Below are 57671 nucleotides of genomic sequence, written 5' to 3'. Positions count from 1 at the left end.
GGAACATGGTCTCAATAATATCGTCTCTGTGGTGGCCTAGTGCGATTTTGGTTGCACCAATACGCTGGGCAAAGCCATAGAGAGTACCGCGACGCAGGCGAGAGCACAGCGAGCAAGTGGTTTTGCCTTCAGGGATCTTTTCTTTCACAATCGAGTAAGTGTCTTTCTCGAGGATGTGATAGGGAATATTTAAGCTGTCTAAATAGGCTGGCAGTACGTGTTCAGGGAAACCCGGCTGCTTTTGATCTAAGTTAACGGCAATAATTTCGAACTGTACGGGCGCGCGCTGCTGTAGATTAAGCAGAATATCCAGCATGGCGTAACTGTCTTTACCGCCACTTAAGCAGCACATGACTCGGTCGCCATCTTCAATCATGTTGTAATCGGCGATGGCACTACCCACTTCACGGCGCAGACGCTTCTGTAATTTATTCAGACGGGTAATTTGTTTTTTTGATAATTCTTCAGGCATTTGACTCGCCGTAACTTCAGACATAGCTTCCAACATAAAAAAAGCGCCCAGTAACTCAGTTTCAGGGCGCGTATTATTCCAGCTATCGACGGCGGGGTAAAGAGCGGCGTGCGTTATGCATCTTCAAGCGGCGATTTATAACCATCGGGTTTGATGGCTAATAAATCACAGTTAATGCTATCAATCACATGCTCTGCGGTATTGCCGATAAGCGCCGCCGAGAATCCAGTCCGACCGACAGTACCTAAAATGACCAGCTCGGCATCGAGTTGCTCGGCAAGTTCAGGGATCACATCCTCTGGTAAGCCTTCTTTCACATGGCAGTGCAGGGTATCGATACCATAGGCATTGGCAAGGTATTGCACTCGTTGCTCATGTTGCATGCGAATGGTGTCGTTATAGGTTTGTGCATCGAAATCAGGCAGTTCAATGGCAAGATTCACCGGCGTGCCGGGATAACCATTGACTAAGTGCACTTCGGCGGCAAATTTTGCGGCTAAATCCTTGGCATGTTCGATAATCTTGCCGTTTAGCATCTGATGATCGGTGTCTTCAGTTGCCACGTTGACGGCGCAGAGGATTTTACCCGCTTCTGGCCAATCATGATCTTTGACCATCAACACAGGCACAGGCGCTTTACGCATTAAATGCCAATCGGTTGGAGTAAAAATAACGGCCTTTAACTTGTCGTGGGCGTGGGTGCCTTTGACGATCAAATCATATTGCCCAGCAATTGCATGGTTGATAATGCTTTCAAATGGGCGATTGTGCCAAATAACTTGAGTATCAATATCGAGTTGCAGGTGGTTATAGGCGGTCAGCAGATCTTGGATCCACGCCAGACGCTGATCAATCACACCTTGGCGCATGGCTTCGCGCTCTTGGCTCGATAGAATCGATGTCATTTCGTAGGAGAAGTCAAAAATAGAGAGAAACACAGTCACATGGGCGTTACTTTTACTGGCCAAGGTCACCGCTCGGGCGAGTGCAACTTGATGCTCTGTCGTGGGGTCGACTACTACCAGTATTTTTTGATAATCCTTCATAACATGTTCCTTTAGTCATAGGCTCATGTTCATCATGAGCCTTTGGCAATTATCTGTATTGTTCTAGATCAAAACTCTTTTCAAAACCAGTGCCTAGCGCATTAATTACGAATATTAAAGCACAAATCTAAGAAGGTGTGACTTATCTGGCGATCCTGGCATTACCTGCCAAGAGATTAAGTTCGTGGTGGTCAAGGATGGTGATGTACTTGCCTTTCACTTCAATCAAACCTGACTTTTGGAAACGGCCTAACAAGCGGCTGATGGTTTCTACGGTTAAGCCAAGGTAGTTCCCAATGTCACCACGGGTCATGGTTAAACGGAATTCTTTCGGAGAAAACCCACGGTTGCCAAAGCGATTTGCTAGATTGCTGATAAACGCGGCGAGGCGCTCTTCAGCGTTTTTCTTGCTCAGCAATAAAATCATTTCTTGATCGCTCATGATTTCATTGCTCATTAAGCGCATGATTTGTTGGCGTAACTTGGGCATGCTGCCTGAAAGCTCATCGAGAATATTGAAGGGGATTTCACATACCATGGAGGTTTCTAAGGCTTGGGCAAAACTCTGGTGGGATTGAGCATGAATACCGTCAAAACCAATCACATCGCCCGCTAAATGGAAACCGGTGATCTGTTCATCGCCCTGTTCGGTAATCGTATAACTTTTGACAGTACCAGAGCGGATGGCGAACAAGGACTTTAATGGATCGCCTGATTTAAAAATCTGCTCACCTTTTTGAATTGGCTTTTTACGCTCAATGATATCGTCGAGCTGATCGAGCTCGTTGGCATTGAGGGTAAACGGAATACAAAGGGTACCCATACTGCAATCGTGACAATGAATTGCGCACCCACTCGCGGCGGGACGACGGTTTTTATTCTGCTCTATTGTCATGTCGGTTCTCAAGTTAATCCACTGCAGCCATGTTAAACCAATTCACTCGCTTGGGCTAGTTTAGCTGCGACAGGGCGATATATAAAGTTTGTGCACCAAAGGCAATTAAAAGTAAGCCACTCAATAATCTAACGGTTTTTTGCTGCACCCAATTGGCTAAGCGTTTGGCTGCAACACCGGCACTTAAGAGCGCGGGGAGTGTCCCTAATCCAAAGGCGAACATAATCAAGGCGCCTTGGCTGGCAGAGCCTGCCGCCACCGACCAGGTTAAGGTGCTATAGACCAAGCCGCAGGGTAGCCAGCCCCAAATGAGTCCGGCGGTGATGGCCTGCATTGGCGTAGTGATGGGAACGAGGCGCTGGGCTAAGGGTTTCAGGTAGCGCCATAACACTTGGCCAAGGCGCTCAATCTGCACTATACCCACCCAGATTTTTGCAATGTAAAGCCCAGTTGCAATCATCATCACGCCAGCAATGATCCTTAGGATCAACAGGTAACTGTCGAGTTCGAATAAGTGCCCAAGCATGGCCGATGAACCGCCGACTAAGGCGCCTGCGAGGGTATAACTTAAAATCCGGCCGAGGTTATAGCTTAATAAGTAGGTGAGTTGATGGGCTAAGTGATTGCCTTCTTTAGGATTCGGCAGTTGGGAGGAAAAGGCACCAACGAGGCCGCCACACATGCCAAAGCAATGGGCTGCGCCCATTAACCCCACTAGAAATGCGCCTGTGACGTTATATTCAATCACAGAGCCTATCACTGAGGCATGCCTTTATCTTGTGCCTGTGACGATGGATTGGCTTGAGTCGGTTTGTCTGCATCCTCATCGAAGAGAATCGACACACTTTGACGGTCTAAGTCATCGAATTGTTCGGATTTGACTGCCCAAAAGAACACGGCTACGGCGATCAACACAAAGATCATCGCGATAGGGATTAGTACATAAATGATGCTCATAACCTAAGCCTATTTCATTGTTATAATTTAATTCGTAATAATCTCAAACTGTTACCCACAACAATCAAAGAGCTTGCCGACATACCAAGTGCGGCAATATAAGGCGCAACATGCCCAGTTACCGCCAGCGGTAAAATAAGCGCGTTATAGCCTAAGGCCCAAGCGAGGTTTTGACGAATAATTTGTGTGGTCAGTTTAGCAACCTTGACCGCTTGGGTGAAGCGAGAGAGGTGATCGCCAAGCAGAATGAGATCGGCGCTGTTTTTAGCAATCGCGCTGCCGCTCCCCATCGCCACTGATAAATCGGCGCCCGCCAGTACTGGCGCATCGTTGATGCCATCGCCGAACATCGCAACCGGTGTCGATTGCTGTAGTTTGGTCACAAGGGCCAGTTTATCGGCTGGAGTCAGTCCACTGTGGACATCGCTAATCCCGAGTTCTTTCGCCAATTGATGCACATGCCCTGAGCTATCGCCACTGGCGATACTGACTTTGCAACCTTGTTGCTTCAAAATATCGACGGTTTCTTTGCTATCGACACGGATATTATCTTGGATCTCAATAGTGGCGATGACTTCAAGCTGGCCATTCTGACTGCGGGCGAGCCAAATCAGCTGGTTTGCAAGTTTGGGCTCGGCTGCTGCCCCCGTGAAGCTAGAATTACCAATGCGGTACTCGGTGCCATTAATCAAGCCTTTCACCCCAAAACCCACTTCATGGTGAACTTGCTCGGCAACAACATCGACTTGGGCAAAGCTGGCAAAGGCCGCGGCAATAGGGTGGCGTGAGCCTGATTCTAGCGCTGCTGCGATTGCCAGTACCTGTTCTTTCTTGATATAGCTATGGCATTCAACCTTGGCAATCGATAGGGTGCCGCAGGTGAGGGTACCGGTTTTATCAAATACCACATGTTTGATTTGTGGCAGTTTTTCAAAGACGCCGGCTTTGCGGGTAATAATCCCAAGGCGAGTAAAAATCGCGGTCGCGCAGGTGACGGCGGTGGGAGTTGCCAGCGCAAGCGCGCAAGGGCAAGTTGCCACTAATACCGACAATGTGACCCAAAAGGCATCTTCGGGGGAGATTTGCAGCCATACCAGATAGGTGATCGTCGCAATCGATAAGATAGTGCCTGAGAAATAACGCGACAATTTATCGGCTAGCATAGCCACGGCAGGTTTAGTATTTGAGGCTAATTCCTGCAGGCGAATAATTTCGGCAACCAATTGGTCTTGCCCAAGGGCGGTCACTTTAACCTTAATGGGTTGGTCTAGGTTAATGGTGCCAGCAAATACTTGGCTATCGACGGGCTTTTCAATCGGCATTTGCTCACCGGTGAGCATAGCTTCATTGATGCTAGTATGGCCGTCAACGACGATTCCGTCGGCGGCGACCATTTCGCCGGGTTTAATAAGGATAATGTCCCCGAGACGTAATTTTTTCGCGGGGATCTCTTCTTGCCCTTGGGCCGTAACCAAATGCGCCGTTAACGGCACTAATTTATGGAGATTACTGGAGCTAACGGAAGCTTTTTGTCTTGCCTTCTGCTCGAAATAACGCCCCAGCAGCAGGAAGAAGGTAAACATGGAGACGGATTCAAAATAGACTTCGCCCGTGCCGTTAACCGTCGCAAAGCAACTGGCGATATAGGCGCCGCCAATGGCGATAGAGACCGACACATCCATATTGAGTTTGCCACTGAGCAGGGTGCGAATGGCGCTGAAATAGAAGGGCTGCGCCGAGTAAAGCACCACGGGTGTGGCAAAAATCATGCTCACCCAGCGGAAATAATCCCGATATTGCAAATCCAAATCGGTAAAGTAACCGGTATAGAGGGCGAGGGCGAACATCATCACTTGCATGGTAGCAAAGCCCGCCAAGCCTAAGCGCAGTAAAAATTTGCGGCTATTTTGCTTGGCGGTCAGTTCTTGCTCATCCACTTGATAGGGCGCGGCTTGATAACCAATACGGCTAATTTGCCCAAGAATATCACTGAGTTTAACTTGCTGTTTATCCCAGCTGATCATCGCCCTTTGGGTGGTGGAGTTGACCATCACTTGGCTGACGCCAGGCAGTTGTTTCACTTTATGTTCGATTAACCAAGCGCAGGCCGCACAGGTAATGCCGTCGATGGACAAAGACACAGAGTCACTCTTTTCCTCCGAGTGGACAAAGTCCTGCTGTACTTCGGGTAAATCGTAGGCACTAAACTGATTTAATTCATCAGGTACCAGTGCCGTCTGTTTACTGCCAGGTTCGGTTCGAAACTTGTAATAGCTTAATAAGCCTGCATCCACAATGGCTTGGGATACCGCTTGGCAGCCTGGGCAACACATGAGTTCATCGCGGTCATTAATGCGGGTGACAAACTGAGTCCCAGTGAGCACGGGCTCATTACAGTGAAAACAACTTGGATGTGTCATAGCAATATTCATTCAACCACAATTAGTTCAACCACAATTGGACGTTGTCTTTGAGTTCGACACGTTGATGAATACGCCATTTACCGTCAAAACCTTCGAGGCGGACTTCCCAAGCACCCGTTAATACATCGGGCAGAGTAATGCGATACACATGGTTAGCATCGGCCGTTACCGTCATCTTGATGTCTTTTTCGGCAATCGTTGGGTGATAAAATTCGACTTTTAACGCGGCTTGATAGGCTGGTCCACCGTGTTGGGTGAAGAGTACTTCGTGGTGATTTTGTTCGAGTTGCCATTGCATGCCAAGTTGCTTGGCATATTTGACTTTACTCAAGTCCATGTTGATGGCTTTGCCTTCTTTGTAATAATCCTCGGCGACTAGAGAGTCAGAGTTAGAGAGGGCAATTTTTAGCGTGGTAAAACTTGCGACGACGGCACACAAAGGAAGAATAATTAAAAACCAAGGCCAAAACTGCTTATACCAGGGTTGTTGTTCGCTCATGTTAAATACCCATAATAAAAATTTGCGCCATTTTACCGTTAAAAGGTGGCTTTAGCACTTTAAAAAAAAGGCCTCGACGTTATCGAGGCCTTAGCGTTACTCACATCTAATTACTTGTTTGACAAGCTATAAACATAAGCTGCGATCACGTGGACTTTCTCTTCACCGAGAACGTCTTTCCATGCTGGCATTACGCCTGCGCGGCCGTGCTTGATCGTTTCTTCGATCATGCCGCGGCTACCGCCATATAACCAAACATCGTCAGTTAAGTTAGGTGCGCCCATGAGTTTGTTGCCTTTTGCGTCCATACCGTGACACGCAAAACAACCCTTCATAAATGACCCTTGACCCTGAGCGGCGAGTTTCTCGTCGTGCTCACGGCCAGATAACTTAACTACGTACTCGGCCAGACCAGCAATTTCGCTATCGTCGATTGGCAAACCACCTTTTGGTGGCATCATGCCATGACGACCGTTCATGATAGTGGTCTTAATGGTCGCTAAATCGCCACCGTATAACCAATCACTGTCGGTCAGGTTAGGGAAGCCTTTGCTACCACGTGCGTCAGAGCCATGGCACTGCGCGCAGTTTTGTAGGAACAAACGACCGCCCACTTTCAACGCTTCTTGGTTTTTCACTAACTCTTCGAGTGGTGTAGCCAAGTAAGCCGCGAAGATTGGGCCATATTTTTCGTTAGCATGTTTAACTTCTTGATCATACTGAACGTACATGCCTTCTTTTGCAGCCAGCTCAACCGCTGCTGCAGAATCGGCTTTAATACCTTTCTCTGTACCAATGCTCTGGTTAGAGCTGGTCCAGTTCAGTAGACCTTTGTAGTTACCTAAACCTGGGAAGAGGGCTAAGTAAACCAGGCCAAACACGATAGTGATATAGAACATATAACTCCACCATTTTGGCAGTGGGTTATTGAGTTCTTCGATACCATCGAAACTGTGACCCATAGATTCGCCTTCTTTTACATCCGTGGTGTTCTTTGAACACACACGCAGCAACAGAAAACATCCTGCGATCACAATTAACGAGAGTACGCTAATCCAAATACTCCAGAAGCTACTCATCACTTATTCTCTCCTGAGTCCTTCGATTCCTTGCTGATTTCCTCATCGGAAAACACAAGATTGGCTGCTTCATCAAAGGATTTTTGACGACGCGAGCTATATGCCCAAGCAAATATACCGACGAAGGTCAGCATCACAATGATGGTTAAAATACCTTGTAATGTGCCGTAATCCATATATTGCCTCCTTATTTGAGTGCGTGACCCAAAGACTGAAGATATGCAATCAAGGCTTCCAGCTCTGTCTTACCTTCAACAGCTTTCTGAGCGCCTGCGATTTCTTCATCGGTGTAAAGATCATTACCTTTGTAACCGCCTTTGTGCATGTTACGCAGAATAGTCATCTTGTCGCCGGTTAACTTGCCGTCTAACTTGTTTTCGGCAAGCCATGGGAAGCCTGGCATATTCGATTGAGGGACCACTGCACGAGGATCGATTAAGTGAACTTCATGCCATTTATCGCTGTAGCGACCGCCAACACGAGCCAAGTCTGGACCAGTACGCTTAGAACCCCATTGGAATGGGTGATCCCAAACAGACTCACCGGCAACAGAGTAGTGACCGTAACGTTCAGTCTCTGCACGTAAAGGACGGATCATCTGGCTGTGGCAGTTGTAGCAACCTTCACGCACATAGATGTCACGACCTTCGAGTTGCAGGGCAGTGTAGGGTTTCAAACCTTCAACAGGCTCAGTGGTATCTTTTTGGAAAATCAACGGCGTGATTTCTACCAAGCTACCGAAGCTGATAGCGATAACAGTGAAGATCGCTAACAAACCGATGTTTTTTTCAACTATCTCATGATTAAATTTCATCGAGTTTGCTCCTTAAGCCGCTTTTGCTTCAGCCAGTGCTGGCAATGAATCTTTAGAGGCTTTCACAGTACGGATCACGTTGTATGCCATGATCAGCATACCGGTTAAGAAGAAACAACCGCCGAGGAAACGTACGAAGTAGAAAGGATAAGAAGCTTCCAGACTTTCAACAAAGCTATAAGTCAAAGTACCATCAGCGTTAACTGCACGCCACATCAGACCTTGCATTACACCAGAAATCCACATAGACACGATGTAAAGTACAGTACCGATAGTTGCTAACCAGAAATGCACGTTAACTAACTTGATACTGTACATACGGCCATGGCCGAACAGTACTGGGATCAAGTGATACAGAGAACCGATAGACACCATTGCAACCCAGCCTAGCGCGCCTGAGTGAACGTGACCGACAGTCCAGTCTGTGTAGTGAGATAAAGCGTTAACTGTCTTGATGGCCATCATCGGACCTTCGAAGGTCGACATACCGTAGAAAGACAGAGAAACCACTAAGAAACGCAGTACTGGGTCAGTACGCAGTTTGTGCCATGCGCCAGATAAGGTCATGATACCGTTGATCATACCACCCCAAGATGGTGCGAACAGGATCAGTGACATCACCATACCTAAAGACTGAGTCCAGTCTGGCAGGGCAGTGTAGTGTAAGTGGTGAGGACCTGCCCAAATGTACAGTGCGATCAGTGCCCAGAAGTGCACAATCGACAGACGATATGAGTAAACAGGACGACCCGCTTGCTTAGGAACGAAGTAGTACATCATACCTAAGAAGCCTGCGGTTAACAGGAAGCCTACCGCATTGTGACCATACCACCATTGCACCATGGCATCGACCGCGCCACTGTACATAGAGTATGACTTGAACAAGCTAACAGGAACGGCCATTGAGTTCACGATGTGAAGCACGGCAACCGTAATGATAAATGCACCAAAGAACCAGTTCGCTACGTAAATATGCGATGTTGTTCGTTTGATAATAGTGCCGAAGAACACTATTGCATAGGATACCCAAACGATGGTGATGGCAATATCGATTGGCCATTCTAATTCAGCATATTCTTTACCGCTGGTGTAACCCATTGGCAGAGTGATGGCTGCTGACAGAATGATGGCTTGCCATCCCCAAAACGTAAATGCAGCTAATTTAGGTGCAAATAGTCGGGTTTGACAGGTGCGTTGTACGACATAATAGGATGTTGCAAAGAGGGCTGATGTTCCGAACGCGAAGATTACCGCATTGGTATGTAATGGTCGCAAGCGACTATACGTAAACCAAGGAGTATCAAAGTTCAGATGTGGCCAGATTAACTGAGCCGCAATTAATACACCGACTGACATACCAACAATACCCCACAAAACTGTGGTTAAGGCAAATTGGCGGACAATGGTGTAATTGTAATCAGCGCCTGTTGGCTGGGAATGGTTCATCATAATGCTTCCACTGCTTATTACTTTTACTTTTAGTAAAGACAAGCTTTACCTGTTATATATGACACAAAATCCACTTCCCTATTAGGGTTGTGAAGCCATGTCAATGCGTTACCCTACACATTTGTGCTCAAATATGAGGTTTCGCAATGATACTTGAGCCATGTCAAAAAAGATACCAAAGAAGGGGGCTGGAAAGTTGATCTAGATCAACCTACGCCATAGAATGTTAACATCTTGCATCACAAGGTTAATTTTTGTGCTTATTCGCAAACTTCTCCCACTCTATCTCATGCTAGTTATGATGAATCTCACAGCTTGCAATGAAAAGACCACGCAACAGATAAAAACAATGCCCGCTGACCCGACACTTTGTGCCTTTACACAGGGGGATTGTATTAAACGCATTGGCGATTTAGAGCTGAGCATTAGTCTAACACCAGCGCATGCACCGAGCGAAAAACCATTAACATTGAAGCTATTATCATCCGATACTATCGAAAACCTTCAGATCCGTTTAGAAGGCAGAGACATGTTTATGGGGGTTATACCTGTTAATCTTCGTGAAGTGAATAAAACCACCTATGAAGGGCAGATGATTTACGGCGCTTGCAGCAGTGGATACATGGTCTGGCGAGGATTTATCAGTTTTAACCGAAATGGTGTTCAACAAGCCGTCGTTTTTGACTTTCTGGCCGATAATCCGAGTTGATTGGAACGATTGAGGCAAATAAAACCTTATTTCGTGAGTTTTTGCTGAAAAAATTGCAGATACAGCTATTTACCATTCAGTTAATACTGATTTTTAAGGTTATTTTAATGACTCGTCATGATCCTTCCAGTTATCTTTGACTCGAACAAAGATATCGATGTTATTGATAAAGAGTTCGAGCAAATCTGGGTCAAAATGTTTACCTGCACCTTTACGCATTTCGACAATAACATCCTCTAATGGCCAGGCAGCTTTGTAGCATCTTGCGTGTGATAGGGCGTCGAACACATCTGCGATAGCAACGATGCGGGCAAAAATGTGAATTTGATCTTGTTTTAAGTTGCTTGGATAGCCTGAGCCGTCATATTTTTCATGGTGTTGTAGGGCGATAATCGCCGCTGCTTTTAAAATTGGCCGCTCGGAATTGGCGAGGATCTGGTATCCAATGCTGGGGTGCTGACGCATTACAGACCATTCTTGGTCATCTAATTTGCCAGGTTTAAGTAATACCGCATCGGGGATCGCGATTTTACCTATATCGTGCATTGGAGAGGCGCGGCGCAATAAGTCGGCTTCGGTCTCGGTTAACCCCGCCAGTAACGCCAGTTGGGCACAATATTCCGCCATGCGTTTAACATGATTGGCGGCTTCTTTAGAACGACTCTCGACCACATCGCCCAAACGCAGGATCAGTTCTGATTGAGTATCTTCCACCTCTTGATTCAAGAGGAGATTCTCAAACGCAACCCCGACGTTTATCGCAAAAATATCGACTAGCTTTTTATCCAAATCATCAATTTTATCAATGCCATCCATATAGAGCAGGTTAATAAGGCCGCTCTTTGTCGGAAAATAGCCGATAAAACAATTGTCTTCGTATAAGCAGCGTTTTTGCATTAAGGCGCTACGCAACAGCGTGGCAATATGCTCAGGGAGTTCTTTATGTGAAGGACTATTGGCAAACTGCCCTGTACCGGCGAGGATTTCAATTTCAGCCGTATCCACATGGCCACTAATCGCATCCATCGCATTGCAGGTCAGCAGCAAGGTTTCGGTATCAAGATTGAGCAGAGTCGCGACTTGGGTGAGTAGGCCATCGGCAAATCGATGTAAGGTTCTGAGTTCAAAGAGACCCGAGGTGGCTTCAAGCACCCGCTCTAAGCCCTTACGATGATTAACTTGCGCTCGTCTTGCTTGCTCGATTTCCATAATGTCGCGATAGGAGCGAAGGGCAGAGTAGACGCTGGTCATGAGTTTACGGGAATCGAGTTCAGATTTAGCTTTGTAATCATTGATATCGTAATTGACTATGACATCCTCTTCGGGGGCTTGTCCGGGCTGGCCAGTACGGAGAATGAGTCGAATATTTTTGTTCACTTGCACTTCGCGGATCCATTTAACCAGCTCGAGTCCCGCATGGTCGCTTTCCATCACCACATCGATAAAAGCAACGGCAATGTCTTGTTCTTGGGCGAGCAGCTCCTTTGCCTGTTCGCCACTGTAGGCATTAATAAAGGTGAGGGCACGGCCATCGAGGCGAAAACGGGAAAGGGCGAGTTTAGTCACGGTATGGACATCGGGCTCATCATCGACAACAAGGATCTTCCAGGGGGCCCCAGAGGTAGAGGTTTCAGTGGTTTTCTTAGTGGAGAACAACGGCTTTTTGTTTGTAAGATCAATCACCATCCGGTACCTCAACACGTAAAGGAGCAGCACACAGTTAGAGTGTAGTAGAAGCCAATCAGATCAGTTGAAAATAATTAAGATAGTGGGGGGAGTTAGCATAATTACATTAACCTTGTTGATAACTATTCTCATTTTAGTATTATCGACACAGGATTAATCGCAGGGGATTTATATGGCTGAACGGATCAATCTATCCATATCAGAGGAGAAACTCGCGCAGCTTATTCGCGAAGGCACGTTATGTGCGGCGGACTTTTCTTGTCTCGATAGTCAATCAAAACGTAAAGTCTGGCAGCTTTGTCTGATTTGCTGCCAAAAACGCATCGGTTGCCAGCAATGTACGCAAACGAGCTGTCCACAAATTGAGTTTTTGGTTAATGCCGATAAATAACGTTATCGGCATTTGCATTTAAGTATTATCATGCAATAAACCATTAAATTTTAAAGTTAATATGCAGCTTCCTCCAGTATTGCCATTATTTGATTCAATTCAATTCATACAAGACGGCAACAGTGTGGTGAATCAATACATCACACAAGTCAGCCTTGCAGATGTACCTGATGCGGGTTTAGTAATGGAACACGCAACTGATTGGTTATTCGAGCAAAAACACAGTGAAAACAACTATAAAGCCTATCGGAGTGAAGTAACAACGTTCCTACATTGGTGTTTTGATGTCGCGAAAATGTCGCCCACACAGGTGTTACGTAAGGATATGAGTCGCTATGTGGATTATTGCTTGGCGCCACCAATAACGCTAATCGGTTACTTTAACGTGCCACAGTTTAAACTCGATAAATTGCGGGATGAGCGAGTGCCTAACAGCCTTTGGCGGCCATTTGTCGGCAAGAAAACCCTTGGGCAAGTACAGCCTTATGTGTTGAGCGATAACGCCTTAAAGACCAAGATTGCTATTTTATCCTCGTTTTATAGCTATTTAATGAGTGAGGAGTTTTGCGAGCGTAATCCCGCGCAAATTTGGTTGAATCACAGTCGTTTTGCGCAAAACAAGCAGTATCAAAGACAAACTGATGAAGATGAAAACAGCTTGGCTTTCACAGAATTACAGTGGTCCTATGTGATGAGCACTGTGACTCAGCTGGCAGAAACGACGCCTGAATTACACCAACGTAGTTTGTTTTTGATTTCATTGATTTATTCCTGTTATTTGCGTATTTCAGATGTTTCGGCTCGGGTCGGCTATTCGCCCGTGATGGGGCAATTTAGGCAAAATCCACAGACTGGTATTTGGAGTTTTCACATTCCACTCAGTAAAGGTGGTAAAAAACGTAGCGTGGCGATTTCTAAGGCGTTACTCGATGGTTTGGTTAAATACAGGCAATTTTTGGGGCTGTCAGATTTTCCAAGCCAAGGCGAACATCATCCTTTGTTTGTTCGCCATCGCGCCGCCGGTCGTGGCCGCGACGCGGGTCTTGTAAATGCCAATCTTGGGATCAGGCAAATTCGTGAAGACATCCAAACCATTATCAATCTCGCGGCGGATAATGCTCAAACCGATGGCTTTAATCAGGATGCCGAGCAAATGCGAAAACTCACCGCACATAACATTCGGCACACGGGGATCACCCATGATATCAACATCAATCGTCGACCGTTGTCACACGTACAAGCCGATGCGGGTCATGAGAGTATCGACACCACATCGAAATATTTGCATACCACACAAATAGAAAGACATGAAAGCGCCTTTAATAAGCCATTAGACCATTTACGAGGGATTGACTAGTACCGCGCTGGCATCCCAAATCCCTCTCACACAAGGCTGCGCACAATGTATATTATGTTAAATGGAATGTGGGTGGATATGGTTGATTACCTTTCCCTATGTAAATGACTGAGTTTCATTAATCCCTCTCACTAGTCACTGACGGCATCAGGGTTAAGGATGCGTTTAATGAATTTATTTAAAGGCGTTTCTACGTGAATATTTGGCTAGGATTGCCCTCAAGTTGTGCAGATTTCACGTAGCGCACGAATGTGACTAAAGGATTGTGATTACAAGGATTGATGATTTAACGATAAGTTCGGGTGGACTCGCTTCATGCGCTATTAATGAGTGCGTTGAGTTACCTCGCTAAATCGCGTTGTTTAGTCACGCCTATTTTTGGTGTAAAACTCACAATATGCAGATCCCCGCAATCTACCATCAGTTGAATCGTCTTTGAGCAAAATGCCTGTTGTGCAATGCGCCTAAATTATCCAAATTCCCAGAGCATTACGATTCAATGCTGTTAAACCTAACCACACAAAGAAGTCTGTTGGCTTGAATGATGATTTCAATTCCACACTCGCTATCCCAGTCGCATTAGAGTTCAAGATGCATAGCGCCATCGTTGTTTGCCGCTGGGTTTCTAGGTTCAGACAAACGGGTATGAGTGACTTAAGTATTCTTATGGAATGATTGAAGCTGCTTGGTTCGCTTTGTGGATAAAAACTTTTTAATGCCGAGTGTAATCTTGACACAATAAAACCACTATATTTAGCTAAGTAATTATAAATAAAGCAGTTTAAACTCAGCTTCGAAAAATCCAATATTGTTTCATCTAGGCATTCCACATGGTTTTTATAACCATTAAGGCCTAATAATGCTTTGGCTATAAAGTGAAGGGGTCGTGCTGTGTTAGAGATAATGCGAAAGGGCATTCGAATTGATACAGCGTATGCCAAAAAGCCTGATAACCGCCCCACTCTGACTTTATCAGTGAGTGAGTTTGATATCACAGTCAATGACCATTCGGTCACAACTTAAGTGGTGACCGAATGGAACATGTTTAGCAAAGGCCATCCATGGCCTTGTTTATTCAATCCTTTTTTATTGGTTAGGCCTCATGTGCAAGTAACAGCGGATTTACCGTTGTCGCACCATAGCCCTTTGCATTGAGCTCGGCATCCAATCCCAGCGTTGCGATATCATCGGCAGCCGCATCCAACAATGGCAAACGGTTGGTAAACAACATCTTAGTGTATCCCTTACACGTCTCACAGCTCTCAATTCGCACGTTGGCTTTATGATCGTCAAAGGACCAAATGGACATCTCCCGAGATTGTTCGCAGCAAGTACAATGGGCACGCACATAATGCCACTCAGTTTCGCACAGACTGCAATGCAGATAACGCAGCCCTTCGCGGGGTTTATCGACAATCATGCTGGCGACCGGATGACTGCCGCACACAGGGCATAAGCTGGATTGCTTAACCCGATTGACATCCATACGTGCAATCACCATGGGCGCCCAATGGGACCAATACAGTGACAAACCCGCCCAGATAAATAAGCTGAACTGTGCGGGTACGGCACTAAACTGCCCTTGCCTTAGTTGATTGCCCCACTCTAGCAATTGAGCTGGTGACTGCTGTTGTAGCTCTTGTATCACAGGCACTAAATGCGCAGGTACTTGAGATACCAATTCTGTCAGCAGTGCTTGCAATGGCTGTAACCAAGCTTGGGCCTTAGCAGTTTGACTCACTGACAGCGGAAATTGGACCTCAGGGTCAATCTTTGGCGCTGGGCCCATTTCCGTTGCAGCCAGTTTTTGCTGCGCCGACACAAGGATTTGGCAAAGCTTAAGATAATCCGCCAGCGGAGAATCCTGCGCTAATTGGGCTAAACGACGTGCTCTATGTTGATAAACTTTCTCAGGATCTGCCGCTTTTAGCGGTTTCAATGTTAAGGGAGATTTATCAACAAAACTTAACGGGATATCGCTGGCCATCTTCATTGCTATTTTTCCTCGTGTTCTTCTAACATGGCTGGATGGTGCTTACGGGCCCAAGCCTTAGAGACTTTGCCGTAGAGCATCCCAGTGATAGAGCCTTCAATCCAGCAGGCCATCCACACATGCACCACGAGGGAGAGCAGCATTAACACGCCGCAGGCCGAGTGGACTAAGGTGGCCCAATTGACGGCTTCTGCCGAGAACATGGGCGCAAAATATGGCTGCCACATCATGATGCCGCTGATCAGAAACGCCAGCACAAAAACAACAAAGGCGCGGAATAACATTTTCTGACCTGGGTTGTAATGGCCCACGGGCGGAATGTTCTCTTCTTTCTGCAGCAACACCCACACCACGGCTTTCATCCAGGGCAAATCGTATTTATTCCACTTATTGTGCTGGTAGTAGCGGATCAACATCACCGCCAGCAGCAGACACATGGCGATCCCGAAGAATGGATGCATCACTTTTGCCAGCTGTGGTGTGCCAACAATGCCACTGAGCCACTGGAACGAGGGATAAAAAAACGAGAATCCCGTTAGAAAGGTCACTAGGCCAACAAAGACTATGGTCCAGTGGCACAGGCGATCTACGAGCTTATGACGGACAATCATTTCTTTATGATTCATAGCTTTTCCTCCTCTTTGACTCCGGCATCAATGTAACCTGGCTGATCTTCCTCGACGATGTTGCGCCCTACTGCAATGCGGTGCATCAGGGCGAACGCCGCCGTTGCGAGCAAGCCTGCGGTGCCCAAAGGTTTAAGCCAATCTTGACGCCACTCGGTGGCGGCGGGGATTTGCGGATCCTTGGGCATACCATAGCTTTCGGGTTGCGTGATGTCGTGGAGGATCATCATCATATGCGTACCACCAACCCCTTCGGGGTTATAGAGTCCCGCCTTGGTAAAACCGCGTTCCTTTAACTGCTCGACGCGTTTTTCGGCATAGAACAACATGTCTTCACGGGTGCCAAAACGCAGCGCTCCCACGGTGCAGGTTTTAACGCAGGAAGGCTCGAGGCCAACGGCGAGCCTATCGGAGCACAGGGTGCACTTATAGGCTTTGTTATCTTTGGCGCTGATCTTAGGCACATTGAAAGGACAGGCACTGGCGCAATAGCCGCAGCCAATACATTTGTTCGAGTCAAAATCCACTGTGCCATTAGCATGTTGCACAATCGCGCCGCTGGTTGAACAAGCTTTTAAGCAGGCTGGATCGGCGCAGTGCATACAGGCAGTGTGGGTAAATTGCCAACGCAACTTATTGTTATCCATCACTTCGTGATACTGCATTATGTTCCAGCTCTCCGGAGACAGTGTCATTGGGTTCTGGTAACTGCCTTGGAAAGTGCCGACATCTTCACGAAGGTCATTCCATTCGGAGCAGGCAACCTGACACGCTTTACAGCCGGTACATTTAGTCGCATCAAACAGCTTAGTCACCTGCTGGACCGCACCAATGCGCGCCTGGGACGCTGGGGTGATATCCGTGGTGCCTGAGATGCGGATAATATCTTGAGAAGCCATAATTAGAAGCCCTCCGCTTTGGCAATATTCACAAGGAATGCTTTATATTCAGGGGTTTGGGTATTGGCATCGCCCACAGATGAAGTTAGCTCGTTGACGATATAACTCTTCTGCGTCAAAGCCTCATAACTGCCATGGCGTGGAATACCTATGGTGTGAACTTTTTTGCCCTGAACCATCATGGGTTGGAGTCGTTTAGTGACATAGGCCTTAGTGACAATATGCGAGCGTTTAGAACTCACCTTGACCCAATCACCGTTATTGATGCCCTTTTCCGCCGCCAAGATTTCATCGATTTCGATAAAGTGTTGTGGCTGGGTAATCGCAGCAAGGTGGCAATGTGTGGTCCAGTTGTTGAAGTGTTCCGTCATTGAGTAAGTGGTGCCAACATAGGGGAATTCTTCATTGGTACCAAAGCTTTCACGTAAGCCTTTGAACATCCGTGCCACCGGGTTATTGGTGACCTTAGGATGCAGCGGATTACTCGCCAGTGGTGATTCAAACGGTTCATAATGCTCTGGGAATGGGCCATCTTTTAAGTCACGCAGCGCAAATAAGTGGCCAACGCCATCGGCTTGCATGATGAAAGGATGGGCCGATTCTTCGGCATTCAATTTGGCATTAAAATCTGGCACATCAATGCCCTGCCACTTGTTGTCCTTATACTCGAGCAGCACACGGCTTGGATCGCGCGGCTTACCTTGCACGTCGCATGATGCGCGGTTGTACAAGATGCGGCGGTTTGCAGGCCAAGCGAATGACCAATTCGGGGTAATGCCTTTACCCGATGGATCGCTATTATCGCGGCGCGCCATCAAGTTGCCCGCTTCGGTCCACATGCCTGAGTAAACCCAAATACCGCATGAGGTTGAGCCATCGGCTTTTAATTCGGAGAAACCATTTAGCAGCTTACCGGTCGTGAGATCATAACCGTTCATCTCCCGCGCGATTTCCTCTGAACTGGGTTCATGCTCAATCGCATAGTCCCATTTAATCGCTTCGATAGGCGCAGGTAAACGGCCGCCCTCTTCACGGTATAAACGTTTTAATTCCAGCATGATGCCAGAAAGGATCGCAGGATCAGATAAGGCTTCACCGGGAGGATTAGCGCCCTTAAAGTGCCATTGTAACCAGCGGCTCGAGTTAGCAATTGAACCACTTTCCTCAGCAAAACAGGTAGTTGGTAAGCGGAAGACTTCGGTTTGGATACTGGCGGTATCTACATCGTTAAATTGACCCGCATTGCGCCAGAAACTCGAGGTTTCGTTCGCGAGCGCATCGAGCACCACTAAAAACTTTAAATTTGATAAGCCCTTAGACACTTTTTGCTTATCGGGTTGGGAGTTAAGCGCGTTGATGCCTTGGATAAAGTAGCCGTTAACCTCACCGTGAACCATCATGTCGATTTGCTTGTTGATATCGTACTGTTGGTCCCATTTTGGCAGCCAGTCATAACCATAATCATTCTCTGCCATTGCATGTTCACCGAAGAAGGCTTTTAACAACGACACGGTAAAGGCTGGGTAATTGTGCCAATAGTTGGTTTGGTTTGGTCTTAAGGCTTTAGGGGTGTAATGGGCTAAATAGTTTTGTAAATCAACATCTCTATCCTGTGGCAGTTTAAGGTAGCCAGGTAATCCTTGGCACAATAAACCTAAGTCCGTCGCCCCCTGTACGTTTGAGTGACCGCGCAGTGCATTCACGCCGCCGCCCATGATCCCCATATTGCCAAGCAGCAATTGGATCATCGCCATGGTACGGATGTTTTGCGCGCCAACGCTGTGCTGTGTCCAACCAAGGGCATACAGGAAGGTGGCAGCTTTATGGTCAACATGGGTCGCCCCAATTTGCTGACACACTTCAAGATAGGCTTCTTTCGGCGTCCCTGTGATGCTGGATACCGTGTCAGGATCGTAGCGATCGACGTGTTTTTTCAGCAGGTTAATCACGCAGCGAGGATGGCTTAAGCTTGGGTCAACTTTTGCGTAACCCTCTTCATCTAACTCATAGAACCAAGTGGATTGGTCGTATTTATGGTTAGCCTCATCATAGCCACTGAATAAACCGTCATTAAATTCAAAGTCTTCCCGCACGATAAACGAGGCGTTGGTATAGGCTTTGACATAATTAAGGTTGATTTGCTGGGTTTCGAGCAGGTAGCGGATCATGCCGAGCAGGAAGGCAATATCAGTGCCTGAACGAATAGGCGCATATAAATCGGCGACGGCAGCACTGCGGTTAAAGCGCGGATCGACCACAATCAACTTGGCGTTGTTATGCTCCATCGCCTCTGTCACCCAACCAAAGCCGACGGGATGCGCTTCGGCAGCGTTACCGCCCATCACTATGGCCAGATCGGTATTTTTCATATCCGCCCAGTGGTTAGTCATAGCACCACGGCCAAAGGTGGGCGCCATTGCGGCCGGTGTTGGGGCGTGGCAAACACGGGCGATGTTATCTATGCCTAACATACCAATGGCACGGCCAAATTTATGGGTAATGTAGCAGCCTTCGTTTGCTTGGGCCGATGAGGTCATCATCCCTAGGCTGACTAAGCGGTTAACGGTTTGACCCTGGGCATTTTTCTCAACCAGGTTAGCATCGCGCTCGTCTTTGATAAGCCTTGCGATTCGCTTAAAAGCCTCATCCCAGCTAATGCGCTGCCATTTATCCGAACCGGGTAAACGCACTTCGGGATATTTTAAACGGTGCGGACTGTTCACATAGTCAACCAGTCCTGCCCCTTTTGGACACAGGGCGCCGCGGTTAATCGGATTATCGGCATCGCCCTCGATATGAAAAATGCTCTGCTCCGCATTTTTCCCATTACTGCTTTGGCTGTACATCAACAAACCACAACCCACAGAGCAGTAGCAACAATTGTTACGCGTCTCTTTTGCGCGTAGCAATTTAAAACCTCTGACGGATGCAAATGCCTTTTCGGACATTAACCCCAGTGCAGAAATAGCAGAAGTCGCGGCTCCTACAGCACAGAGTTTAAAAAACTGTCGTCTATTCATTGTCATTTCACACACTCTCTTTTATGTGCTCACAAGTTGCAGCGAATACGCTGCATGCTTGAGTAGAGAACTTAACCCTACTCTTGGTGCGAGTATAAAAAAGTGACTAATAATGACAATTTCTGACAGGTGATCAAAGTCACATTAAGCATTCAATAGCATAAATGCCTAAATACAAGAATTTAAAATGCCACTCATTAGATTAATGCGCTTTGTTTGCGCAAACGAAAAGAGTTAAATGCTTTTATTGATATGGACATTTTGATTAGCCATTTTGTCCACTTTGTACCAATTTCCGATGGGCGTAAATCTTATTGTTGATGCGCATCACAAAAGTGGCGCCAGTTGCTCAGATTATGAGTGAAAATACCGATTAGCTGCTTTTTGAGCAAGATCACAATTTAAGGTAAATGATTGGGGCAACAAACGGTGATTTTACCTGAAATTATGGTAAATCGTTTTTGGCTAAGGGATTGATGTGTGGCTGTGATAACAAGATTTACGCTAAAAACGCTGATCTAAACTTATAGCTGCCCGCAAAAACGAGGGCTGTTTACACCATAAATACCCTGTAATGGGTAGATAAACACATCGCCTGCTTGCGGCTCTTGGTCTAATTGCGATGCGTCAAGTGAGTGTTTGGCACTGGTGACTATCAGTAAATCACGCTTTTCGCCGCCAAAGGCGATGCTGGTTGGGTGGGTAACGGGTAATTTGAGGATAAGATCGACTTCACCATCGGGACGATAGCGCACCACCTGGCCACCGCCCCACTGGGCATTCCAGAGATAACCCGCCGCATCGACATCTGAACCATCAGGGAAAATATGATGGCTCGTGCTCGCAAAGAGGCGCTTACGACTCAATAACCCCTGCTCAATATCAAAATCATATTGATAGATTTGGTGTTTTGGCGAATCAGCATGGTAGAGCGTTCGCCCATCTACGCTCCAGCACAGGCCGTTGGAGATTTCGAGATTTGTAAGGTGTTGGTGGCAAAGACCTTTCTCATCTAGACAATACAGGGCTGCGGTTTGTTGCAACGTATCGCGCCGCTCAACCATAGTGCCCGCCCAAAAACGCCCTTGCCTATCGATGCGACCATCATTAAAGCGATTGCCAGCAAAATGAGATTCTGGCTGCGCCAACCATGTCAGGCTTTGATCTTCAATATCATAAGTTGCAATACCGATATCGAATGCGACGATAAGTGTTGTGGGCTTTGCCGTGAGGCCAAAGGAGCCGACGCGGTGCGGCATGGGGAAAGTCTCTAAGGAGCGGCTCGCGAGATGAAAACGATAAATCACAGAGGATAAAATGTCGGTCCACCAAATGGATTGGTGTAACTCATCCCACAGCACACCTTCACCAAGGCGGTTGCCCACAGGGATGGTCATCAACAGATCGCCAACCGTGACCGTTTGCATGATTTACTCAAGACGTCCTTTTACCCAGAATGACCTTATTCTTAAACAAGGTGTTGGCAGACGCAAGGGCAAAAGGAAAAGATAAATGTTTCTTTCTATTTAGCTTTTATTTTGTGGCGCAGATTTGCTGAGGACAACCAGTGCAATGCCACCGAGGATGGCGCAGGAGGCTAGCAGTAATCGAAGGCTTAGGGGTTCATCCAGCAATAGCACCCCGCCAACCGCGGCAATTAACGGCACACTCAACTGTACAGTGGCGGCGTAGGTGGATGACAATAAAGGTAAAATGGAATACCAAATCGCATAACCTAAGCCTGAAGCGATGACGCCCGAGGCTAACGCATAGATAATTCCCATCTGACTTACTGCTAAGGGATCTCGAAATAATAACATTAATAACAGTGCCATCGGCACAGTGCGGATAAAGTTGCCTGCACTGACAGGAATGGGATGCTTGGCTCCCTTACCCTTAATCGAATAAATCCCCCAAGCGACCCCAGCGCTTATCATCAACAATGAACTCATTAGTGGCGGCGCTGACAGCCCAGGTAACAGCAGAAAAATCAAACCGACAGCGGCGCAGGCCAATCCAAGCCATTGTCTGGTATTAAAGATTTCTTTTCGGTACAGCCCATAGCCAATCATGGTGGCTTGTACGGCACCAAAGAGTAACAGAGCGCCCATTGAGGCCGTCATATTAATATAGGCATAAGAAAATCCCGCTGCGTAGACAAACAATGCCAAGGCTGAGCCCCAATGGCCCTTGGCCTCCAGCGCAGGTTTGTTGAGGCTTAATAGCCAGAGCATGATGGCACCCGATAACAACCGGATCAGGGTAAAGCTGCCCGCATCGATACTGCCATCCTTTAACGCGAGTCGGCAAAGTATCGAGTTACAGGCAAAGGCCAACATGGTGAGCGTTGTCAGCGTAAATAGACGAAAAACAGTCATTAGATTCCTTAGTCACGGATAACCAGAATTCAATTACCATGCCGCAAACAATAAAAAAGCACCCGAATGGGTGCTTTCAGTATAGACAGCTAATCTTGACTATTGATTAGATTCACCATATAAATCAGCTACATCTTGTTCAGTAATCGCTTCGTCATAGAACTTGATTTCATCGATTGCCCCTTTAAAAGGTGCATCCCAGAAGTTGACCCCAACCGCAAACTTAGTGGTCGGTACTGAGAAGATGTTCGGGAAGTTCGCGCCGGTAAACTTCAATTCACCATTGATATAGACCTTCACATCGCCGCCATTCACAGTGTACGCAAGGTGCGTCCATTGGGATTTTGGCATCACAAAACCGGTTCTACCGTCGTACCATGCTGTGCCTGACCATAACACCATGCGCTCATAATCATTTTGACCGCCTGGTAAGACGCTGGTCCAGCTAGAATCAGTCGCATAACCAAACAAGGCTGTAGTGTACTTATTCAGCTGCTCAGGGTTGAGCCACATTGACACTGAATAGGTGTAGTCTTTGATAAGGTTATTCGGCAATATAATACCAGAGGCACCATCAAAGACCGCCGCCTTGCCTACCGCGCCATCCACATAGCTGATTTTACCGCCTTCAACGCCAATCAGGTTACCCACTACAGTGCCCGCGCCGAAGTTAGCGGTACTGTCGTTAAGATTGTCTTCAAAGCTATAGACTGCGACCAGTGTTGGCGGCGCCTTAGACTTAACGGTGGCGGTGAAGACTTTCGTCTGCGTCGCTTGACCGAGTTTTAAGGTTGCCGTTAGGGTCACCACCTTATCGGTTTCCTCACGGCCAGGCTGATTGACTGTGCCGCGGGTATCGATAATGGTTGGATCGGAAGAGACCCAAGTAATTGCCGAAGCATAAGGACCCGTTACTGGCAGTTCGATGTTTTCACGCACCGCAGATAAGTCGCCTAGCTCCAGAATGGCCGTTGCTGAGGACAAGAGTTCACTGTCGGCTAACTTGTCGATATCGAGGGCTTTGACTTCTTCAGCCGTTAATGCTGCTTCATATACCTTCAGCTCATCGATAAGGCCGCTGTATGGCAGATCCCAGTAGTTAACACCAAGAACGAAAATACCCTGTGCACCCGTATAGTAGTTGGCAAGGTTACCGCTGCTAAAGCGCTCAACCCCGTTGATAAAGACTTTAACGAGCCCTTTATTGACGGAGAACGCTAGATGTGACCAAGTGTTTTCAGCGATGCGCTCACCGGTTACACCATCAAACCAGGTCTCCAGCACTGAGCTGCCGCTGGTATCGATATTATGACTCCAGAACATGGTATTGCCGTCCCAGCCCTGTGGCAGCAAGCTGACCCAAGTATTGGAGAACTTGCTACCATCTTCAGCGGTTTGCTCGTTAACTGCGCCGAAGAATGCCGTGGTAAATCCTGTGATAACCGCAGGACTTGCCCAGAAAGACACTGTGTACTCGTAGCTGGAGATAATGCCCGATGGCAGTAACACCCCGTGGGCACCATCTAATGATAGGGCTTGTCCTTCAAAGCCGGTGGCGTAGCCAATGGCATCACCTGCTTTGTAGATCCTATCGCCAGTGGGTTGACCATCAGCAAATAAGCCTAAGGAATCCTTGAGGTTATTCTCGAAGCTGTACTGGGCAATACGGTTATAGGTTTTACGGGCAAATACGGTGATTTGGAAGGTTTTAGTCACCTTCTTACCATTGACCATGATCGTCGCAGTTAAGGTGACGACCTTATCGCCCTCGCCTACGTTGGGTCGGATAATGGTGCCATCGGCACGGATCACTGACTCGTCGCTCGATTGCCACTCGATAGTTGATCCACGGGTACCTTGTGTCGGTAAGGCGATTTTACCTTCGGTAGCTTCGGTCGGCAGGCTAATGCCGTTTGCCGATGCCGTTAAAATTTCCTCAGTGGTTTTATCGGTGAGCTTCACGCCCCAAATACTCACCCCATCATTAGAAATGGCGCTAAATGTCGGCATGAGTTTGTTTTGCTCAGGATCCCATTGCCAAGCGAGTACGCCTTCAAAAGTGCCTAAATTGTCTAGCATTAAGGTGATTTGGTTGTCATCGCCCTGTTGGTATGTACCAGTCACATCGCCAGAAACACTGCCTTTATTGGTCCAAGTACGGGATAACTTAATGTGCAGGGAGGTGTGCGCCGCCGTATTGATATCTTTTGCGTGATTAATGAATTGATAATCACCAGTAACATCGATTTCATCGACAATGTTATCGCCGTTGATCGGTGCATAACGCTGTGGTGAGGCAACTAACCAACCATCGCTGTTGAGAAATAGCTCATGCACGCGCACGCTGTGACCTTCGCCGGTATCGGGGAAGCGCGTATGGAATACTAAGAAGTATTTGCCCGTTTGTGCATCATAAAAAGCGGAGTTGTGGCCGGGTGACAGGTAACCGTGATCATGACCCACATCGCCAGGGTGGGCCACAAATTGGAAACCGCCCATCAGTTTAACGCCATAGTCGGCGATATTGCCTGCTGCTGTTGCGCCAATCATGTCCAGACCCGCAGCATCCACATAGGGACCGTTAGGATTTTTAGAGCGAGAGATACGAATGTTGTAACCGTCTTTTTGGGCGAAGCCACCAAAGGAGGTAAACATATAATAGTATTCGGATTCAGGGCTATAGATAACATAAGACCCTTCAATCGCACTGTAATTGCCGCCCATGATCTTAGTGCCATAGCCCTGATCCGCTAACGGTTTACCCGTTGCTGGATCTAACTGCATCACCCAGATCCCGCCGGAATAGGAACCATAGGTCATCCACAGACCGCCAGCTTTATCGTAAAACACGGCTGGATCGATAGCGTTAGGGTCGACAAAACCATTGTAGTTTTGACCATTGGCACCGGGGTTTTCGGCTCCAACCTGTCCAGACTTTAAGATCAAGCCTTGGTTAACATAGGGACCGAGAATATTGTCCGAGGTGGCCATCCCCAAATAGGAGCGCGATACGCAATCAATCTTATCGGGGCCGCCACAGAAGTCGTAATAGAAATGGTACTTACCGTCGGCAAGCTTTATCACATCCGGTGCCCACGAACCAACAAAGCCGCCCGTCCATGCTGTGCCTTCCGCGATTTCTGACTCATAGGTATTAAACAGGCTGCTCTTTGCTGCACCATCCGAGGCAATTTGCGTCCAGTTCATCAAGTCGGTAGAACTGGCCACCGCCAAATGTGAGCCGAAAACATAATAAGTGCCATCGGTATCTTTAATGATGGAAGGATCATGAACTACGGCATTTTTGTAGCTCACCTCACCTACAATTGTTGGATCTGCCGATGTCACCGGGGCTGGAGGGGTAAAGGTATTTGTGTCGTTAGCACTGTAGCTGCTGTCGTCCCCACCACAGGAGGCTAGTGCCATGATCAAGCTTGCTGACACGAATGAGCGTTTAAGCACCATGAGCGTCGTTCCTTTTATTGTTGTGTTTGATAATTAGGTTAGCGTGTATCAATGTATCAAATGTAAAAGTAATACAATACTACTGTAACACTAAAGTTACATTAGCATTATGGGGATAGAAGTAAATATCTTGTGACAGAGATTTGTGAGATTTTGCAAAACATTTGACGTTAAGGTCAGCTTGCTGGGTCTGTTGTGCCTATTCAATTCAGGTCGTGTTTTCACCACTAAACCATCATTATTTTCAATTAATTCATTTTATTTCATATGGATAAATGTGATTCATCCCATTTTACGCATTTTAACGAAATGTGATCTTGCTTTCCTATTGCGTCAAACAGTGAGTTGACATGTAAATAGTCATACAATATGATTTTAACAGTTATGATAAATTCTTAACCTCGCCCGTTGGAGCGTAATTGACTTAACGCGGCGCACTATACGCTACAAAATAGGCTACAAAATTCTAAATTTTCAGGGACACTGTGGGGATGTCCGTGACTCTGAAGTGGAATAAAAAAGACCGGGACGTCAGATGGTGTCTTAGGCTACCGGGTCAAATAATAAAACTACCGGAGATTAACTAGATGTTTAAACAGACTTATTTGGCAAGTGCTATTCTGCTTGCTCTTGCTAGTCAAGCGACGTATGCGGCAGAAGCTGAAGCGACACAATCGCCTCAGGCGGAAGAAACGGCTCAGCCCTCTTCTGGCGGCAAAGCGCAAAATAATAATGAAGAGATGGAGATCATACAGGTTCAGGGGATCCGCGGTAGTTTAAATAAAGCGGTAGAACTTAAACGTCAAAACATTCAAGTTGTCGATGCCATCGTTGCCGAAGATATTGGCAAATTCCCAGATAATAACGTGGTTGAAGCCTTACAACGGGTAACCGGTGTTCAAGTGACTGACCGCGCGTCTGGTGAGGCGAATGTTGTCAGTATTCGTGGTTTAACGGATGTGACGACCACAGTGAACGGCCGCCAAATCTTCACCGCAACGGGCCGCTCAGTTGCTATCGCCGATATTCCCGCCGCACTGCTTGGCAGTGTTGAAGTCTTTAAAACTCGTTCTTCTTCTCAAGTGGCCAGCGGTATTGCGGGTCAAATTGATATCCGCACCCATAAGCCTTTCGATTTTGAAGACAGTAAAGTCTCTGTTGCTGCTAAAGGCATCTATTCAGACCAACCCGATACTATCGACCCTAACTTCAGTGCATTAGCAAGTAATCGTTGGGATACCAGTATTGGTGAAGTGGGCGCATTAGTTAACGTGTCTTATATCCGTACTAACTATAAAGATGAAAGTGTGTCACCTGGTGCATCCTTCCCCTACTTTGTTGAAGATGGTACTCGCATTACCAGTGGTTGGAACGTGGGTTCTGCCCATGGTATCGATACCAGCGCTGGCGCCACCATCGATGGCAAAGAATATTTACTGGCTCGCGATGCGATGTTTGGCAACATTCTCGAGGGCGAGCGTGAACGTCCTGCGTTTAATATCTCATTACAATGGGCGCCAAATGATAGCTCTGAATACACTTTCGAAGCCTTCTACAATGGTTATCGCAACGAAAGTTTTAACTCAATGTTGTTTAGTTTTGTTGATTCTCCTGCGAACTGGCAGCAAGTGATCCAGGATGGGATTGAAGTGTACGATGGCACCAATGTGGTGAAATCGCGCACCGCATACAATGCCTACAACTTCACCAGTGGCGATCACTCTAAAGCCAGCACAGATAGCTATGTCTTCGCCTTAGGGGGTAAATGGGACATTACCGACGAGTTCCAATTAAAGTCGGAAGTGGTTTATCAACAGAGTACCTATGAGAATGAATTTACAGCAATGCGCGGTGATGCCACGGTTTATGGTGTCGAGATTGATGCTAATGCTGACGATGGTATCCCAAGCTGGAGTTATTTAGATAATCCCGATACCGTACTCGATGAGTCAGACATGACAAATCCAGATCTATGGCAAACAGCGGATTTCTTTGATAATGGTAGTAAAGATGAAGGAGACTCCTTGTCTTGGACAATGGATGGCAGCGTGTATGTGGATTATGCCATTTTCACTAAAGTGCAATTTGGCGCTCGTTATGAAAAACGTGGCGCTACTAACTTCAGCCGCACTGTCAGTAGCGCTAAGAAAATTGCCTATGCAGATCTCGATCCTTCCATGTATATGGTGACATCGGGCTTCTTTGAAGGCCGCGCGAATGTGCCTGACTCATGGGCAGTAATCAATGGTTATAACCTATACAAAAACCGCAGTGAGTTTGAAAAGCTTTGGGGCTTCGAAGCCAGAAAGCTACAACTCATGAAAACCTTTGATATCTCTGAACAAGCTTGGGCTGGCTACCTGATGGCCGACTTTGATACTGAAGTCTTTGGTAAGCGTTTAGATGGTCAAATGGGTGTTCGCTACGAAGGCTCGAAAGCGGATATGGACTTCTTTGACAATGATGCCAAAGACGCTAATGGCAATGTTTATACCGCCATTAGCAGCGACACCACTGACAGCTCAAAATTGTTACCTAGTTTAGTGATGCGTTACTGGTTAACGGATGATTTTGTTGCGCGTTTCGCCTATACCGAAACCATTCGTCAACCCGCCTTTGCGGATCTGAACTCTTTCACCTATTACGTACCTGACTTATCTAAGACGAATTATGGTTCTGCCAGTGGTGGTAATCCTGATTTAGAGCCTGTGACCTCTAAAAACTATGACTTCACCCTCGAGTACTATTTTGGGAATGGCAATTCGATTTACGGTACTTATTTCCGCCGCGATATTGAAGGTTTAGTATACAACTCTCTATCGACCACGCTCTACGACTATGATGGCGATGGAGTAGATGAAACCTATATTCTAAGTCGTCCTGGTAACACTTCTAACGGTAAGTTAACCGGATTCGAGTTAGGTGCAGTGTACTTCCCCGAAGGATTACCTAGTTTGTTAGACGGTTTAGGCGCTCAGCTTAGTGCGACACTGCTGGATTCGTCGCAGGATATTCCTGAATATAACACAGGGACGGGTGAGCGAATTGGTGTTACGACCCGTGATATGTTTGGGGTATCCGATGAGTCTTATAGTGCCGTGTTGATTTACGACAAAGATTTCTTCAGCGCGCGTATGTCTTATACCTGGCGTAGTGAGTTCTTAAACGCCTATGATGCTCCTAACTTTGCCATGCCTCGCGGTATCTATCGTAAGCCGGAGCAGTCATTGGACTTCCAATTAAGCTACAACATCAGCGATGACTTAGTCGTGAGCTTCGATGCGACTAACCTGCTGGACGATGTATATCAGGAATACTATGAGGATTCGACCCTATTCAACCGTACGAACAATATCTTCACTCGTACTTTTGCTCTGGGCGTTCGTTACTCCTTCTAATTGACCACCGTTGTTTAAACCGAAAAAGCTAATCCTATGGATTAGCTTTTTCTTTTTATATCAGGCAAATAACAAGATCTTTACTCGATATTTCTAATGCTTATTTATCAAATTGCTTTTGTCTGAGTCCATGCTTTGCTAGTTTATATTTCTTTTCTTCCTTGAATATTGACTATGCATACCGCCTGGTTCGACTTTACGCTGATCCCTATCGATATATTCACGCTGTTAACCTTAGCCTCGGCCTTTACTGCATTTTTTACCGCCTGCTTCGGGATTGGTGGTGGCGTAATGTTATTAGGCGTGATGGCGCAAGTCCTTCCGCCTCAAGTAATTATTCCCCTCCATGGCGTGGTGCAATTAGGCTCGAATCTGGGCCGCGCCCTATTAGGTTGGCAGCATGTGCAGTGGTGGCTTATCAGTCGTTTCTTACCTGGCGCGCTCGTTGGCGCCGCCTTGGGGAGCTTAGTGTTAGTCGCATTGCCGCCAAAGGTCATGTACCTCACCATCGCCCTGTTTATTTTGTATTCCTGCTGGGGACCGAAAATCCCCCGTGTGGTGCTGGGAACAGCCGGGACGATAATCGCTGGTGCGTTAACAACCTTTATCTCGTTATTTGTCGGCGCGACAGGTCCCTTAGTAGCTGCCTTTATCAAACAATTAGACGTTGACCGTTTTCGCACTGTCGCGACCTTTGCGATGGCGATGTCACTGCAACATGGCGTCAAAATTCTCGTTTTTGAGGGGCTGGATATTCCTATCCTGCCGTGGTGGCCGCTGCTACTCTGCATGATTTTAAGCGGCGCCTTGGGAACCTGGCTTGGCTTTAAGATGTTAGCGCGGGTGACGGATAAACATTTCAGCGTCGCCTTTAATTGGGTGCTGACACTGCTGGCGATACGTTTATTGTGGCAGGCTATGATGGGATAAAAACTTGGGATAAGAGAGCCTGAATAAAAAAGAGCAGCAGCTGCATACACAACTACTGCTCTGGTGCCGAGCAAACAAGGCTCAACCAAGATGCCGTTAAGCGACCTCAACTTAAACGACATTACAAGCACGCGTATATACCCAAGCTACCTGAAGATACGAGTTTCAGAGCGCCTACGGCGCTCCGTCCCGGCGGGTTTTAACGTACTTTATGCTGTGTTGGTTATTTTTAACTTAGCTCACTAGGTTCTCAAATAACCGCCTTGCCTAAAGTGCGTTAAACTCCCGCTGAATCCTACATCTTCAGGTTGTTTGGGTATTACCACCGCCGTGGTGATGCTCAGTTATTTAGAGGGATGAATTATTTCACCTCTCTAAAATAGAACTGTTGTGAAATGGTGTTTTTCCACACGTCTTCCACTATGTTATCGCCATTGGCATAGGAGCCATTGGCCACTTTCATGGACGAACCGCCCTTGCGAGACACTAGCCTTAATGAGCCATTTGGCATCAACTCGCTACGGAACTCGCTGTCGATTGCATTACACGCCCCTAGCTCCAGATTACCTTCGTTGGTCACAAGGCATTGTTGCGCCTTGTTGTTTGAACGTTGGATGGATTGCAGACGGTAAAATCCATTGGTTGTCGGCATTGCTTGCCACTGCTGACAGGCATCGCCGGTGTATTCAAACTGAGCCACATTGGCATTAGGTTTAAGCTGACATTGTTCGGCGCTGACCACTCGGCCGCTATGGGCGTTGACTATGGCAAATGTTGAGACAGGCTCAATCCGCCAATCGGTGCATTCACTGACACGGTTTTCCCCCGCAATCACTTCGGCGTCGGCCTTTTTACTGCAGTTTTTCGCCTGCAGATTGCCAATGGATCGATCGTTTGCAAAACGGAACCAGCCTTCACGGGTCGAATCCACCGACCAACGCTGACAACGGGAAGCGACCCAAGGCGCAGTATTCAGTGCCGCTGAAGACTCATCTTGGCACTGAGCCTGAGTTAAAAAGGTTCCCTGACCCACATTAGCAAAGCGATACAGGCCATCGTTACTCGGATCAATTATCCATTGGCTGTTGTCATCTTCGCACTTACCGACACTGACCTGGCCCTTGGCATTGGTCACTAGGCATTGACCGACCTCACGGCTCACGATGCGGTATTTCACGCCTTCCACTTGAGTGGTTATCGGGCCAAACTCGCCACTTGGGACAGGCAATTGCTTTTTATCCGCCATCGGTTCGCCAAATTTAGGCAAGCCTTTGTTATCCCATGTAAAGGGTTGAGCACGTGCCGCTCGGGTACCACTACAGCCGTCGGAGGCCGAGGAGTTGCCATGGTAAATGAGCCAATCTTCTTTCCCATCGGGAGACTTGAAGAAACCATGATGGCCAGGGCCATAGACGCCATTGGCTTTGCTAAAGAAAGGCTTGTCGTACTTAGTCCATGCGGCGGGATCCATAGGGTCGTCACCGGTGAGTTCAACCACGGCTAAGGAATAATCCTCAGTGTTACAAAAGTTTGCCGAGTGAACTAAGAAGGTTCTGCCCTCATGCTGGATGATTTCAGGACCTTCGTTGACGTTTAAGCCTGATTTTTCCCAGTCGTGAATGGGCGCTGTGATCACCTTATGTTCGCCCTCGACGGTCCAAGGGTTGCTCATCTTGGCAATCAAGTTGACTTGATCTTGGCCGTGCCATTCGGACCAGAGGAAATATAACTGGCCTTTATACTCCAAATAGCTGCCGTCGATATTCCAGTGGTCGGGCATTGGCGTGCCCTTAAACTTGTATGGCCCCATGGGGTCACTGCCTTCACTCTCGAGGATGTGGTTACGCTGGCCATCGAAGTTTTCTGCCACGCCCGAGGTGTAAATCACATACCAACGTAATCCCTGCGCAGTTTGCAGAGGGTGGAATTCGAATGCCCAAAAATTACAGCAGTTGGATTTATCGGTGCCGCTCCAAATATTGTGGGCCGGCGCATCGGCAAGCCCTGCAATGGTGGGCGATTTACGCATCACCAGCTCAGAGGTCCACGTGGTGGTCGTTAGGTAATAGTTACCATTGTGGTATTCGAGCCAAGGATCGGCCCCATTTCGAAATAACGGATTCGCAAAGGTCGCTGCGGTAATGCGGTTTTCATCCGCGCCCTTCGCACTCTCTGCAGCATGTAGGTTACCTGCCCCCAAGCAGGTCGCACTAAGTCCCATGGCCAGCGCAAGCGTAGCCATTCGTTTGTTGATTGTATGAGTCATTATTATTTTGTTCCTTCGGGTGCAACTAATACGCTCTGGTATTGATTGAGCGCCTTAGGATCGACCTCTGGCCAACCTTGGCGCCAGCTCAGTGCCGCCATCTTGAGTTTTTGTAAGCCATTATCAGCCGATTCGTAGGCATGAAAGACTAAGTAATCTTTGCCATCGAAGGCATAAACACTGTTATGGCCCAATCCCGGCCAAGCCTTAGTGCCATGCAGTAAAACCGAACCGCCGCCTTGCGCCATGTCTTTACCCTCTTTATCGAGGTAAGGCCCTGTCACCGTTTTGGCGCGGCCCACGGCTAAGTGGTAGGTGCTGTCATCCCCACGACAGCAAAGGCCATAGGAGACAAAAAGATAGTAATAGTCATCTTTTTTATAGATAAAAGGCGCTTCGATTTCAGCAGGACCCGGCTCAGTTTCACCCAGCAGTGCGGGGCGTTCTAACTTGGCTAGCGTGTGCCACTCCTCTGGTTTGGCGATAGAGATAAAGTCTGGATTGAGTTTGACCAGTTTTAACCCTTGCCAGAAGGAGCCAAAACTCATCCAAGGTGTACCCTGCTCATCGACAATAATATTGGGATCAATCGCGTTCCATGCATCGCGATTTGGCACAGATTGAATAACGATTCCCTTATCTGTCCACTGATAGTCCTTTGAGTTTTTGTCGAGGGTTTTATTGACTGTCACGCCAATGGCCGAGGTGTTTTTACCAAAGGCTGATACTGAGTAATACAGATAGAACAAGCCGTTATGCTCAATGATATCCGGGGCCCATAAATGGCCGTTAAACTCTGGCGCAACGCCCTTTGCCCAGCTAGGCTCGGTTTCGAATACCCGCCCAGCTAATTCCCAATGGATCTTATCCTTTGAGGAATAATAGGTAATGCCGGGGCCTGTGCTGAAGAGATAATACTGTCCGGCCTCTTTTGCCATCACAGGATCGTGAATACTCACCTGCTTGGCGCTCACTTGGCCTAGGGTTCCCAATACGCCTAGCAGCGCACAATTGAGCATCTTAAGGTGACGTTTTAGGGCTGTTTTCGGTGTGACTCTCATAGCTGGCATCAATTCTCCTTATGAACCCCATCCCATATAACAAAATAGTTATTATGCTATTGTATGATGAATTAAGTTATCATACTATCAGGACAAGGAAGTAACAATCAAATGCAAAAAAATTAACAGGAGAAAAATGTGTTAACATTGCGAATGCGGTAAATTGCAAAATAACACAATAACTCACTGTTTATAATAAATATAATAAGGATTTCTGATGAGTTCTCATAAATTGTCAGTCATTGAAAAGATCGGTTACGGCTCCGGGGACATGGCCGTTAACGTGGTGATTTCGTCAATGATGTTAATTATTACCTTCTTTTATACTGATATTTTTGGGTTAAAACCCGCCGATGTCGGGATATTGTTCCTGTTGGTTCGTCTTATCGATGCCATTACCGATCCTTTAATGGGCATTATTAACGATAAAGTGACGACCCGCTGGGGAAGATATCGCCCCTACTTCCTGTTTATGGCGATTCCCTTTGGTATTTCGGTCTTCTTAACCTTCTCAACCCCGGATTGGGATTACAATGCCAAACTTATCTGGGCCTATTCGACCTATATTCTGGTCACTATCATTTTCACCACTGTGACTATTCCATATATTTCGATTATCAGCGTGATCACCGACGATCCAAAAGAGCGGTTATCCGCCAACGGTTATCGTTTGTTCTTCGCTAAGATTGCCGCCTTTTTAGTGACCATTATCGTGCCTATGTTGGCGTCATCTTGGGGCGGTGAGAACATTGCCGCGGGCTATCAAAAAGCCATGGGCGTGATGGCATTGATGGCGACACTACTGTTTTTATTCTGCTTTTTCACTACCACAGAGCGCGTGGCCTACAAGGTGGAAACTAAGCCTGTTGGCATGCAACTGCGATTATTGTTCAAAAACGATCAATGGTTAGTGTTAGTCGCGATTTGTGTGATTGGCACCATTGGCTATGTGATCCGCGGCTCGGTAGCAGCCTACTACGCCACCTATTACTTGGGCGGCGATGCCAAAATGCTCTCGGCATTCCTGTCGACCGGTGTGGGCGCTGCGATTCTGGCCATGGTCGCTTCAACTTGGATCACTAAGCGTTACTGCAAACTTAAACTCTTCCGCTACAGCCAAATCGTGGTTGGGATCTTAAGCGCCATCATGTTCTTTGCCGTGCAGCCGGGCGACATAGTGCTGGCCTTTGTACTCTACTTTGCGATTTCATTCGTGGTGGATTTACATGCGCCAGTCTTCTGGTCGGTGATTTCAGAGTCGGTGGATTATGGCACAGTCAAAACGGGCCACAGGGTCTCTGGCCTTGCCTTTGGCGGGATTTCATTCGCCCAAAAAGCGGGTATGGGCGCGGCGGGATTTGTGGTGGGTATGCTGCTGACCTACTTCAACTATCAACCCGGTGAAACCCAAAGCGAGTTTGCGTTGACCGGTATTTCGTTAATGCTGACGGTGATCCCTGGCGCATTCCACGCGCTGATGGGCTTGCTGATGTTCAAATACAAGATTTCTGACCGCGTTTATGAAGAAATCAAACAGGCTTTACCCGAGCAGGCCCATTCAAGCCAAACGGACGCCAACCTGACGTCTAAGGCTCTAGCCTCTAGCTCTGAAGCTTCTGAGGCCGTAACGCCTAAGACTGCTGCGCCCCAAGTATCGGCGTAATCTATCTGCGATAACACCATAAGCCCCTACCCAGGGGCTTTTTTATCGCGCAAAAACTGAGTTAATCCAAACGTAAAACTCCAATCCGTATAATAAGGGAGCCAAGATGAACACTGCCCGATTGTTTGGCCTTTGCCTGTTATTGCCATTAACTTGCCCATTCGTATCCCAGCCAAGTTTTGCTAGCCTTACCCCCATTCCCCTAAACGATGTGCGCCTCACAGCCGGGCCGTTTCTGCATGCCCAGCAGACCGATTTGGCTTACATCATGTCGATGGATCCCGAGCGACTACTGGCCCCTTACCGTAAGGAAGCGGGAATTGCGACTAGCGCCGACAACTACCCCAATTGGGAAAATACGGGCCTCGATGGCCATATCGGTGGGCATTATCTATCTGCATTGGCCTTAATGTATGCTGCTACGGGTGATCAGGCGGTGCTTGAGCGACTCAACTATATGGTGGCCGAATTGGAAAAGTGCCAACAGGCCCATGGCAATGGTTACGTGGGCGGTGTTCCCCATGGAGACAAATTATGGCAGCAGGTCGCCGCTGGTCATATTGAAGCGGATCTGTTTACGCTCAACCAATCATGGGTGCCTTGGTATAACCTACATAAGGTATTTGCCGGCCTGCGGGATGCCTATCTTTATACTCAAAATCCTACGGCGAAGAAAATGCTCGTCGGTTTTGCCGATTGGATGCTGGATTTAAGTCGCAATCTAACTGATGAGCAGCTGCAGCTTATGCTGCGCACCGAATACGGTGGCTTAAATGAAACCTTAGCGGATGTGTACAGCATTACAGGTCAAAACAAATACTTAAATCTTGCGTATCGCTACACGGATCAAAGCCTGTTACAACCCCTGTTGCAGCATCAAGATAAACTGACGGGCCTACATGCCAATACACAAATTCCTAAAATTGTGGGTGTGGCACGTATTGCCGAACTCAGTCATAACAAGGCCTGGTTAGAGAGCGCCGATTACTTTTGGCAGCAAGTCGTACACCAGCGCACCGTTTCCATTGGTGGCAACAGTGTGCGCGAGCATTTTCATCCCAGCGAAGACTTCAGCAGTATGCTCGATTCGGTAGAAGGCCCTGAGACCTGCAATACCTACAACATGCTGAAACTGTCTAAATTACTCTATGAAAACAAACGTGATTTACGTTATATCGATTACTACGAGCGTGCGCTCTACAACCATATCCTCTCGTCCCAGCATCCGCAAACTGGCGGCCTAGTGTATTTTACGCCAATGCGCCCAGACCATTACCGCGTCTATTCCTCGGCGCAGGAAAGTATGTGGTGTTGTGTCGGCTCAGGCATCGAAAACCATGCTAAATACGGCGAGCTCATCTATGCCGAGGAGGACAACAATCTGTTCGTGAACCTGTTTGTCGACTCCGAAGTCAACTGGAAAGCCAAAAGCATCAGCCTTAGCCAAAAAACTCAGTTCCCCGATGACAATACTTCGCAGATGATTATCCATCAGGAAGCGGACTTTACCCTCAATCTGCGCTATCCCACATGGGCTAAGGGGGACGTGACCGTGAGCATTAATGGCGAGCCGCAAAGGTTTACACCGACTCAAGGGCAATATATTCCCTTAACACGGCACTGGCGCAAGGGCGATACCGTGACCATCACCTTACCTATGGACATTAGCCTTGAGCAGCTACCCGATAAAACCGCCTATTACTCAGTGCTTTATGGGCCAATTGTGTTAGCGGCAAAAACGGCGCCTATCGCCAATGAAGCCTTAAACTTTATCGGCGATGCCAGTCGCATGGGGCATATTGCCAGTGGCCCTATGTGCGAACCCAGTCAGGCGCCGATTTTTATCAGTGATGGCACCCGCTTTTTAACCGATATCCGCCGTGAGCCCATGAGTCAGCTGCAATTTACCACGGGGAAAGCTCGTACAAATCAAGCGAGCCCCATCACGCTGATCCCCTTCTTTCGCCTGCATGACAGCCGCTATACCTTGTATTTTGGCCAGAGCGCTCCCGATGAATGGCAACAAAAACAGCAAGAGTTAGCTCAAAAAGCCCAGATGGAAGCCAAGCTGATGGCGCAAACCTTAGATAGTGTGCAGCCCGGTGAGCAGCAACCTGAGTCGGATCATTTCTTTAAGGCATCAAAGAGTGAAGCGGGCCTTAATGGTAATCGCCATTGGCGCCATGCCCAGGATTGGTTTAGCTATCAACTCGATGCCAAAGGTGAACCGCAACCCATATTGCGCTTAACCTACTTTGGCTTGGATGCTGGGCGACGTTTCGATATTTTGATCAACGATAAACGCCTTGCCGAAGTCACTCTGCCTGCCGATAAGGGGCCGATATTTTACAACGTCGACTACCCTATTCCCGCCGACATGCTTTCGGATAGCACAGTGCCCTTCAGGGTGAAATTTGTGGCAAAACCGGGCTCGATTGCTGGCGGTTTATATGAGGTGCGTCTGCTAAAAAGTGAGCCAAGCTCGACTCTGTAAGCGAGCATCCCGAGCGCATGTAGGCACTCGGGCTTAAAACACTGATTCAGATAAGGGAAAGTGAAACGCTTTCCCTTGTTTTTATCCCCCTACCCAGAGTTTCTGCGCTTGGCACTACCTAATGTTTGCTGGTGGCCCTATGCGACTCGCCGTAAATAACAACCACTACCCATCAATATTTCAGTCAATATTGAGTCGGACCTCGTCGGTAATAGACGAAATAAGCCAATTGAATTGAAAATTTTTGTAGGCAATATCTACCGCCATTGCTGATAAAAACAAGCAACCATCTCTTTGTCATTACAATTTTGAACAAAATAATCGATATCAGCATCGCTTTGATCGCCAAACCAGACGGAGAACAATATTGCCTGCGGGTTTAGCGGGCGCATGGCTTTAACCTCATTGAGCGCCCTGACTAATATGGCGTACAAGGCTTTAAGGTAAGCATCGTATGCCTCTTCGGACTCGAGCGCCTCAGCGTCCTCTTGCAGCAATTGCAGCTTGTCGTTAATCGCCTCAAAAATATCTTCATTTTCATCGTGATGTGGAGAGTCGCAGGCCGACCAGCGCAGCGTTTGCTTAAGCTGTGTGAGGGATTTATGCCTAAAATGATGATCGTTTTGATATTGCTCTGCGACGGCCGTCAGGCCTTCCTCGGTGAAAAGGGTGACGCCTAAATATTCCACTAAGGGCGTGCTGTATAGGCAAAAACCGTAGAGGGTCTGCGCCGGATATTCTGACAGCCACCAATCGTAATATTTCGCAAGTGCCTGGGTGAGTTCTTGAGCAAACTCATCCATTCTTGCTTCAAAATCTGCACTAAGCTTGTCCTTGTTTATCGCCATTTCCCTACTCCTCGAACTTGGAAAATCATCATTGATATTCACTTTCACACGCAGGCAGTACTTCTGCCCACCATCTGAATGCTCGGGCGGCAATATAACATCAATAGGTTCAAAGGTTGAATCGGTTAAGTGATTGAAATAGCGACCGGAATAGCTTGTTGTGCGTGCGAGCCTAAAAATCGCGTTTTACCTAAGCAATAGCGCTTAAGTCAGGCATAAAAAAAGCGGGGCTGCTGAAGCATGCCCCGCACTTATCACATCATTTGTGGCGGCAAATGAATTAGTAGAGATTGAACAAGGGGCGCCCGCTCTCATCAAATGACACCGCTAACGTTCGCGCATGGCGATTGGGATCATAAAGTGGATCTTTAATGATTTGCGCTAATGGACGGGTATCTGTCTTTGGCACCACGCTAGGATCGCCCACCGCATGTTCATAATCACGGGCATGGTAAACACAGATGGGCGTCACGCCATCTTCTGCCACGGTGAAACTGTTATGACCAGGGCCGAAGATTTGCTTGTCGACATCAGTGCACAGCACTGGCTGGCGGGTTTTCTTCCAGGAGTTACGATCGAGCAAATCAGCATGCTCATCGGCCTCCATATAACCCATGCAATAACAAGCACCTGTCGCGCTGGCCGAGAAAGTAATGAAGATTTTTCCCTGATGTTTAAGTACTGCAGGCCCTTCGTTAACCCAAAAATCGACGCGCTCCCAATCATAATCTGGGGTGGTGAGCATAAATTGCGCCGTCTTTAACTTGATGGGCGATGCCATTTCCGCAAGATACAGGTTGGATGCCGCAAATTGTCCACCGGTTTTCTCCGCCCAGCAGAAGTAACGCTTACCGTTGTTTTCGAAAATGGTCGCATCTAAGGAAAAGTCGATAAAGGATTTATTATCACCCTCGGCCGCCTGCATCATGCCAAGTTCAATCCATTCATCATTTAATGGATCTTGTCCTAGACACTCAAGCACATAGGGGCGTAATGCCCAAATATTTTCCTCTTCGCTGGCCGCAAAGTAGATGTACCATTTGCCGTCGAGATAATGGATCTCGGGCGCCCATACGTGGCGGCTCATCGGGCCGCTTTGGTGTTTAAACCAGATATCGAAGGTTTGGGCGTCTTTTAAGCCGTCTAAGGTCTTGGATTTACGCAGTTCAATCCGATCGTAGGTCGGAACAGAGCCCGTAAAGTAGTAATAACCGTCGCTATGTAGGTACACAAAGGGATCGGCGCGCTGCTCGACTAGGGGGCTGTTTGTTGCTCTTATCATGGAAAACCTGTCTATTTCGATTACTTAAGTGTGCTGTTCGTGTCTGTTAAATGCATTTCGCTTATTCGCGGGATTGCGTGTCTTGCTGATTAAATGTTTGGCTATCGCTCTGCTGATTATCAAATACTGGGAAACCGTCCGCCGACCAGCGAATGGCTCGGTAGTAAGTGTGTCTATTACCGTCAGTCAATGGTGTCCCCTGCAGCTCAAGGTAATCACGTGCATGGTAAAACATCAGCTCGGTTTTACCATCCTCTGCCAGCACAAAACTATTATGGCCAGGACCAAAACGATTGAGGCTAGGCTCAGTGGTAAAGACTGGGCTTGGCGATTTATGCCAACTCTTGGGATCGAGTAAATCGGCATTTTCATCGGCCCATAACAGCCCCATGGCATAACGATCATCCGTGGCACTGGCGGAATAGGTCACGAAGACTTTACCGTTTTTAACCAACACAGCGGCGCCCTCGTTGACTTTAAAGCCTAAACGTTCCCAATCCAATAAGGGCTCGCTGATAATGGTTTCGTTATCAGAGAGTTGAGTTGGCGATAGCATTTTGGCAATCACTAAGCCGGTGTTGTAACGCTTGGCTTTGTCCTGCTGCGCCCAAATAAAATATCGCTCGCCCTTGAGGCTAAAACTGGTCGCATCGAGGGAGAAAGCATCCTGCGCCGATTGTAACTTGCCAAGTTCTTGCCATTGGCCCGTCATCGGTGAGTCGCCCTCGAGTCCTAAGACAAACATGCGGTTATGAAAACGCACATCCTTATTGCTGGCCGCAAAATAGATATACCAGCGACCATCGATTTTGTGCAGCTCAGGCGCCCAAATATCGATACTCATGGGGCCAGTTTCATGCTTGTGCCACAGGGTTTTAGGTGTAGCTTGGCGTAAACCGTCGATGGTTTTGGCGTGGCGAAGTTCGATGCGGTCAAACTCAGGCACCGAGGCAATAAAGTAGTAACTGCCGTCATCGTCGCGGATCACCCAAGGATCCGCCCTTCTCTCGATAAAGGGCGCATTCGCATCGAGGGTTTGCGCCGTGGCGCTGTGGGATTGTGCGCGGCTAATCTCAAGTACAGGCACAGCTTGTAATGGCAGCGCCAATGCGGCGAGTAAGCCACAGGTCAAAGGCAAGCGCCGAAAGACCGACAGGTTAGGTTGACGATTATCCATGTTGTGTTTTGCGTCCATTCAAGAGTTTCTGTAACAGGATGAAGAAGAACAGTAACAGACCAATGACAATCTTGGTCCACCAACTGCTTAAACTGCCATCGAAGGTAATATAGGTTTGAATCACCCCCATCAAAATCACCCCAAGCACAGTGCCGAGCACAAAGCCACTGCCGCCAGTTAACAGGGTGCCACCAATGACTACGGCCGCAATGGCATCCAGTTCGACGCCAATGGCGCCAAGCGCATAGCCAGAGAAGGTGTAAAAGGTAAAGACAATGCCCGCCAGCGTTGCCAGAAAACTACTGAGGGCGTAAATACTGATGGTGGTTTTAGCGATGGAAATCCCCATTAGCTCGGCGGAATGTTGATTGCCACCAATGGCATACACATTAGTACCAAAACGGGTGTAATGCATAACCACGGCGATAATCACAAAGAACAGGATAAAGATCAGCGAGCTTAAATCGAGCGCGCCATTGCCTGGTAGTGCAATGCTCATCTCGGCCACTGCATCGTAAAATGGATGGTCAATGGCAATCGACTCTTCGCTGAGCGTTGTCGCTAAGCCTCTCGCTAAGAACATGCCCGCAAGCGTCACAATAAATGGCTGCAACTTATACACATGGATAATAGTGCCCATGAGTGCGCCAAACAGAGTGCCTAGGGGCAGAATAACCGCAAAGGCCAACAATGGATGCCACTGGTACTCGGTGATCAATAAACTAGTGACGACCCCACTTAAGGCGATGACGGCGCCAACTGAAAGATCGATCCCGCCAGAGATAATCACTAAGGTCATACCTAATGCAGTGATCAGCAGGAATGCATTGTCACGCAACAGGTTGGTGACCACTCGGCCACTGGCAAAACCGTCAAACTGAAAGGTGCCGACCAGAAACATGGTCAGCAGCAATGAGGCGGTGATCCACAGCGGGATAAAACGTCTTGCTATCATAGTTTTTCTCCTGTTGCTGTACTGGCTTTTGCACTTGTGCCCTTTTCTGCTGGTTTGGCATCCGCTTGACGCTTGGATGTGAACAGCGCCGACAATTGGCGCCTAAATTTAGCCGATTGCAACAGCAGCACGGTCAGGATAACGATGGCTTTGATCAGCAAGTTAAACTTAGCGGGTAAACCACTGACGATAATGGTGGTCGCTAAGGTTTGAATGATCAGCGCGCCGACGACCGACAAAATTAACGAGAAACGCCCTCCCGTGAGCGCAGCGCCGCCAATCACGACGGCGAGCACCGCATCGAGCTCAAGCCAAAGCCCGGCGTTATTCGCATCTGAGCCTTGGATATCGGCGGTGCTGATCATGCCGGCCAATGCCGCGCACAGACCCGCAATGCCATAGGCAAACAGTTTGATGGATTTATCGTTGATCCCAAGGTAACGACTCGCCTTGGCATTACAGCCAACCGCTTCGATAAAAAGCCCTAAAGCGGTTTTACGCAGCAGTAATTGGCTGAAGGTTAGCATCCCAATCACAATCCACACTGGCATCGGCAGGCCTAAAAACTGGCCCACGCCAATGGCGGCAAAGCCTGGGTGCTGGAAAGTGATAATTTGTCCTTGGTTGATAAGCTGAGCAACACCGCGCCCCGTCACCATGAGCAGCAAGGTCGCGACAATCGGTTGAATACCTAAGAAACTCACCAGGCCGCCATTAATACAGCCAGCTAAGAGCCCAACGATCAAGCCTGCTGCAATAACGGTGACTAAGCTGATATCCGGCACTAACAGTAGATTGGCGCAAACTGCGCCTGCAATCGCCATCACGGCACCAACCGACAGGTCGATTCCGCCAGTAGCAATCACGAGACTCATACCAATGGAGAGCAGCGCCACGGGTGCACTGCGATTTAAGATATCAATCAAGGAGCCATAGAGTCTGTCGTCTTGATAGCTGATATTGAAGAAACTGCTGTCAATAAACAGATTGGCCAGTAACAGAATAGTTAAGGCCAATAGTGGCCACAGGTATCGTCCAATGGAGGTCGACTTGCCCGCTTGGTAACGGGCGTTTTTTTCTTGAACCATGGTCTTATGACTTTCCTGCATCCGCGGTTGCCGCTCAGATGAATGCGCCTCAGATGCGTTCATCTGGGGTGAGATCAAATCGGCGGACATGCGTGTGGATGATAGGGTTTCGGCTGAGCTTTTCATTTATCCCTCCGCAATCGCTTGCATTACGTGTTGCGAGGTTAATTCCGCCCCTGAAAGTTCACGTACTGCATATCTGTCGCGTAATACCACGACTTTATTTGAAAAGGCCACGAGCTCATCGAGCTCAGACGATGCAACCAGCAGCGACATGCCTTCATCACACAAGGTTCTGATAAGCTTGACGATTTCGGCGTGGGCGCCAATATCGATGCCGCGGGTCGGCTCATCCAGTACCAATAAAATCGGCTCTATGGCTAACCAACGCGCGAGGATCACCTTCTGTTGATTACCACCACTCAACTGTTCTATGGGTTTATCCGCATCTGGGGTTGCAATCTGTAATTTATCGATAAAGAACTGGGCAATTTCCTGCTGCCGAGCTTTAGATAAATACCGCCACCACCCGATACGCGCCTGCAGCGCGAGTATGATGTTTTCACGAATCGATAAAGGGCCGATAATGCCGTCAATCTTGCGATCTTCCGGGCACAGGGCGATCCCGGCGCTGATCGCATCCACGGGTTGTGACAGATTCAATTTCTGGCCAGCCAAATGGATACTGCCGCTATCGACCAAGTCCAGCCCAAATACGGCGTTGCAGACTTCGCTGCGCCCAGAGCCTAACAGCCCCGCAAGCCCAACAGCTTGCCCCTTTGGCACGGTGAGATTCATCGATTGGATTGAACCTTTTACCGACACATCTTTGAGGGACAAGAGTACGGCCTCAGCGCGGGTGACGGTGCGCTCCTTTTCCGGTTTATCAACCAATTGCTCCTGCAGAGAACGCCCGAGCATGGCTTCAATCAACTTAGGTTGTGGCAGTTCTGCCGTCAGATATTCGCCGATAAACTGCCCGTTACGTAACACGGTAATGCGATCGCTTATCTGATAAACCTGATCGAGGAAGTGAGTGATAAAGACAATAGCCACGCCCTTGGCTTTGAGCTGGTTTAAGATCCCAAACAGCACTTGCACTTCTTTGGCATCTAAGCTCGCCGTAGGCTCATCGAGCACTAATACCTTGGCCGACATGGCTACGCCGCGGGCGATGGCGATCAGTTGCTGCACCGCGATGGAATAATCCGACAGCGGTGCGCTAACATCGATATCCAGCTTGAACTGGGTTAACACGGCCCGCGCGTCGGCATACATTTTTTTAAAATGGATCAGCCCAAGGCGGCGCGGTTCGTAACCGAGGAACAGGTTTTGTGCCACGGTCAGATTAGGCACTAAGTTCACTTCCTGATAAACCGTGCTGATCCCCGCCTTTTGCGCGTCCATTGGTGTGTTGAAGTGTTGCGGCTCACCTAGAAAGAGGATGTCGCCCATGTCTTTCGACTGGGCGCCTGTCATCACTTTCACCAGCGTCGATTTACCCGCACCGTTTTCGCCCAATAGGGCGTGAACTTCCCCTGCAAATAACCGTAAGCTCACATCCTCAAGGGCTTTAACGCCCGGATAATGCTTACTGATCTGCTTGAGTTCTAAAATAAGGCTCATAGCGCTATTCCCCAAGAAAGCGTCAATGGGATTATTGCTGGCGGCGCTTTTCGTACTCTGCGGCAGCGGTTTCTTGGGTAAATACATCACCCGTGGTGCTAATAAGCTTGGCTTGATCCTTATTGCCCTTCAGGTACGCATCGATAGCATCAAATGCTGGGCCGCCTAAGTATGGGCTAAGCTCAACCGTGGCATTAACATCGCCATCGGCCATGGCCTTAAAGTAATCGGGAACACCGTCCACGGAGACAATCAGAATATCTTTGCCCGGTTTTAAACCGGCTTCTTTAATGGCTTGCACGGCGCCAAGGGCCATTTCATCGTTATGCGACCACACGGCGCACAGTGGTTGACCGTTTTGCGCCTTGAGGAAACCTTCCATCACTTCTTTACCCTTAGCACGGGTAAATTCGCCGGTTTGGCTACGAACAATCTTGGCATTGGGATAATTGGCAACCACTTGGTTAAAACCGGCGGCGCGATCAATTGCTGCGGTTGCACCTACCGTGCCCTGCAACTCGGCGATATCACAGTTGCCTTGGGTTTTATCCATTAGCCATTGGCCAATCTTGCGGCCTTCTTCGGTAAAGTCGGAGGCGATACGGGTAAGGAATAAGGAGTCATCATCGACCTTGATATTACGGTCGACAATCACCACAGGAATATGGGCACGTTTGGCTTCTTTGAGTACGGGTTTCCAGCCTGTTTCCACTACGGGCGCGATAATAATGGCATCCACGCCTTGGGCGATAAAGCTACGCACGGCTTTGATTTGGTTCTCTTGTTTTTGCTGAGCGTCGGCAAATTTTAAATCGATGCCACGCTGTTTAGCTTCGGCCTTGACCGCTTCGCTAAAGCTGGTGCGCCAACCACTCTCGGAGCCAACCTGTGAAAAGCCCACCGTGGTGGCGTAGGCACAAGTTGCACTGACAGCCCATAATCCCAATGCGGTAATGATTTTATTATGTTTCATTATTATTCCCTTTATAATTTTAGGTAACAGAGATCCCCTAGCCTGCTGTTAACAGCAGGCTAACTCGTACAAATAAATGTTATTTCGCCTTGATTGAATTAAATATTCTTAAACTTATGTACCGTAATTTGTTGATATTGAGTATTTGCCTCAAGCATGACACTCGGGAAATGGTCAATGTTTACCGCATTCGGATAACCGTGGGTTTCTAAACACAGGCCATGGAATTGATTAATGCTATAACCTTCATCATCAATATGGCTGCCATCGAGAAAGTTGCCACTATAAAATTGCACGCCGACTTCTGTGGTACTAATTTCGAGTTCTCGGCCAGAAAGCGGATCTTTTAACACCGCAATAGTCTGCAAACTGTTTTTATTGTCAGGATTTCTATCCATAACAAAATAATGATCATAACCATTAGTTAATTGCTTAATATCCGTGGCAATTAGCTTTGGTTGTTTGAAATTGTAAGCGCCATCGTCGACTAAGATTAATTCGCCCGTTGGGATCTGTTCATTATCGAGCGCCAGGAAATGGCTGGCTTGAATGGAGAGTTCGTGCCCTAAAATGCCTTGGTGTTTGTTGGAGGCAAGATTCCAGTAAGCATGATTGGTTAAACAGACGGGGGTGGTTTGATCACAAACGGCTTGATAGTTCAGAGTTAATTCATTGTTTTCATTGAGGCGATACTCGAGCTTAATGGCAAGATTACCCGGAAATCCTTGATCGCCATCGGGGCTGGTAATACTGAAAACCGCCGCCACACTGTCATTGTCCTGCAGCGTCTCAACCTGCCAAGTGCAATGGCTTAATCCTTTAGGTCCGCCGTGAAGTTGATTGTTGCCTTCATTGGCGACTAATTGAATCGTTTTACCTGCTAAGGGGAATTGTGCTTTACCAATACGATTTGCGACACGGCCGGCGGTAATACCAAAATAATACGGATTAGTCGCCCAATCTTTAATATCTTGATAGCCAAGACTTAATGAAATAGGTTCTTGCGCTTGACCATAAAGTTTGACCGACCAAATACTGGCGCCGTAATTTGACAGAACCACTTCAAGCCCGTGGCTATTGGTGAGCGTGACTAATTGTAATTCATCCGCAAATGCGGCGTGTTGTAGGCTTTTTTTAGTAACAGAGAGTTGCATGGTGAGTGCTTTACCTTTTATTTAAAATAAACTCAGCACTCACCTCATTATTCAATGAACTGAAATTTTATTGTGATATTTAAATCCAACCACCATCGACAATAAAATTCTGTGCGGTGCAGAGTTTGCTATCATCTGCTGCTAAAAATAACGCCATAGCAGCAATATCTTCGGGCATTACATATTCTTTAATACATTGGTTATTTTCGATATGTTTTGCCGTATCTTTATCTACCCAGTGTGTGAGTTGACGTTTTGTCATCACCCAACCCGGTGTTAAGGTATTAATCCGGATTTTATCTTTACCTAAATCGGCAGCTAATCCACGGGTTAAGCCCATGGCGCCAGCCTTAGATGCGGTGTAACCCGCCATGCCCGCTTGCCGATTGTGCCAACTCATAGAACCTAAGTTGATCACTGAGCCTCCACCGAGGCGCTGCATTTGCGGCCTGACCGCTTGTACGGCAAAAAAGTAATGCCGCAAATTGGTGTTTAGGCATTGGTCCCAATATTCTGGGGTCACTTCGTCGATACTATGGCGCTGATCGCACGCGGCATTATTAATCAATACCGATATTGGCCCCAAATCGTCCTCGACCTGAGCAATTACACGCTTGAGGGCGGCGATATCGACAAGATCGCAGTGATAAAATTTTACGCTGGCCTCTGGTTGAGTCTGCTTAAGGTCTGCGACGAGTTGAGTCGACTCCTCAACTAAAATATCGACAAATGCCACCTTAGCGCCCTGCTCTAAAAAAGCATTAACCAAGCAAGCTCCAATACCCGTTGCGCCACCACTGATAAAAATGGTTTTCCCTTGTAAACTCGGGTATTGATTAGTCAACTTCATAACTCAACCTTTTATTAAAATAATTATCTGGTTTTATTATAAAAGAAAACGAGTTCATATTTAATGGGAATGTGCTGGTATCTCTGCACCTCGACATCCCACGAGAAAATCAAAATCACATCCCTCATCCGCCTGGAGAACATGCTCCTTAAAGAGCGAGAGATAGCCACCATTCACAGGTATGAGTTTTACCGTCGCCAGTTTGGCAAGACGAGCCTGTAACTCTTGGTCACTGATCTCCAGCTGTAACGTTCCGGCATAGGTGTCTAGCGCTATCATGTCACCATTTTGAACGGCGGCCAGTGGCCCAAGGGCTTGTGCTTCTGGGGCAACATGCAGCACAACTGTGCCAAAGGCGGTGCCACTCATGCGTGCATCAGAAATCCTAACCATGTCCTTAATTCCTTTTTTCAACAACTTAGGTGGCAGTCCCATATTGCCGACCTCAGCCATGCCCGGATATCCCTTCGGGCCACAGTTTTTAAGCACCATAATGCTGTTTTCATCGATATCCAATTCAGGATCGCCGATGCGAGCGTTGTAATCGTCGAAGCTTTCAAACACCACGGCTTTACCGCGGTGCTGCATCAGGTGCGCGCTGGCGGCTGAAGTTTTGATCACTGCGCCTCGGGGCGCGAGATTGCCGCGCAGTACGCGAATGCCGCCATTTTCGACCAAGGGTTTTTCAAGTGACATGATCACCTCTTGGTTATAACACGGCGCTTCTTTGACATTGTCCCAGAGGCTAGCCGCATTGACTGTAAGCGTGTTTTTGCTCAGTAAATCATGCTCAAACAGCTGCCTTAATACTGCTGGCAGGCCACCTGCGTAGTAAAAGTCTTCCATTAAGTACTGACCCGAAGGCTTAAGATTTACTATGGTCGGTACTGTGTATCCATGGCACCAGTCATCGAGTGACAGCTCAACCCCTATCCTGCCTGCAATTGCTTTTAAATGGATAACGGCGTTGGTTGAGCCACCAATGGCGGCATTGACTTTGATGGCATTAATAAAAGCATCACGGCTTAAAATTTTACTTAAGGTCAAATCCTCTTTGACCATCTCCACAATTCGCATTCCCGACATATGCGCCAACACTTGGCGGCGAGAATCTACCGCAGGAATGGCTGCATTGTGTGGCAAACTCACCCCAAGGGTTTCCACCATACAGGCCATGGTCGATGCCGTGCCCATAGTGTTGCAGGTGCCCGTTGAGCGTGACATATCCGCTTCGGCATTCATAAATGCGGCGAGACTGATGTTGCCTGCTTTATATTCTTGATGCAGTTCCCACACGAGTGTGCCCGAACCGACATCCTTGCCCTTATGCTTACCATTGAGCATGGGACCACCGGTAACAACGATTGTCGGTAAATCACAACTGGCCGCACCCATCAATAAAGCCGGAGTCGTTTTATCGCAGCCCACTAACAGCACAACACCGTCGATGGGGTTGCCACGAATGGCTTCTTCCGTGTCCATGGCCGCAAGGTTACGGGTAAGCATGGCGCTTGGACGTAAATTGGACTCGCCATTCGAAAACACTGGAAACTCCACTGGAATGCCACCCGCTTCCCGAATGCCATTCTTTACTCTTTGCGCCAATTCCCGTAGATGACCATTACAGGGCGTCAATTCTGACCAGGTATTGCAAATACCAATCACAGGCTTATTTTGAAAGTGATGCTCGGGTATGCCTTGGTTTTTCATCCAACTGCGATACATAAATCCATTTTTGTCATCACTACCAAACCAACTTGCCGAACGAAGTGTTTTCGGTTTTTTATTATTCATATGACACCTTCGTCTTCCAAGGCATATGCCCTGCCCGAACGATTGAGTAACACTCAACATAAAACAAACGGACGAACCTAATGCCCTGAGTTAACAATTTGTACTTTAATATTGCTAGCACGTAAAAGTATTGGTATTACTATAATACCAAAATATCAAAAAACAATAGAGGAAGTATGAAAAAGGCATTTTTGAGTGTGTGTTTGGCATTGAGTACGAGTGTCAGCACTGCAGCGATTGCTGCTAACCCTCTGTTTACGGATGTATTTACCGCCGACCCTGCCGCCATAGTGCACCAAGATACTGTTTATCTTTATACTGGCCATGACGTTGCAAAGGACAATCGCACCTTCTTCGAAATGCATGATTGGCTCGTTTTCAGCTCTAAGGATATGCACAATTGGACGGCCCATGGCAGCAAGTTATCTGTGAAAGATTTCAGCTGGGCTAAAGGAGATGCATGGGCTAGCCATGTGATCGAAAAAGAAGGTAAGTTTTACTGGTATGTCACGGCAAGACACAACAAAATCAATGGCTTTGCTATTGGTGTCGCAGTTGCAGATAGTCCACTTGGCCCCTTCAAGGATGCCCGCGGCAGCGCCCTTATCACCAATGACATGACCACAGATACCGAGATTGATTGGGATGATATCGATCCTGCTGTCTTTATCGATGATGACAAGCAAGCCTATCTGTTTTGGGGCAACACTAAGCCAAGATTTGCCAAGTTAAAACCCAATATGATTGAACTCGATGGCCCAATACACGCCATTGATGTCCCTAACTTTACCGAAGCGCTTTGGGTACATAAAAAAGATAAAACCTATTATCTTTCATACGCTTCAGGCTTCCCTGAAAAAATTGCCTATGCGACCAGTGATAGCATTCAGGGGCCGTGGAAGTACCAAGGCATCTTAAATGAAGTGGCGGGCAACTCGCCGACAAACCATCAAGCGATTATTGAATTTAAAGGTAAATCCTACTTTATCTACCATACCGGCGCATCGCAGGATGGTGGCGGTGAGTTTAGACGTTCAGTGGCAATTGACCCGCTGCATTACAATGCCGATGGCACCCTACAGCGCATTCATATGACGAGCGAAGGCATTAGCGAGCCGCAGTAATACCATTTTTTGCTCGTGCCAAAGTAAAAAAGGTGAACCTAAGTTCACCTTTTTTATGGGTAGAGTGCGTTCAAAATGAATAACTCGTTATTTACGCTCAATATTTTTATGCACTGTATCTTGAGACGTTGAGAGTAATTTATTCATCTCGGCTTTCGCCCCTTCACTGTCTCCTGCGGCAATCGCAGTATAAATGGCCTTATGGCCTGGGAGTGATTGGATAAAGTCATCCTGAATTGTGCTACTGAGTCTAAAGATTTCGAGCAGCGCAGATTGGATCGACACGCCGAGGGACACCATAAACTCGTTATTGGTCGCATCTAAAATTGCCATGTGGAAATCGATATCCGAGGTATAGACTTCATCCGTACCTAATTCGGCCGCTTCCATCTTGGCATAGGCCGCCGCAATCACCTCAAGCTGCTCAGGGGTGCGTTTTTTCGCCGCCAGTTCAGCTGCTGCGGGTTCAAACACTTCACGGATTTCATAGAGAGAAGTGTAAAACTCGGGCGAAGGTTTAGATTGGGAAAACCAGTTTAAGATCACCGGATCGAACATATTCCAGTGGCGACGCTCACGAATGCGGGTGCCAAGTTTAGGACGAGATTCAATAAGCCCTTTTGCCGTGAGCACCTTAAAGGCTTCCCTTAAGGAGGTGCGTGACACTTCCAGCTCTTCACAGATAGCATTTTCATTAGGGATATATTCACCTGGCGCATAAAAGCCGCCCACAATGCGAGAACCTAATTCGCTTGCCACCCAGTTATGGATATTCTGCGGACGGTTATTTGCCTGATTTGCCATAGTGCCCTCTTTAACTCTCAATCTCTGTGCTCAATCCAATCAGCTGGATAAGGTGCTTAACGCTGATAAACAAATGTTATGATACTACCTTTCCTGATAAAGGTAATAAAAATTTTGTTAACGCTAAGAATTTATGGGAATTTCCTCAAACTTACTGTCCCTACCTTACCCCAAACTTTTACATTGTAAAGCCTAATTTTGCGTTTTAGCCAGTGATTGGACAAGCTCGCAACGGCTACTGAGCGCCTAGGAAATAGTCATTTTCAATCTGTAATTCGGCATGTACATCGACCACAAACATTCCCGCAGCTTCGGCGGCTTGGATGCCCGCCTTCGCATCTTCAAATACGATACAGCGCTCAGGCGCTATGCCCATCAGTTCGGCGCAGCGTAAAAAGGTATCGGGCGCAGGTTTGGGTGACGCGACTTGGTCGGCGCCCACCACATAATCGACTAATTCTAACAATCCACACAGGGTCAAGATTTGAATTGCTTCCTCTGTGTAGGCGCCTGTGCCGACCGCCATTGGGCGTTTGCCCTGATTCTGCTTGGCAAATTCGGCTAATGCCGTCGGTTTGACATATAAATGCATAGTGTCGCGCACTAGGGCTTCTTTATACTCGTTCATGGCCTCACAACTGGCCGTTGGCGTGACGCCAAAATGGGCGATCAGAATCTCTAAGGTGCCAATGGTGGGCACGCCCGCTAACGAGCGCATCAGTGCAGGCTCTACCGGGATCCCAAAGTGATTCAAGGTTTGTCGCCATGCCTGCTCATGCAACTGACCGCTGTCGACTAAGGTGCCATCCATATCGAAGATAATGCCGTCAAATTCTGTATACATCTGTGTTAACCCTATGAAATGAATGGTTCCAGAAAAATGAAAGCCGCCCGAAGGCGGCTTTGTTGCTGCGCGAGAATTATAAACCTCTTGCTAAACCGTAATAAACGGAATTTTGGCGAAGCTCATTCTTAAACTCACGGATCTTAGTGTCGGCATCGATGATAACCAGTTCAGCACCGGCCATTTCAGCAAAGTCGACAATCTGATCCGTCGTGATAGCTTGGCTGTAAGCTGAGTGGTGAGCACCACCGGCGTGGATCCAAGCTGCGGCGGCAACCGCTAAATTCGGACGCGGCTCCCACAGCGCAGACGCGACAGGCAGATTTGGCAGATCCTGTGGTGGCGTTACTGTATCTAATTCATTAAGAATGATACGGAAACGATTGCCTAAATCGATAGTCGATACGTTAATTGCTGGGCCCGCTTTACCTGTGAATAACAGACGTGGCACGTCACAACGCACGCCAATGGTATGGCGGTGAACTTCTAAACGCGGTTTTGCAGCAGCAATCGATGGGCACACTTCTAACATGTGGGCACCAAGAACTTGGTCAGTCGCGCCAAAGTTATAGGTGTAGTCTTCCATAAATGAAGTACCACCTGCACGGCCTTGGCCCATCACCTTCATGATGCGCACCATGGCAGCCGTTTTCCAGTCACCTTCACCGCCGTAACCGAAACCGTTCGCCATCAGACGTTGGGTTGCCAGTCCGGGTAATCCTGTCATACCGGTGAGGTTTTCGAAGCAGTTGGTAAAGGCACCAAATCCACCTTGGGTTAAGAATTGGGTTAAGCCGAGTTCAATCTTGGCTTCTTTTCTTAAACGGTCTAATTGGTATTCATCGCCAAATAGCTCGTTACCCACTTGGTATTCGCTGGCGTAACGATCGAGCTGTGCAGTCACATCGCCTTCTGCAATGGCTGCAATCGCTTCATTGAGTTCACCTAAGCTGTAGGCGTGCACTTCGTAACCGAATTGAATTTGTGCGGCAACTTTGTCGCCTTCGGTTACGGCCACTTGACGCATGTTGTCGCCAAAGCGGGCGATACGCAGGTTTTGGCTCTCGTGCCAACCCGCCGCCGCGCGGCACCAATCATCGATTTGTGCCTGTACATCGCTCGATTGCCAGTGACCCACAACCACTTTGCGCTCTTTACGCATACGAGTGCCGATAAAACCAAATTCGCGGCAACCGTGAGCACTTTGGTGGGTGTTCATGTAGTTCATGTTGATTTCGCTCCAAGGGAGCTCGGCATTGAACTGAGTGTGTAAGTGCATGAATGGCTTGCTTAATTCATTAAGGCCAGCAATCCACATCTTGGCTGGAGAGAAAGTGTGCATCCACAGAATAACGCCAACACAGTTTTCATCGCTGTTGGCCGCTTGGCATACGGTATGAATTTCCCGTGGAGATTTTACGGTTGGCTTATACACCACTTCGATGGAAATGGTGGATGATTCATTAAAGCCATGAACAATTTGCTCACTGTTTTTAGCGACTTGCTCTAATACTTTTGGGCCGTATAAATCCTGCGAACCCGTGATAAACCACACTTGTTTTTGTTTGAAGGCTTTCATATTACTCTCTCTAGTTTGAAATGAGACCCGACTGGCAATTACTTGCTTTGGCCGTAATAAGCGTCTTTTCCATGCTTACGCAAATAATGCTTATCAATAAGCTCTTGTTTTAACTGACTGATACCTGGTGCTAATGTTTTGGTGAGATACGCCATCCGAGCGATTTCTTCGAGTAACACGGCGTGGTACACAGATTTAGCCGCATTCGCGCCCCAAGTGAACGGTGCATGGCCAGCCACTATCACCATGGGCGACTCGTTGGGATCTCGGTCGGCGAAACAATCGAGGATCTGCACGCCGGTTTCTTCTTCATAGTCGCGGCTGATCTGATCGTTACGCATTACCGCTGTGCATGGGATTTCACCGTACACATAATCGGCCTGTGTCGTGCCTAAGCAGGGAATCGCTATCTGCGCCTGCGCCCAGGCGGTGGCATAGGTTGAATGGGTATGGGTAATGCCACCAATACTCTGCCACTGGCGATACAAATAGGTGTGTGTCTTGGTATCGGATGAAGGACGCATGCGCCCTTCTACGATTTGATTCTCAAGGTCAACAATCACAATGTCTTCAACCTTCAAATCTTCATAGGGCACGCCGCTGGGCTTGATACCAATCACGCCGAGTTGGCGGTCAATTTGTGAAACGTTGCCAAAGGTGTAAGTCACCAGTTTGCGTTTCTCAAGCTCCATGTTGGCTTCGTATACTTCGCGTTTTAGCTCTAAAAAAGACATCTTATTTCGCTCCATCAACATAGTGGCCAAGGGCTAAGTACCCTTGGTAAAGCGCTTGATATTTCTCTGCGTTTTCAGGATTTGGCTGATAGGTTTTGGCAACGTTTGAGGCCATGGCGGCTTGGGCACTCAGCACATCGGGATAAACCCCGGCTGCGGTTGCAGCATAAATAGCGGCGCCTAGGGCACAACTTTGCTCGCTCTCGAGTACGTCGATGTTGCAATTCCACACATCGGCGCAGGTTTGCATAATGAAGTCGGATTTTTTCGAGATCCCACCAATGGTGACCACATGGTCAATGCAAACGCCTTCTTGTTTGAAGCGCTCGATAATGGCACGTGCGCCATAGGCACTGGCTTCCACTAAAGCTTTGAAGACTTGCGGTGCTTGGCTGCCCATGGTTAACCCTGTGATAGCCATGGCAACAGATTGGTCGGCATCGGGCGTGCGACGTCCGTTAATCCAATCCAGCGCGACAATACCAGTCTCGCCAACGGGGATTTTTGCGGCCGCATTGCCTAACATTGTCAGAGTTTCAGATTCGAGTTGCTGAATGAGTTTGGCCTTGGTGTTGTCATCAAATAAGGCTGATGTGTCAAGCTGTTGCATCGGCCATGCAGTGAGATCCCTAAACCAAGCGTAGAGATCGCCGAAGGCTGACTGACCCGCTTCCAGTCCTATCATGCCGGGTAATACTGAGCCATCCACTTGACCGCAAATGCCTTTGATACAGCGCTCACCAATATCTTCATAACTGGCGACCGTAATGTCGCAGGTTGAAGTCCCCATCACCTTGGTTAAGACGCCAGGTTTAACATTGGCTCCAACGGCGCCTGCGTGGCAGTCAAATGAGCCAAAAGACACGATAACCTCGGTCGATAGCCCTAAATGTTGTGCCCACTCTGGTGTTAGCTGGCCGCAAACTTTGTCAGATGTGCAGGTTTCAAGCGGTAACTTGTCTCTCAATCCATCGAGTAAGGGGTCGATACCAACGAAAAAGTCATTCGGCGGATAACCATTCCATGACTCATGCCACATCACTTTGTGACCAGCGGCGCAGCGCCCTGCCTTAAAGACTTTTGGATGTGTGGTGCCCGTCATTAATGCGGTGATCCAATCACAGTGCTCGACCCAGCTATAGGCCGCTTGTCTAACTTCTGTGTCGTGGCGCAGTACAAATAGCGCTTTTGCCCAAAACCATTCGGAGGAGTAAATTCCCCCTTCATATTTCAGGTAATTTTCGCTCGCATTGTTTGCCGCAGCGGTAATTTGTTGGGCTTCGAGGATGGCGCTGTGATCTTTCCAAAGCAAAAACATGGCATTGGGATTACTCGCAAACTCTGGTTTTAAGGCTAAAGCAACACCTGATTCATCAACCGCAATCGGGGTTGAACCTGTGGTATCAACACTCAAACCGCAGACTCTTTGCGCGGCGCCACTGGGAGCTTTTGCCCAAAGTCCTTGTACTACCTCGATAAGGCTTTCGATGTAATCGAGGGGATGTTGTCTAAATTGATTCTTGGCAGGATCGCAAAAAAGCCCCTTCTTCCAACGTGGGTAGTACACCACATTTGTTGCTACTTCTGCGCCCGTTTGGGTATCTACCAATAACGCGCGAACTGAATCTGAGCCGTAATCAAGCCCTAACGCGTAAGCCCCTAAAACATTCGACATTTGCATCCCCGTACATTTTATCTGCGTCCGATCCGGTTTACGCAGGTAGAGTGAATATTATTTAGTACTACAATATTACTACAGCTCAATAGTAATACAATATGATTTTAGTTATTGAGTGATAAAATTTTTAACATTAAGGCTGAGCATGTAACGATTTAGGGGATGAAGCGTAAGGAAGGTAGAAGCAGTGCTAAGCTTGACTCAAGCATGAAGAAGTCGAATAATGGCGCCAGGTTGCAGAGACGCCTATCCGCAGAAGATGACATCACTCTGACTCATATCTCGATGTTCGCATCACATGTATGACACAACAATTGATTAGGTTTGGCTTAGCGGAGATGCCAATAAAACTTAGGAGAATTGTTTGTGATACAACAAATTACCCCTGCACCACGCGCCTTAACCGAAGTTAAAATCCTCGCTAAAAAACACCTTAAAGCCTGCCAAGCTGGCGATGCCGTGGCGCTAGATAAACTCGCCCCCTTGATGAATAAGCAAGGTTTAATCCAGCAGGATATTCAGCTTAAGCATTGCCAAAGCCTATTGGCTCGTGAGCTCGGTTTTACTGATTTTAATCACTGTCAAAGAGTGTTATCGGGTCAAGCACAAATCGGTGAAGACTTAGGTACCCTCTTCCATAGCAGGCGCTGCGATAGCTTGCTCAATCACTGGTTCAGCGGTTTTGATGAGGCGCAGGCTTTTTTACAGCAATCACCTCAGATGGTGTTGTTGCCCTACAAAAAGCAGTTCTTTGTGGTCAACGGCCCCGACTATCTTGACGCTCTGGGACTTAAATTGAGTGACCCCGCCAGCATCTTCTGTATATGGATGGGGAGTGAAACGGTTGCTGCCTATGAAGCTTTTGCGCTAAGTCTTATCAGGCATAAGCTCACTTAGTCTAGCCTTACTTAACTTAGCCTTATTTAACCTAAGCAGGTTTGCTATTTAAACAACTAGGCTAATGGGTAAATGAAATCCATTATGTCTCGTCCTAAGATAGGTTGACAGTTTTTAGGCCAGCTCCAGTAGCTGGCCTTTTCTATTGTGCACCTGATTAGGGGAGTCCATATTCAAACTCAGATGCGGTCTCATATCGTTGTATATTGCTATCGATTCTCTAACAAGTATCTTCAGCTCCGCAAATGTCCTACATCGGTGCAGTAAAAACTCCTGCTTCAGTATGCCATTCAC

46 protein-coding genes (1 of these 46 running past the window's edge) are annotated in these 57671 nt (G+C 47.7%); 9 read left to right on the top strand and 37 right to left on the bottom strand.

Annotated elements, in window-relative coordinates; all coding sequences use genetic code 11:
- The 11 genes from ttcA to ccoN form a co-directional block, all read right to left on the bottom strand.
- On the bottom strand, window positions 1-508 hold the 5' portion of the coding sequence (ttcA, locus tag CBX96_RS05965; RefSeq protein WP_011622780.1) for a tRNA 2-thiocytidine(32) synthetase TtcA. 461 nt of this gene lie to the left of the window's left edge; 508 of the gene's 969 nt are visible here — the first part of the coding sequence; its start codon is at window positions 506-508; the stop codon falls past the left edge of the window.
- 77 nt (window positions 509-585) lie between these two features.
- A complete protein-coding gene (gene uspE, locus CBX96_RS05960) occupies window positions 586-1518 on the bottom strand; it encodes a universal stress protein UspE (RefSeq protein WP_109286068.1) in 933 nt (310 codons plus the stop codon).
- A gap of 142 nt (window positions 1519-1660) precedes the next feature.
- Window positions 1661-2413, bottom strand: coding sequence for an electron transport transcriptional regulator EtrA (gene etrA, locus CBX96_RS05955; RefSeq protein WP_011622778.1), 753 nt, complete (start codon window positions 2411-2413; stop codon window positions 1661-1663).
- A gap of 55 nt (window positions 2414-2468) precedes the next feature.
- On the bottom strand, window positions 2469-3161 hold the full coding sequence (locus CBX96_RS05950; RefSeq protein ID WP_181382154.1) for a sulfite exporter TauE/SafE family protein: 693 nt from the start codon (window positions 3159-3161) through the stop codon (window positions 2469-2471).
- A gap of 8 nt (window positions 3162-3169) precedes the next feature.
- Window positions 3170-3370, bottom strand: coding sequence for a cbb3-type cytochrome oxidase assembly protein CcoS (gene ccoS / locus CBX96_RS05945; RefSeq protein WP_011622776.1), 201 nt, complete (start codon window positions 3368-3370; stop codon window positions 3170-3172).
- Between the two features lie 20 nt (window positions 3371-3390).
- Window positions 3391-5790 (bottom strand): heavy metal translocating P-type ATPase metal-binding domain-containing protein, encoded by a 2400-nt coding sequence (locus CBX96_RS05940; protein ID WP_109286066.1) that lies wholly within the window; start codon window positions 5788-5790, stop codon window positions 3391-3393.
- Between the two features lie 22 nt (window positions 5791-5812).
- Entirely contained in the window at window positions 5813-6292 is a 480-nt protein-coding gene (locus CBX96_RS05935) for a FixH family protein (protein ID WP_011622774.1), read from the bottom strand.
- 110 nt (window positions 6293-6402) lie between these two features.
- Window positions 6403-7371: a cytochrome-c oxidase, cbb3-type subunit III gene (ccoP, locus tag CBX96_RS05930; RefSeq protein ID WP_011622773.1), complete on the bottom strand. Its 969-nt coding sequence runs from the start codon at window positions 7369-7371 to the stop codon at window positions 6403-6405.
- Window positions 7371-7547 (bottom strand): CcoQ/FixQ family Cbb3-type cytochrome c oxidase assembly chaperone, encoded by a 177-nt coding sequence (locus CBX96_RS05925; protein WP_011072349.1) that lies wholly within the window; start codon window positions 7545-7547, stop codon window positions 7371-7373. The genes ccoP and CBX96_RS05925 overlap by 1 nt, the downstream gene beginning before the upstream one ends.
- 11 nt (window positions 7548-7558) lie before the next feature.
- Complete coding sequence (gene ccoO, locus CBX96_RS05920; protein WP_011622772.1) at window positions 7559-8185, bottom strand: cytochrome-c oxidase, cbb3-type subunit II; 627 nt, start codon at window positions 8183-8185, stop codon at window positions 7559-7561.
- 12 nt (window positions 8186-8197) lie between these two features.
- Window positions 8198-9634 carry a cytochrome-c oxidase, cbb3-type subunit I gene (gene ccoN / locus CBX96_RS05915; RefSeq protein ID WP_011072351.1) on the bottom strand — a complete coding sequence of 479 codons (1437 nt, stop codon included), beginning with the start codon at window positions 9632-9634 and terminating at the stop codon, window positions 8198-8200.
- A gap of 223 nt (window positions 9635-9857) precedes the next feature.
- Here ccoN and CBX96_RS05910 point away from each other — a divergent pair, with 223 nt between their 5' ends.
- A complete protein-coding gene (locus CBX96_RS05910; RefSeq protein ID WP_109286065.1) occupies window positions 9858-10343 on the top strand; it encodes a hypothetical protein in 486 nt (161 codons plus the stop codon).
- A gap of 99 nt (window positions 10344-10442) precedes the next feature.
- On the opposite strand, the gene CBX96_RS05905 is transcribed toward CBX96_RS05910, so the two are convergent.
- Window positions 10443-12029, bottom strand: a complete 1587-nt coding sequence (locus CBX96_RS05905) for a DUF3369 domain-containing protein (RefSeq protein WP_109286064.1) — start codon at window positions 12027-12029, stop codon at window positions 10443-10445.
- A 172-nt stretch (window positions 12030-12201) separates the two neighbouring features.
- On the opposite strand from CBX96_RS05905, the gene CBX96_RS05900 reads away from it, so the two are divergent.
- Window positions 12202-12420, top strand: coding sequence for a hypothetical protein (locus tag CBX96_RS05900; RefSeq protein ID WP_089067768.1), 219 nt, complete (start codon window positions 12202-12204; stop codon window positions 12418-12420).
- Between the two features lie 61 nt (window positions 12421-12481).
- Window positions 12482-13777: a site-specific integrase gene (locus tag CBX96_RS05895; protein ID WP_109286063.1), complete on the top strand. Its 1296-nt coding sequence runs from the start codon at window positions 12482-12484 to the stop codon at window positions 13775-13777.
- Window positions 13778-14870: 1093 nt separating this feature from the next.
- Here the strand turns inward: CBX96_RS05895 and fdhE are convergent.
- From fdhE to CBX96_RS05860, 7 genes are all read right to left on the bottom strand, one after another.
- Complete coding sequence (gene fdhE / locus CBX96_RS05890; RefSeq protein ID WP_109286062.1) at window positions 14871-15770, bottom strand: formate dehydrogenase accessory protein FdhE; 900 nt, start codon at window positions 15768-15770, stop codon at window positions 14871-14873.
- A 2-nt stretch (window positions 15771-15772) separates the two neighbouring features.
- On the bottom strand, window positions 15773-16396 hold the full coding sequence (locus CBX96_RS05885; RefSeq protein ID WP_109286061.1) for a formate dehydrogenase subunit gamma: 624 nt from the start codon (window positions 16394-16396) through the stop codon (window positions 15773-15775).
- Entirely contained in the window at window positions 16393-17295 is a 903-nt protein-coding gene (fdxH, locus tag CBX96_RS05880; RefSeq protein ID WP_037418575.1) for a formate dehydrogenase subunit beta, read from the bottom strand. The genes CBX96_RS05885 and fdxH overlap by 4 nt, the downstream gene beginning before the upstream one ends.
- Before the next feature lie 2 nt (window positions 17296-17297).
- Window positions 17298-20315 carry a formate dehydrogenase-N subunit alpha gene (fdnG, locus tag CBX96_RS05875; RefSeq protein ID WP_109286060.1) on the bottom strand — a complete coding sequence of 1006 codons (3018 nt, stop codon included), beginning with the start codon at window positions 20313-20315 and terminating at the stop codon, window positions 17298-17300.
- A 524-nt stretch (window positions 20316-20839) separates the two neighbouring features.
- A complete protein-coding gene (locus CBX96_RS05870; RefSeq protein ID WP_109286059.1) occupies window positions 20840-21742 on the bottom strand; it encodes an SMP-30/gluconolactonase/LRE family protein in 903 nt (300 codons plus the stop codon).
- A 99-nt stretch (window positions 21743-21841) separates the two neighbouring features.
- Window positions 21842-22693 (bottom strand): DMT family transporter, encoded by an 852-nt coding sequence (locus tag CBX96_RS05865; protein ID WP_109286058.1) that lies wholly within the window; start codon window positions 22691-22693, stop codon window positions 21842-21844.
- Window positions 22694-22792: 99 nt separating this feature from the next.
- Entirely contained in the window at window positions 22793-26158 is a 3366-nt protein-coding gene (locus tag CBX96_RS05860; protein ID WP_109286057.1) for a LamG-like jellyroll fold domain-containing protein, read from the bottom strand.
- A 587-nt stretch (window positions 26159-26745) separates the two neighbouring features.
- Here CBX96_RS05860 and CBX96_RS05855 point away from each other — a divergent pair.
- Both CBX96_RS05855 and CBX96_RS05850 read left to right on the top strand, forming a co-directional pair.
- Window positions 26746-29556, top strand: a complete 2811-nt coding sequence (locus CBX96_RS05855) for a TonB-dependent receptor (protein WP_109286056.1) — start codon at window positions 26746-26748, stop codon at window positions 29554-29556.
- A gap of 174 nt (window positions 29557-29730) precedes the next feature.
- A complete protein-coding gene (locus CBX96_RS05850) occupies window positions 29731-30486 on the top strand; it encodes a sulfite exporter TauE/SafE family protein (protein ID WP_011626160.1) in 756 nt (251 codons plus the stop codon).
- Between the two features lie 361 nt (window positions 30487-30847).
- On the opposite strand, the gene CBX96_RS05845 is transcribed toward CBX96_RS05850, so the two are convergent.
- Together CBX96_RS05845 and CBX96_RS05840 are read right to left on the bottom strand one after the other, a co-directional pair.
- Window positions 30848-32752, bottom strand: a complete 1905-nt coding sequence (locus CBX96_RS05845; RefSeq protein WP_109286055.1) for a family 43 glycosylhydrolase — start codon at window positions 32750-32752, stop codon at window positions 30848-30850.
- Between the two features lie 2 nt (window positions 32753-32754).
- Window positions 32755-33822, bottom strand: coding sequence for an arabinan endo-1,5-alpha-L-arabinosidase (locus CBX96_RS05840; RefSeq protein WP_109286054.1), 1068 nt, complete (start codon window positions 33820-33822; stop codon window positions 32755-32757).
- A 208-nt stretch (window positions 33823-34030) separates the two neighbouring features.
- Here CBX96_RS05840 and CBX96_RS05835 point away from each other — a divergent pair, with 208 nt between their 5' ends.
- Complete coding sequence (locus tag CBX96_RS05835) at window positions 34031-35476, top strand: MFS transporter (protein WP_086904285.1); 1446 nt, start codon at window positions 34031-34033, stop codon at window positions 35474-35476.
- 106 nt (window positions 35477-35582) lie between these two features.
- On the top strand, window positions 35583-37970 hold the full coding sequence (locus CBX96_RS05830; protein ID WP_109286053.1) for a glycoside hydrolase family 127 protein: 2388 nt from the start codon (window positions 35583-35585) through the stop codon (window positions 37968-37970).
- A gap of 257 nt (window positions 37971-38227) precedes the next feature.
- Here the strand turns inward: CBX96_RS05830 and CBX96_RS05825 are convergent, their stop codons facing one another.
- The 10 genes from CBX96_RS05825 to CBX96_RS05780 form a co-directional block, all read right to left on the bottom strand.
- Complete coding sequence (locus CBX96_RS05825; RefSeq protein ID WP_109286052.1) at window positions 38228-38818, bottom strand: DUF4303 domain-containing protein; 591 nt, start codon at window positions 38816-38818, stop codon at window positions 38228-38230.
- Between the two features lie 280 nt (window positions 38819-39098).
- Window positions 39099-40100, bottom strand: a complete 1002-nt coding sequence (locus CBX96_RS05820; protein WP_011622757.1) for a family 43 glycosylhydrolase — start codon at window positions 40098-40100, stop codon at window positions 39099-39101.
- Between the two features lie 61 nt (window positions 40101-40161).
- Complete coding sequence (locus CBX96_RS05815) at window positions 40162-41295, bottom strand: family 43 glycosylhydrolase (RefSeq protein ID WP_109286051.1); 1134 nt, start codon at window positions 41293-41295, stop codon at window positions 40162-40164.
- Complete coding sequence (yjfF, locus tag CBX96_RS05810; protein ID WP_109286050.1) at window positions 41270-42232, bottom strand: galactofuranose ABC transporter, permease protein YjfF; 963 nt, start codon at window positions 42230-42232, stop codon at window positions 41270-41272. The genes CBX96_RS05815 and yjfF overlap by 26 nt, the downstream gene beginning before the upstream one ends.
- Window positions 42229-43446: an ABC transporter permease gene (locus tag CBX96_RS05805; protein WP_109286049.1), complete on the bottom strand. Its 1218-nt coding sequence runs from the start codon at window positions 43444-43446 to the stop codon at window positions 42229-42231. Before CBX96_RS05805 ends, yjfF begins: the two co-directional genes overlap by 4 nt.
- Window positions 43447-44946: a sugar ABC transporter ATP-binding protein gene (locus CBX96_RS05800; protein WP_109286048.1), complete on the bottom strand. Its 1500-nt coding sequence runs from the start codon at window positions 44944-44946 to the stop codon at window positions 43447-43449.
- Between the two features lie 31 nt (window positions 44947-44977).
- A complete protein-coding gene (locus CBX96_RS05795; RefSeq protein ID WP_109286047.1) occupies window positions 44978-45919 on the bottom strand; it encodes an ABC transporter substrate-binding protein in 942 nt (313 codons plus the stop codon).
- Window positions 45920-46017: 98 nt separating this feature from the next.
- On the bottom strand, window positions 46018-47073 hold the full coding sequence (locus CBX96_RS05790) for an aldose epimerase family protein (RefSeq protein WP_109286046.1): 1056 nt from the start codon (window positions 47071-47073) through the stop codon (window positions 46018-46020).
- 79 nt (window positions 47074-47152) lie between these two features.
- Window positions 47153-47923 (bottom strand): SDR family NAD(P)-dependent oxidoreductase, encoded by a 771-nt coding sequence (locus CBX96_RS05785; RefSeq protein ID WP_109286045.1) that lies wholly within the window; start codon window positions 47921-47923, stop codon window positions 47153-47155.
- 60 nt (window positions 47924-47983) lie between these two features.
- Window positions 47984-49717 carry an IlvD/Edd family dehydratase gene (locus CBX96_RS05780; RefSeq protein ID WP_109286044.1) on the bottom strand — a complete coding sequence of 578 codons (1734 nt, stop codon included), beginning with the start codon at window positions 49715-49717 and terminating at the stop codon, window positions 47984-47986.
- A gap of 176 nt (window positions 49718-49893) precedes the next feature.
- Between CBX96_RS05780 and CBX96_RS05775 the strand changes: the two genes are divergently transcribed.
- On the top strand, window positions 49894-50841 hold the full coding sequence (locus CBX96_RS05775; protein ID WP_011626170.1) for a glycoside hydrolase family 43 protein: 948 nt from the start codon (window positions 49894-49896) through the stop codon (window positions 50839-50841).
- 87 nt (window positions 50842-50928) lie between these two features.
- Here CBX96_RS05775 and CBX96_RS05770 read toward each other — a convergent pair whose 3' ends face one another.
- The 5 genes from CBX96_RS05770 to CBX96_RS05750 all read right to left on the bottom strand — a co-directional run bounded on the left by CBX96_RS05770 (window position 50929) and on the right by CBX96_RS05750 (window position 56477).
- Window positions 50929-51645 (bottom strand): FadR/GntR family transcriptional regulator, encoded by a 717-nt coding sequence (locus CBX96_RS05770; protein WP_011622747.1) that lies wholly within the window; start codon window positions 51643-51645, stop codon window positions 50929-50931.
- Between the two features lie 235 nt (window positions 51646-51880).
- Window positions 51881-52489 carry an HAD family phosphatase gene (locus CBX96_RS05765; RefSeq protein ID WP_011622746.1) on the bottom strand — a complete coding sequence of 203 codons (609 nt, stop codon included), beginning with the start codon at window positions 52487-52489 and terminating at the stop codon, window positions 51881-51883.
- Between the two features lie 76 nt (window positions 52490-52565).
- A complete protein-coding gene (gene araA, locus CBX96_RS05760) occupies window positions 52566-54068 on the bottom strand; it encodes an L-arabinose isomerase (RefSeq protein WP_109286043.1) in 1503 nt (500 codons plus the stop codon).
- Between the two features lie 38 nt (window positions 54069-54106).
- Window positions 54107-54802 carry an L-ribulose-5-phosphate 4-epimerase gene (locus tag CBX96_RS05755; RefSeq protein ID WP_109286042.1) on the bottom strand — a complete coding sequence of 232 codons (696 nt, stop codon included), beginning with the start codon at window positions 54800-54802 and terminating at the stop codon, window positions 54107-54109.
- Window position 54803: 1 nt separating this feature from the next.
- Window positions 54804-56477 carry a ribulokinase gene (locus CBX96_RS05750; RefSeq protein WP_109286041.1) on the bottom strand — a complete coding sequence of 558 codons (1674 nt, stop codon included), beginning with the start codon at window positions 56475-56477 and terminating at the stop codon, window positions 54804-54806.
- A gap of 369 nt (window positions 56478-56846) precedes the next feature.
- On the opposite strand from CBX96_RS05750, the gene CBX96_RS05745 reads away from it, so the two are divergent.
- Entirely contained in the window at window positions 56847-57377 is a 531-nt protein-coding gene (locus CBX96_RS05745; RefSeq protein WP_109286040.1) for a hypothetical protein, read from the top strand.
- 114 nt (window positions 57378-57491) lie between these two features.
- Here the strand turns inward: CBX96_RS05745 and CBX96_RS05740 are convergent.
- Window positions 57492-57671 (bottom strand): IS3 family transposase (locus tag CBX96_RS05740; protein WP_146194330.1); only part of this gene is annotated, 180 nt, incomplete at its 5' end.

Origin of the sequence: Shewanella sp. BC20 (assembly GCF_003129585.1) — a bacterium.
Lineage (GTDB): Bacteria > Pseudomonadota > Gammaproteobacteria > Enterobacterales > Shewanellaceae > Shewanella > Shewanella seohaensis.
Note: the sequence above shows the minus strand (reverse complement) of the source record. Positions and strands in the feature narration are given on the sequence as shown.

What these genes read in the sequence shown, in the direction of transcription:
- CBX96_RS05840 (WP_109286054.1), bottom strand. Translation starts at nt 33,822, where the DNA reads ATGCCAGCTATGAGAGTCACACCGAAAACAGCCCTAAAACGTCACCTT.
- CBX96_RS05860 (WP_109286057.1), bottom strand. Translation starts at nt 26,158, where the DNA reads ATGGTGCTTAAACGCTCATTCGTGTCAGCAAGCTTGATCATGGCACTA.
- CBX96_RS05905 (WP_109286064.1), bottom strand. Translation starts at nt 12,029, where the DNA reads ATGGTGATTGATCTTACAAACAAAAAGCCGTTGTTCTCCACTAAGAAA.
- ccoP (WP_011622773.1), bottom strand. Translation starts at nt 7,371, where the DNA reads ATGAGTAGCTTCTGGAGTATTTGGATTAGCGTACTCTCGTTAATTGTG.
- CBX96_RS05780 (WP_109286044.1), bottom strand. Translation starts at nt 49,717, where the DNA reads ATGAATAATAAAAAACCGAAAACACTTCGTTCGGCAAGTTGGTTTGGT.
- CBX96_RS05795 (WP_109286047.1), bottom strand. Translation starts at nt 45,919, where the DNA reads ATGAAACATAATAAAATCATTACCGCATTGGGATTATGGGCTGTCAGT.
- CBX96_RS05870 (WP_109286059.1), bottom strand. Translation starts at nt 21,742, where the DNA reads ATGCAAACGGTCACGGTTGGCGATCTGTTGATGACCATCCCTGTGGGC.
- araA (WP_109286043.1), bottom strand. Translation starts at nt 54,068, where the DNA reads ATGAAAGCCTTCAAACAAAAACAAGTGTGGTTTATCACGGGTTCGCAG.
- CBX96_RS05830 (WP_109286053.1), top strand. Translation starts at nt 35,583, where the DNA reads ATGAACACTGCCCGATTGTTTGGCCTTTGCCTGTTATTGCCATTAACT.
- CBX96_RS05825 (WP_109286052.1), bottom strand. Translation starts at nt 38,818, where the DNA reads ATGGCGATAAACAAGGACAAGCTTAGTGCAGATTTTGAAGCAAGAATG.
- CBX96_RS05855 (WP_109286056.1), top strand. Translation starts at nt 26,746, where the DNA reads ATGTTTAAACAGACTTATTTGGCAAGTGCTATTCTGCTTGCTCTTGCT.
- CBX96_RS05850 (WP_011626160.1), top strand. Translation starts at nt 29,731, where the DNA reads ATGCATACCGCCTGGTTCGACTTTACGCTGATCCCTATCGATATATTC.
- ccoS (WP_011622776.1), bottom strand. Translation starts at nt 3,370, where the DNA reads ATGAGCATCATTTATGTACTAATCCCTATCGCGATGATCTTTGTGTTG.
- CBX96_RS05910 (WP_109286065.1), top strand. Translation starts at nt 9,858, where the DNA reads ATGTTAACATCTTGCATCACAAGGTTAATTTTTGTGCTTATTCGCAAA.
- yjfF (WP_109286050.1), bottom strand. Translation starts at nt 42,232, where the DNA reads ATGATAGCAAGACGTTTTATCCCGCTGTGGATCACCGCCTCATTGCTG.
- fdnG (WP_109286060.1), bottom strand. Translation starts at nt 20,315, where the DNA reads ATGAATAGACGACAGTTTTTTAAACTCTGTGCTGTAGGAGCCGCGACT.
- CBX96_RS05770 (WP_011622747.1), bottom strand. Translation starts at nt 51,645, where the DNA reads ATGGCAAATCAGGCAAATAACCGTCCGCAGAATATCCATAACTGGGTG.
- CBX96_RS05845 (WP_109286055.1), bottom strand. Translation starts at nt 32,752, where the DNA reads ATGACTCATACAATCAACAAACGAATGGCTACGCTTGCGCTGGCCATG.
- CBX96_RS05885 (WP_109286061.1), bottom strand. Translation starts at nt 16,396, where the DNA reads ATGAATCATAAAGAAATGATTGTCCGTCATAAGCTCGTAGATCGCCTG.
- fdhE (WP_109286062.1), bottom strand. Translation starts at nt 15,770, where the DNA reads ATGAAGATGGCCAGCGATATCCCGTTAAGTTTTGTTGATAAATCTCCC.
- CBX96_RS05900 (WP_089067768.1), top strand. Translation starts at nt 12,202, where the DNA reads ATGGCTGAACGGATCAATCTATCCATATCAGAGGAGAAACTCGCGCAG.
- CBX96_RS05925 (WP_011072349.1), bottom strand. Translation starts at nt 7,547, where the DNA reads ATGGATTACGGCACATTACAAGGTATTTTAACCATCATTGTGATGCTG.
- ccoO (WP_011622772.1), bottom strand. Translation starts at nt 8,185, where the DNA reads ATGAAATTTAATCATGAGATAGTTGAAAAAAACATCGGTTTGTTAGCG.
- CBX96_RS05865 (WP_109286058.1), bottom strand. Translation starts at nt 22,693, where the DNA reads ATGACTGTTTTTCGTCTATTTACGCTGACAACGCTCACCATGTTGGCC.
- CBX96_RS05755 (WP_109286042.1), bottom strand. Translation starts at nt 54,802, where the DNA reads ATGTCTTTTTTAGAGCTAAAACGCGAAGTATACGAAGCCAACATGGAG.
- CBX96_RS05750 (WP_109286041.1), bottom strand. Translation starts at nt 56,477, where the DNA reads ATGTCGAATGTTTTAGGGGCTTACGCGTTAGGGCTTGATTACGGCTCA.
- CBX96_RS05820 (WP_011622757.1), bottom strand. Translation starts at nt 40,100, where the DNA reads ATGATAAGAGCAACAAACAGCCCCCTAGTCGAGCAGCGCGCCGATCCC.
- CBX96_RS05805 (WP_109286049.1), bottom strand. Translation starts at nt 43,446, where the DNA reads ATGAAAAGCTCAGCCGAAACCCTATCATCCACACGCATGTCCGCCGAT.
- CBX96_RS05775 (WP_011626170.1), top strand. Translation starts at nt 49,894, where the DNA reads ATGAAAAAGGCATTTTTGAGTGTGTGTTTGGCATTGAGTACGAGTGTC.
- CBX96_RS05835 (WP_086904285.1), top strand. Translation starts at nt 34,031, where the DNA reads ATGAGTTCTCATAAATTGTCAGTCATTGAAAAGATCGGTTACGGCTCC.
- CBX96_RS05800 (WP_109286048.1), bottom strand. Translation starts at nt 44,946, where the DNA reads ATGAGCCTTATTTTAGAACTCAAGCAGATCAGTAAGCATTATCCGGGC.
- etrA (WP_011622778.1), bottom strand. Translation starts at nt 2,413, where the DNA reads ATGACAATAGAGCAGAATAAAAACCGTCGTCCCGCCGCGAGTGGGTGC.
- CBX96_RS05765 (WP_011622746.1), bottom strand. Translation starts at nt 52,489, where the DNA reads ATGTATACAGAATTTGACGGCATTATCTTCGATATGGATGGCACCTTA.
- CBX96_RS05790 (WP_109286046.1), bottom strand. Translation starts at nt 47,073, where the DNA reads ATGCAACTCTCTGTTACTAAAAAAAGCCTACAACACGCCGCATTTGCG.
- uspE (WP_109286068.1), bottom strand. Translation starts at nt 1,518, where the DNA reads ATGAAGGATTATCAAAAAATACTGGTAGTAGTCGACCCCACGACAGAG.
- fdxH (WP_037418575.1), bottom strand. Translation starts at nt 17,295, where the DNA reads ATGGCTTCTCAAGATATTATCCGCATCTCAGGCACCACGGATATCACC.
- CBX96_RS05785 (WP_109286045.1), bottom strand. Translation starts at nt 47,923, where the DNA reads ATGAAGTTGACTAATCAATACCCGAGTTTACAAGGGAAAACCATTTTT.
- ccoN (WP_011072351.1), bottom strand. Translation starts at nt 9,634, where the DNA reads ATGATGAACCATTCCCAGCCAACAGGCGCTGATTACAATTACACCATT.
- CBX96_RS05815 (WP_109286051.1), bottom strand. Translation starts at nt 41,295, where the DNA reads ATGGACGCAAAACACAACATGGATAATCGTCAACCTAACCTGTCGGTC.
- CBX96_RS05935 (WP_011622774.1), bottom strand. Translation starts at nt 6,292, where the DNA reads ATGAGCGAACAACAACCCTGGTATAAGCAGTTTTGGCCTTGGTTTTTA.
- CBX96_RS05895 (WP_109286063.1), top strand. Translation starts at nt 12,482, where the DNA reads ATGCAGCTTCCTCCAGTATTGCCATTATTTGATTCAATTCAATTCATA.
- CBX96_RS05940 (WP_109286066.1), bottom strand. Translation starts at nt 5,790, where the DNA reads ATGACACATCCAAGTTGTTTTCACTGTAATGAGCCCGTGCTCACTGGG.